The 57,352-nt window shown below is 71.7% G+C and carries 48 protein-coding genes and 1 pseudogene (1 of these 49 running past the window's edge); 29 read left to right on the top strand and 20 right to left on the bottom strand.

The genetic code is table 11. From position 1 onward, the window contains the following. A protein-coding gene (locus ACZ5VC_RS04980) for a ScbA/BarX family gamma-butyrolactone biosynthesis protein (protein ID WP_469118672.1) crosses the window boundary here: on the bottom strand, nt 1–715 show its 5' portion. It extends 269 nt beyond the left edge of the window; 715 of the gene's 984 nt are visible here — the first part of the coding sequence; the start codon lies at nt 713–715; the stop codon falls past the left edge of the window. A 375-nt stretch (nt 716–1,090) separates the two neighbouring features. Between ACZ5VC_RS04980 and ACZ5VC_RS04975 the strand changes: the two genes are divergently transcribed. From ACZ5VC_RS04975 to ACZ5VC_RS04960, 4 genes are all read left to right on the top strand, one after another. After that, complete coding sequence (locus ACZ5VC_RS04975; protein WP_469118671.1) at nt 1,091–1,786, top strand: HAD family phosphatase; 696 nt, start codon at nt 1,091–1,093, stop codon at nt 1,784–1,786. A gap of 44 nt (nt 1,787–1,830) precedes the next feature. Then, nucleotides 1,831–2,601, top strand: a complete 771-nt coding sequence (locus ACZ5VC_RS04970; RefSeq protein WP_469118670.1) for an SDR family NAD(P)-dependent oxidoreductase — start codon at nt 1,831–1,833, stop codon at nt 2,599–2,601. Between the two features lie 170 nt (nt 2,602–2,771). Continuing rightward, nucleotides 2,772–3,419, top strand: coding sequence for a ScbR family autoregulator-binding transcription factor (locus tag ACZ5VC_RS04965; protein WP_468714849.1), 648 nt, complete (start codon nt 2,772–2,774; stop codon nt 3,417–3,419). 314 nt (nt 3,420–3,733) lie between these two features. Beyond that, complete coding sequence (locus tag ACZ5VC_RS04960) at nt 3,734–4,603, top strand: AfsR/SARP family transcriptional regulator (protein WP_469118669.1); 870 nt, start codon at nt 3,734–3,736, stop codon at nt 4,601–4,603. Between the two features lie 91 nt (nt 4,604–4,694). Here ACZ5VC_RS04960 and wrbA (ACZ5VC_RS04955) read toward each other — a convergent pair whose 3' ends face one another. The 5 genes from wrbA (ACZ5VC_RS04955) to ACZ5VC_RS04935 all read right to left on the bottom strand — a co-directional run bounded on the left by wrbA (ACZ5VC_RS04955) (nt 4,695) and on the right by ACZ5VC_RS04935 (nt 10,985). Next, the gene (wrbA, locus tag ACZ5VC_RS04955) at nt 4,695–5,312 is read right to left on the bottom strand and encodes an NAD(P)H:quinone oxidoreductase (RefSeq protein WP_468714856.1); all 618 of its coding nucleotides are present in this window, start codon (nt 5,310–5,312) and stop codon (nt 4,695–4,697) included. 99 nt (nt 5,313–5,411) lie between these two features. Next, nucleotides 5,412–6,269: an arylamine N-acetyltransferase family protein gene (locus tag ACZ5VC_RS04950; protein ID WP_469118668.1), complete on the bottom strand. Its 858-nt coding sequence runs from the start codon at nt 6,267–6,269 to the stop codon at nt 5,412–5,414. Nucleotides 6,270–6,288: 19 nt separating this feature from the next. Next, nucleotides 6,289–7,221, bottom strand: coding sequence for an MIP/aquaporin family protein (locus ACZ5VC_RS04945; RefSeq protein ID WP_469118667.1), 933 nt, complete (start codon nt 7,219–7,221; stop codon nt 6,289–6,291). 132 nt (nt 7,222–7,353) lie between these two features. Then, complete coding sequence (gene asnB, locus ACZ5VC_RS04940; protein WP_469118666.1) at nt 7,354–9,210, bottom strand: asparagine synthase (glutamine-hydrolyzing); 1,857 nt, start codon at nt 9,208–9,210, stop codon at nt 7,354–7,356. Between the two features lie 74 nt (nt 9,211–9,284). Continuing rightward, nucleotides 9,285–10,985, bottom strand: coding sequence for a carboxylesterase family protein (locus ACZ5VC_RS04935; protein ID WP_469118665.1), 1,701 nt, complete (start codon nt 10,983–10,985; stop codon nt 9,285–9,287). Between the two features lie 179 nt (nt 10,986–11,164). Between ACZ5VC_RS04935 and ACZ5VC_RS04930 the strand changes: the two genes are divergently transcribed. The 12 genes from ACZ5VC_RS04930 (at nt 11,165) to aroC (ending at nt 23,427) form a co-directional block, all read left to right on the top strand. Next, nucleotides 11,165–11,707 (top strand): SRPBCC family protein, encoded by a 543-nt coding sequence (locus ACZ5VC_RS04930; RefSeq protein WP_469118664.1) that lies wholly within the window; start codon nt 11,165–11,167, stop codon nt 11,705–11,707. 206 nt (nt 11,708–11,913) lie between these two features. Then, nucleotides 11,914–13,353: a multicopper oxidase family protein gene (locus ACZ5VC_RS04925; protein WP_469118663.1), complete on the top strand. Its 1,440-nt coding sequence runs from the start codon at nt 11,914–11,916 to the stop codon at nt 13,351–13,353. Nucleotides 13,354–13,568: 215 nt separating this feature from the next. Next, complete coding sequence (wrbA, locus tag ACZ5VC_RS04920; protein WP_468714870.1) at nt 13,569–14,186, top strand: NAD(P)H:quinone oxidoreductase; 618 nt, start codon at nt 13,569–13,571, stop codon at nt 14,184–14,186. An 82-nt stretch (nt 14,187–14,268) separates the two neighbouring features. Next, the gene (locus ACZ5VC_RS04915) at nt 14,269–15,441 is read left to right on the top strand and encodes a 3-deoxy-7-phosphoheptulonate synthase (protein ID WP_469118662.1); all 1,173 of its coding nucleotides are present in this window, start codon (nt 14,269–14,271) and stop codon (nt 15,439–15,441) included. A gap of 30 nt (nt 15,442–15,471) precedes the next feature. Further along, nucleotides 15,472–16,242 carry a 2,3-dihydro-2,3-dihydroxybenzoate dehydrogenase gene (locus ACZ5VC_RS04910; RefSeq protein ID WP_469118661.1) on the top strand — a complete coding sequence of 257 codons (771 nt, stop codon included), beginning with the start codon at nt 15,472–15,474 and terminating at the stop codon, nt 16,240–16,242. Between the two features lie 54 nt (nt 16,243–16,296). Then, entirely contained in the window at nt 16,297–16,920 is a 624-nt protein-coding gene (locus ACZ5VC_RS04905; protein WP_469118660.1) for an isochorismatase family protein, read from the top strand. Beyond that, the gene (locus ACZ5VC_RS04900) at nt 16,917–18,839 is read left to right on the top strand and encodes an anthranilate synthase family protein (RefSeq protein WP_469118659.1); all 1,923 of its coding nucleotides are present in this window, start codon (nt 16,917–16,919) and stop codon (nt 18,837–18,839) included. Before ACZ5VC_RS04905 ends, ACZ5VC_RS04900 begins: the two co-directional genes overlap by 4 nt. Next, nucleotides 18,839–19,360, top strand: a complete 522-nt coding sequence (locus tag ACZ5VC_RS04895; RefSeq protein WP_469118658.1) for a shikimate kinase — start codon at nt 18,839–18,841, stop codon at nt 19,358–19,360. Before ACZ5VC_RS04900 ends, ACZ5VC_RS04895 begins: the two co-directional genes overlap by 1 nt. After that, nucleotides 19,357–20,460, top strand: a complete 1,104-nt coding sequence (aroB, locus tag ACZ5VC_RS04890; RefSeq protein WP_469118657.1) for a 3-dehydroquinate synthase — start codon at nt 19,357–19,359, stop codon at nt 20,458–20,460. The genes ACZ5VC_RS04895 and aroB overlap by 4 nt, the downstream gene beginning before the upstream one ends. Next, entirely contained in the window at nt 20,457–20,948 is a 492-nt protein-coding gene (gene aroQ, locus ACZ5VC_RS04885) for a type II 3-dehydroquinate dehydratase (protein WP_468714885.1), read from the top strand. Before aroB ends, aroQ begins: the two co-directional genes overlap by 4 nt. Continuing rightward, nucleotides 20,945–22,246: a 3-phosphoshikimate 1-carboxyvinyltransferase gene (gene aroA, locus ACZ5VC_RS04880; RefSeq protein ID WP_469118656.1), complete on the top strand. Its 1,302-nt coding sequence runs from the start codon at nt 20,945–20,947 to the stop codon at nt 22,244–22,246. Before aroQ ends, aroA begins: the two co-directional genes overlap by 4 nt. Further along, nucleotides 22,243–23,427, top strand: a complete 1,185-nt coding sequence (gene aroC / locus ACZ5VC_RS04875) for a chorismate synthase (RefSeq protein ID WP_469118655.1) — start codon at nt 22,243–22,245, stop codon at nt 23,425–23,427. The genes aroA and aroC overlap by 4 nt, the downstream gene beginning before the upstream one ends. A gap of 94 nt (nt 23,428–23,521) precedes the next feature. Here the strand turns inward: aroC and ACZ5VC_RS04870 are convergent, their stop codons facing one another. The 9 genes from ACZ5VC_RS04870 to ACZ5VC_RS04830 all read right to left on the bottom strand — a co-directional run bounded on the left by ACZ5VC_RS04870 (nt 23,522) and on the right by ACZ5VC_RS04830 (nt 36,982). Continuing rightward, nucleotides 23,522–24,571: a transglutaminase-like domain-containing protein gene (locus ACZ5VC_RS04870; protein WP_469118654.1), complete on the bottom strand. Its 1,050-nt coding sequence runs from the start codon at nt 24,569–24,571 to the stop codon at nt 23,522–23,524. Nucleotides 24,572–24,617: 46 nt separating this feature from the next. Next, nucleotides 24,618–25,787 carry an NAD(P)/FAD-dependent oxidoreductase gene (locus ACZ5VC_RS04865; protein WP_469118653.1) on the bottom strand — a complete coding sequence of 390 codons (1,170 nt, stop codon included), beginning with the start codon at nt 25,785–25,787 and terminating at the stop codon, nt 24,618–24,620. Further along, nucleotides 25,784–27,307: an FAD-dependent oxidoreductase gene (locus ACZ5VC_RS04860; protein ID WP_469118652.1), complete on the bottom strand. Its 1,524-nt coding sequence runs from the start codon at nt 27,305–27,307 to the stop codon at nt 25,784–25,786. The genes ACZ5VC_RS04865 and ACZ5VC_RS04860 overlap by 4 nt, the downstream gene beginning before the upstream one ends. Continuing rightward, nucleotides 27,304–29,406 carry a molybdopterin oxidoreductase family protein gene (locus ACZ5VC_RS04855; protein WP_469118651.1) on the bottom strand — a complete coding sequence of 701 codons (2,103 nt, stop codon included), beginning with the start codon at nt 29,404–29,406 and terminating at the stop codon, nt 27,304–27,306. Before ACZ5VC_RS04855 ends, ACZ5VC_RS04860 begins: the two co-directional genes overlap by 4 nt. Then, nucleotides 29,399–30,766, bottom strand: coding sequence for a nitrate/nitrite transporter (locus tag ACZ5VC_RS04850; RefSeq protein ID WP_469118650.1), 1,368 nt, complete (start codon nt 30,764–30,766; stop codon nt 29,399–29,401). The genes ACZ5VC_RS04855 and ACZ5VC_RS04850 overlap by 8 nt, the downstream gene beginning before the upstream one ends. 13 nt (nt 30,767–30,779) lie before the next feature. Continuing rightward, nucleotides 30,780–32,156 carry a nitrosuccinate lyase gene (locus ACZ5VC_RS04845; RefSeq protein WP_469118940.1) on the bottom strand — a complete coding sequence of 459 codons (1,377 nt, stop codon included), beginning with the start codon at nt 32,154–32,156 and terminating at the stop codon, nt 30,780–30,782. A 497-nt stretch (nt 32,157–32,653) separates the two neighbouring features. After that, complete coding sequence (locus ACZ5VC_RS04840) at nt 32,654–34,648, bottom strand: FAD/NAD(P)-binding protein (RefSeq protein ID WP_469118649.1); 1,995 nt, start codon at nt 34,646–34,648, stop codon at nt 32,654–32,656. A gap of 113 nt (nt 34,649–34,761) precedes the next feature. Beyond that, nucleotides 34,762–36,336: an AMP-binding protein gene (locus tag ACZ5VC_RS04835; RefSeq protein ID WP_469118648.1), complete on the bottom strand. Its 1,575-nt coding sequence runs from the start codon at nt 36,334–36,336 to the stop codon at nt 34,762–34,764. Nucleotides 36,337–36,526: 190 nt separating this feature from the next. Next, complete coding sequence (locus tag ACZ5VC_RS04830; RefSeq protein WP_469118647.1) at nt 36,527–36,982, bottom strand: GNAT family N-acetyltransferase; 456 nt, start codon at nt 36,980–36,982, stop codon at nt 36,527–36,529. Nucleotides 36,983–37,083: 101 nt separating this feature from the next. Here ACZ5VC_RS04830 and ACZ5VC_RS04825 point away from each other — a divergent pair, with 101 nt between their 5' ends. From ACZ5VC_RS04825 to ACZ5VC_RS04805, 5 genes and pseudogenes are all read left to right on the top strand, one after another. Continuing rightward, nucleotides 37,084–38,067 (top strand): NADPH:quinone reductase, encoded by a 984-nt coding sequence (locus ACZ5VC_RS04825; protein ID WP_469118646.1) that lies wholly within the window; start codon nt 37,084–37,086, stop codon nt 38,065–38,067. Next, nucleotides 38,064–38,328: pseudogene (locus tag ACZ5VC_RS04820) on the top strand (shikimate dehydrogenase); the annotation flags it as partial. The gene ACZ5VC_RS04825 and the pseudogene ACZ5VC_RS04820, both read left to right, overlap by 4 nt. Nucleotides 38,329–38,335: 7 nt before the next feature. Next, entirely contained in the window at nt 38,336–38,452 is a 117-nt protein-coding gene (locus tag ACZ5VC_RS04815) for a hypothetical protein (protein WP_469118939.1), read from the top strand. 70 nt (nt 38,453–38,522) lie between these two features. After that, nucleotides 38,523–38,726 carry a hypothetical protein gene (locus tag ACZ5VC_RS04810; RefSeq protein WP_469118645.1) on the top strand — a complete coding sequence of 68 codons (204 nt, stop codon included), beginning with the start codon at nt 38,523–38,525 and terminating at the stop codon, nt 38,724–38,726. Between the two features lie 494 nt (nt 38,727–39,220). Then, entirely contained in the window at nt 39,221–41,191 is a 1,971-nt protein-coding gene (locus ACZ5VC_RS04805) for a helix-turn-helix domain-containing protein (RefSeq protein WP_469118644.1), read from the top strand. On the opposite strand, the gene ACZ5VC_RS04800 is transcribed toward ACZ5VC_RS04805, so the two are convergent. Next, the gene (locus ACZ5VC_RS04800) at nt 41,164–42,351 is read right to left on the bottom strand and encodes an IS701 family transposase (protein WP_469118938.1); all 1,188 of its coding nucleotides are present in this window, start codon (nt 42,349–42,351) and stop codon (nt 41,164–41,166) included. The genes ACZ5VC_RS04805 and ACZ5VC_RS04800 overlap by 28 nt on opposite strands. A gap of 502 nt (nt 42,352–42,853) precedes the next feature. Then, the gene (locus ACZ5VC_RS04795; protein WP_469118643.1) at nt 42,854–43,975 is read right to left on the bottom strand and encodes an LLM class flavin-dependent oxidoreductase; all 1,122 of its coding nucleotides are present in this window, start codon (nt 43,973–43,975) and stop codon (nt 42,854–42,856) included. A gap of 233 nt (nt 43,976–44,208) precedes the next feature. Here ACZ5VC_RS04795 and ACZ5VC_RS04790 point away from each other — a divergent pair, with 233 nt between their 5' ends. After that, on the top strand, nt 44,209–44,901 hold the full coding sequence (locus tag ACZ5VC_RS04790) for a DsbA family oxidoreductase (protein ID WP_469118642.1): 693 nt from the start codon (nt 44,209–44,211) through the stop codon (nt 44,899–44,901). 197 nt (nt 44,902–45,098) lie between these two features. Then, a complete protein-coding gene (locus ACZ5VC_RS04785; protein ID WP_469118641.1) occupies nt 45,099–45,764 on the top strand; it encodes a ScbR family autoregulator-binding transcription factor in 666 nt (221 codons plus the stop codon). Nucleotides 45,765–45,864: 100 nt separating this feature from the next. Here ACZ5VC_RS04785 and ACZ5VC_RS04780 read toward each other — a convergent pair whose 3' ends face one another. Further along, complete coding sequence (locus ACZ5VC_RS04780; protein ID WP_469118640.1) at nt 45,865–46,803, bottom strand: ScbA/BarX family gamma-butyrolactone biosynthesis protein; 939 nt, start codon at nt 46,801–46,803, stop codon at nt 45,865–45,867. 238 nt (nt 46,804–47,041) lie between these two features. On the opposite strand from ACZ5VC_RS04780, the gene ACZ5VC_RS04775 reads away from it, so the two are divergent. The 5 genes from ACZ5VC_RS04775 (at nt 47,042) to ACZ5VC_RS04755 (ending at nt 52,751) form a co-directional block, all read left to right on the top strand. After that, nucleotides 47,042–47,719 carry a ScbR family autoregulator-binding transcription factor gene (locus tag ACZ5VC_RS04775; protein ID WP_469118639.1) on the top strand — a complete coding sequence of 226 codons (678 nt, stop codon included), beginning with the start codon at nt 47,042–47,044 and terminating at the stop codon, nt 47,717–47,719. Nucleotides 47,720–47,874: 155 nt separating this feature from the next. Beyond that, nucleotides 47,875–48,783: a quinone oxidoreductase family protein gene (locus tag ACZ5VC_RS04770; RefSeq protein WP_469118638.1), complete on the top strand. Its 909-nt coding sequence runs from the start codon at nt 47,875–47,877 to the stop codon at nt 48,781–48,783. A 124-nt stretch (nt 48,784–48,907) separates the two neighbouring features. Then, a complete protein-coding gene (locus tag ACZ5VC_RS04765) occupies nt 48,908–49,756 on the top strand; it encodes a shikimate dehydrogenase family protein (protein WP_469118637.1) in 849 nt (282 codons plus the stop codon). 81 nt (nt 49,757–49,837) lie between these two features. Next, nucleotides 49,838–51,241: a class II 3-deoxy-7-phosphoheptulonate synthase gene (locus ACZ5VC_RS04760; RefSeq protein WP_469118636.1), complete on the top strand. Its 1,404-nt coding sequence runs from the start codon at nt 49,838–49,840 to the stop codon at nt 51,239–51,241. 55 nt (nt 51,242–51,296) lie between these two features. After that, entirely contained in the window at nt 51,297–52,751 is a 1,455-nt protein-coding gene (locus tag ACZ5VC_RS04755; RefSeq protein ID WP_469118635.1) for a DHA2 family efflux MFS transporter permease subunit, read from the top strand. A gap of 215 nt (nt 52,752–52,966) precedes the next feature. Here the strand turns inward: ACZ5VC_RS04755 and ACZ5VC_RS04750 are convergent, their stop codons facing one another. Further along, nucleotides 52,967–54,478, bottom strand: a complete 1,512-nt coding sequence (locus ACZ5VC_RS04750; RefSeq protein WP_469118634.1) for an FAD-binding oxidoreductase — start codon at nt 54,476–54,478, stop codon at nt 52,967–52,969. 254 nt (nt 54,479–54,732) lie between these two features. On the opposite strand from ACZ5VC_RS04750, the gene ACZ5VC_RS04745 reads away from it, so the two are divergent. Beyond that, the gene (locus ACZ5VC_RS04745) at nt 54,733–55,527 is read left to right on the top strand and encodes an arylamine N-acetyltransferase family protein (protein ID WP_469118633.1); all 795 of its coding nucleotides are present in this window, start codon (nt 54,733–54,735) and stop codon (nt 55,525–55,527) included. Nucleotides 55,528–55,598: 71 nt separating this feature from the next. Here ACZ5VC_RS04745 and mhpA read toward each other — a convergent pair whose 3' ends face one another. Continuing rightward, nucleotides 55,599–57,218: a bifunctional 3-(3-hydroxy-phenyl)propionate/3-hydroxycinnamic acid hydroxylase MhpA gene (mhpA, locus tag ACZ5VC_RS04740; RefSeq protein WP_469118632.1), complete on the bottom strand. Its 1,620-nt coding sequence runs from the start codon at nt 57,216–57,218 to the stop codon at nt 55,599–55,601. Between the last annotated feature and the right edge of the window lie 134 nt (nt 57,219–57,352).

Raw genomic sequence — 57,352 nt, 5'->3', positions numbered from 1 at the left:
GGTCGCCGGGGTGGTCGAAGAGCACCGGGTGGCGGGTGTCCACGCGCAGCTGCCAGCGGTGCGGTCCCTCGGCGGGGGCGAGGACCACGTCGAAGCCGTGGTGGCGGCCGACGGTGCGGGGCGCCACGGGCGTGCCGGGGCGCTGCGGGGCGGCGGCGGCCATGGCGGCGAGCTGCGGGGCGCGCAGCCGGCGGTACACCTCGGGGCCGGTGCAGGTGTAGCGGGCGTTGCCGGTCGCCCAGGTGAGGCCGCCGGAGCTGAGGACCACTTCGTAGCGCAGTCCGGTCAGTTGACGGCCGCGCCGCTTGATGTCGGTGCAGGTGACGTCGAGGCGGAGGTCCGCGGGCGCGCGGCCGACGCGGAGGAGGTCCGGTTCGACGCTGTAGTTGAGCTCCCACATCAGGAACTGGTGGCCGAGCGGGACGTCGAAGCCCGCGTGCGCCAGCAGCGCGCCGACCTGACGGATCGTTTCGGCTGCCATGAGCGGGTCGTAGTGCGTGCCGCCCACGGGGCGGAAGAAGCTGTGTGCCCGCGGCCATTGGGCGGTCAGCGTGAAGTGCTCCTCGTCCAGGCGGGACCACTCGGCCGTCAGGAACACCTCCGCCACCGCTGCCCGGTGGACGTACTCCCGCGGGGCCGTCGTCGTCAGACGGCCGATACCCAGCGGTGCCGGGTGCGTCGTCTCGAGGTCGGCGTGAGCGGTCGTCTGCAGCATGAGGTCCTCAAGTAGCGGGCGGGCGAGGAGGAATGGGGCGGGACTCGCGGAAGATACGAACTTTCAGGTCGGTTTTGCAAGGGATTCAGGGCCAGAAGCTTCACGGTCTGTCAGGTTGTACTGCACGGAGCGCTGTCGGCAACAGACCGCGAGGGGTGATCAGCCGGCCAACGCCGGTACACGAAACGGTAGATGTCCTGTGCGTGAGACCCGGGGGTTCACCCCGCAGGCGGCTTCGGGTATCTTCCAGCTGCCGGAAAATCTGTACCGCCAGGTTTGTTTCGCGGGCGCCTGAGACGCCGGTTTGGGCGTGCACACCACACTGAGGTGGTTTCGGCCCGATACGCCCGGCCTCGGCTGCCTCTTGGAGATTCCGTGGAACCCCTGCGCCACATACGTCTCGCCGCCGTGAACATCGACGGCGTCCTGCTGAACGACACCTTCAGTCCGGTCATCCATCACTTCATCACCAGCCGCGGTGGCCACTACGACGCCGACGTCGAGCGGGAGATCTTCTCCCAGACCCAGCTCACCGCCGCCAAGGCCCTCGGCGCCGCCGCCGGCATCGTCCTCAGTCCGCAGGACGTCCTCACCGCCTACTTCGAGGAGCGAGCCGCCCATCTCGCCGAGCACCCGCTGCGCGTGCTCGACGGCGCGACCGAGCTGCTGATGCGGCTGCGCGGCCTCGGACTGCGCACCGTCTGCTACGGCGGCCTCGACAAGAGCCACTTCGACCGCTACCTGCAGGACCAGGCCGGGCTCTTCGACGGCCCCGGCTATGTGTGCACCAATGACTTCCGGCCCGGGCTGCACGAGATCACCGCCGAGATCTTCGGCCTCGACTACGACCAAGTCGTGTTCATCGACGACGTCGCCCGGGTCGGCGAGGCGGCGATGGAGCTCGGCATCGCCTTCATCGGGCACCCCAGCGACTTCGCCCATGGCTTCCAGGGCGAGCTGATGCGCGGCGCCGGCGTACGGCACGTGGTCGGATCGCTTGACGAGATCGACGAGCCGCTGCTGCGCACGGTCGACGCCGAGGCCGCCGCCGGCCGCAACTGGAACGGCTGAGCCGCCGTGACCCCCACCCATCCACCGAGGGAGACAACCGTTCCATGACTGCCGACCACCGCCTGCTGACCGACAAGGTCGCTCTCATCACCGGCGCCAGCAGCGGAATCGGAGCGGCGGCCGCCCGGGTCTTCGGCCGCGAGGGGGCCACCGTGGTGCTCGCCGCCCGCCGCGAGGAGAAGCTGAAGGCCGTCGTGGCCGAGCTGCGCGAGCAGGGCGTCACCGCCGAGTATGTGGTGACCGACATCACCCGCCCCGAGGACACCGCGGCCGCCGTGGCCCACGCGGTGGAACGGTTCGGGCGCCTCGACGTGGCCTTCAACAACGCGGGCTGGGGCGTGGGACGCGAGCCGCTGCACACCATGGACCACGAGCTCTACGACCGGATCATGGACGTCAACGTCCGTGGTGTCTGGAACTGCCTGCGGGACGAGGTCACCGCCATGCTGGCGACCGGCGGCGGCGCCATCGTCAACAACAGCAGCGTCGGCGGACTCCTCGCGACCCCCGTCGCCGCGCCCTATGTGGCCGCCAAGCACGCGGTCGTGGGGCTGACCAAGGCGGCCGCCGCCGAGTACGCGGCGCAGGGCATCCGGGTCAACTCGGTGGCGCCCGGCACCACTCGTACCGAGGTCGTGGCCGAGTGGTTCGCCGCCGTGCCCGGAGTCGAGGCGGCGCTGCACGCGGCGACCCCGCAGCCGCGCACCGCGGAGCCCGAGGAGATCGCCGAGGCGGCCGCCTGGCTGCTCAGTGAGCGCGCGTCCTTCGTCACCGGTGTCATCATGCCGGTGGACGGCGGTTTCACCATGGTGTGAGGCGGGCGGTGAGCGGTGGCAACGGCCGCGGGCAGCCCTGCGTACGACATCTTGTGTCCTCTGCACGTATCCGTCCATACTTGCTGTTTTCGACTGTGAAGTGCGAGTGAGCACGGAGCGAGCGCGAGGGCCCCGCCGGTCATCGGGCTATGAGAGGGACGTGACCCCCAATGGCGAAGCAGGATCGCGCGATTCGAACGCGCCAGGCGATCTTGGAAGCGGCCGCCACCGTCTTCGACGAGCGCGGTTACGAGGCCGCCAAGCTCACCGACATCCTGCAACTGGCCCAGGTCACCAAGGGTGCGCTCTACTTCCACTTCGACTCGAAGGAGGACCTGGCGCACGCCGTGATCGACGCCCAGGTCCAGGCCGTCCCCCTCCCCATGCCCCAGGTCTCCAAGATGCAGGAGTTCGTGGACATCGGCATGGTCTTCGCACACCGGCTGACCCATGACGGGCTGCTGCGCGGCAGCGTGCGGCTCACCCTCGACCAGGGTGGACACGAGCTCAACCGCAGCGGCCCGTACCGCGAGTGGACCGAGCTGAACCTCCAGGTCCTCAACGAGGCCAAGGAGCGCGGTGAGTTGCTGCCGCACGCCGACACCGCCGAGGTGGCGCCGCTCGTCGTGGGCGCGTACGCGGGCCTGAACCTCATGTCCCAGGCGCTGGGCAACCGCGCGGACATGGACCGCTGGGCCTCGGCGCTCTACCGCCATCTGACGCCCAGCATCACCGTGCCGGCCGTCCTGGCGATGCTCGACATGGAGCCCGGTCGCGGTGCGCGGGCGCTTCGGGCCGCCGAAGCGACGTCCAGCTAGGCACCTCAGGCCCAGACCTGGGCTCAAAAAACATACCCAGCTCCTTGTTTTTTGAGGTTGCCACACACTCTTCATCTGCCGTACGCCCCGATTTGACGTTCCAAAGCGTACCCGCGGGTCCAGATTCCGGATGCGCCGGGGCGGTTGCTCGGGGGCGTTGACGCTTTCCTGATGGAAGTAAATCCATGCAAACATGGTCATTCCCCTACGCAGTTCGGTGCTACGAATCCATACCCCGGGGTTTCTTATTGACATGCCTCAGGGTCTGCTTTTCTAATCGACGAGGGCCGAGCCGCACAGACTGAGGGGGCAGAGTGGACGTCCGGATCCTGGGGGGACTGTCGGTGCACGAGAACGGGGTCTCGATCACACCAACGGCAGCCGCCCCACGGCAGGTTCTGGCGCTCCTGGCGGCCAAGGCCGACCAGGTCGTGCCGGCGGCCGTACTGATCGAGGAACTGTGGCCGTCCGGACCGCCGCGCACCGCGCGGCTCGAACTCCAGTCGCACATCATGGACGTACGGGCGCTGATCACCACCGCGCTGCGCAACACCGAGCCGCCGGACCCCGCTTCCACCTGGCTGGAGCGCCGCACCGCCGACGCGGTGCTCGTCTCCCTGCCCGGCGGCTACCGCCTCGACACCGGTGGAGGCTCCATCGACGCCTGGCAGTTCGAGCGGGCAACCGGCGCCGGATACCGGGCCATGGAAGCGGGTGACTTACAGCGCGCGGCACGAAGGCTCGGTGAGGGCCTCGCTCTCTGGCACGGCGAGGCATTCGCCGGCGTGGCCGTCGGTCCGCATCTGCGGGGAGAGATCGAGCGCCTCGAGAAGTCCCGGCTGAGCGCCCTCGACCAGTGGGTGGAGGCGCAACTGCGGCTCGGCCGGCATTCCGAGATGATCCCGGAGCTGTCCGAACTCGTCGCGCAGTACCGCACCAACGAGCCCCTGCACGGCCAGTTCATGGTGGCGCTGCTGCGCTGCGGCCGTCAGACCGAGGCCCTGGAGGTCTATCAGCGGCTGCGCAACGGCCTCAAGCGGGAGTCCGGTGGCGAGCCCTCGGCGCGGCTGCGCAGGCTCCAGCGGTCCATCCTCACGGTCGGCGACGTGGCGCGCGCGTCCCGGCCCGTGGCGCCGCGGCGCACCGCCGCCGGCCCCCTGATGCCGGCCGGCTCGTTCGTCTGAGCCCGAGGGGGGCGCGGAAGACAGCCAAAAAAGGGGGCGGGGCAGGACCTGTTGGTCCTGCCCCGCCCCCCTTGTTCTCCCCGGGGACGGATCAGGCGTTCTTGAGACCGGCCTTCAGCGCCGTGGCGATTTCTACGGCGCGGCGGGTCTGGAATTCGATGGCGGCGAGGTTTTCGTCGGCGACGGTGGTGGCCTGGTTGGAGGACACGCTGGAGGTGCCGTACGGGTTGCCGTTGGGGGCGGCGAACTGGATGGGGTCCGCGTAGCCGGGGGCGACGATGATCGAGCCCCAGTGGTAGAAGGTGTTGTTCAGTGCCAGCAGGGTGGACTCCTGGCCGCCGTGGGTGGTGGCGGTCGAGGTGAACGCGGAGGCGACCTTGTTGACGAGCTTGCCCTGCGCCCACAGACCACCGGTGGTGTCGATGAACTGCTTGAGCTGGGCGGCGCACTGACCGAACCGGGTCGGCGTGCCGAGCAGGATCACATCGGCCCACTCCAGGTCCTCGAGCGCGGCGATCTCGATGTCACGCGTGGCCTGGGCGTGCTCGGCCCACTCCGGCTTCGTGTCGATCACCGCCTGCGGAGCCAGCTCCGCCACCTTCCGCAGCCGGACCTCCGCACCGGCCTTCTCCGCCGCACCGGCAGCCGCCTGCGCCAGCGCGTGCACATTCCCCGTCGACGAGTAGTAGATGACAGCAACATTGGTCATGACAGCCGTGCTCCTTGGCTTTCGGATGGTGGAAGGCCCGGGCCGACTTTCGCCGAATTCCGGCGCGGCGAGCCATGAGCGAAGCGGAAGTACGTCAAGTCACTTCGCGGCGAAGTACTGGAGCAGCCGCCGCTCGTCCTCGTCGGTCAACGCCACTTCGAAGAGGTCCCGCAGCGCGCACACCGTGTCGCCCGCGGACAGCTCCCGCCGCTCGCTGCTTCCGTCGGGGTACTCGGTCACCAGCACCTTGTCCTGAAGGAGCCGCCGCTCCTTCTCCGTCTCCCGCTGGGCGACGAGCTGCCCCACGAACGGCGAACCGGGCCGGGTCGAGCTGATGTAGTGCGCCGCCTCGAAGTCGATCCGGAACTGCGGCTCCTGGCGGAAGCCGTACATGTCGAACCAGCCGTCGGGCCGCAGGCACTGCACGATCCAGTCGGCGCCGTCCGCGACCAGCCGCCAGGTCCAGTCGGCGACGGTCACCGACGCGCCGTCCTCCAGCGGCAGCGGATCGATCAGACCGGTGTAGCCGTAGCCCGCGTCCGCGACCCACACCCGGTCGTCGGCGCGCACCAGCAGGACGGTGTGCGTACGGAAACGCCGGCGCGTCTCGCCCTGCCGGATTCGGGCCAGGAGCCGGGTCACCGGGAAGCCGAGCCGGTCCAGGGCCGCGGCCAGCAGCAGGTTGTTCTCGTAGCAGTAGCCGCCGCGGCGCGCCCGGACCAGCTTGTCCTGGATCCGCTCGATGGCGAGGGACACCGGGCGGCCGAGCGCGATGTCGACGTTCTCGAACGTGATGGTGCTCATGTGCCCGCGGTGCACCCGGTGCAGGGTGTCGGCGGTGGCCGTGCGCGGTCCGGTGAAGCCGATGCGGTCGAGGTACGCGTCGAGGTCGAGCTGTCCGCTCTCCCACTCGGGCGCGTCCTCCACCGCGATGGGCAGGCCGTACGTTCCCAGCATGAGGGGTCCTCCTGAGTCGTCAGATGCGATAGGGCTCATCGGGCGGGTTCGGGCCGGCCTTGAGCAGCAGAAGCGGAATCGTGTCCGGGCACACGGCGTCCGGGTCGATGGCCGGGGCCTGCGGGTACGGGTCGGAGAAGACGGGTCGCGCCGGGTCGGCCTCGACTTCGTCCAGGACCTCGGGGTCCGGCGCCGGCGGCTTCAGGGCCGCCGCGAGGCCCGCCGCCAGCGCGGCGCCCAGGACCGGGCCGATCAGATAGGCGGCGAGGAACCCGGTGTGCCCGGACAGCAGGGCCGGGCCGAACTGCCGGGCCGGGTTGACCGAACCGCCCGACACGGGGCCCAGGATCATGATGAAGCAGGTGATGCACGCGCCCACGGCCGCCGGGATCAGCCAGTCCCAGCGCGGCCGTATCAGCAGCGCGGCCACGATCGTCATACAGACGAGCTGGGACAGCGTCTCGGCGAGGAGCACGCCCCAGAACCCCCAGCCGGGCGCGGGTCCCACCGCCGAGAAGCCCACCGAGGGCATGCCGACCGCCGGCCCCCACACCAGCCGCGCGAGGCCGACGCCGGCCACCGAGCCGGCCATCTGCGCGGTGCAGAACGGCAGCACGTCCTTGCCGGGGAAGACCCGCAGCATCCACAGCCCGATGCTCACGGAGGGGTTCATGTGCCCGGCGGTCTTGCGGGACATGGAGAAGTGGATGATCGCCGTGTTGACGACGCCGAAGAAGACCCCCAGGGCCACGAAGGCCGCCCTGCCCTGCAGGACGGAGGCGAGCGGCGCGTCCGGCGCGAAGACCCAGCGGGCCGTGGTGACGATGAGGAACAGAATCCCCGCGGTGATGAAGAACTCCAGCACGACCGTGCGCGCCCGGGCCGGAAGGTACGGCTCGAACGGTGTCCGGGGCGGTTTCCTGTGGGTGCCTGGCTGCCTGTTGTTGGCCATCGTTCCTGCTCCGTGTTTCCGGTGCGGCGGCTGGTGTGGGTGGGACGACTGGGCCTCACGCACCCGTGCGCCGGGCACCGCCCCGAAGGCGGTCCCCGGCGTCACGGGACGGTGAGGTCCAGGAGGTGCGGCTCAGATCTCCACGCGGACGTCGTACTCGGCGACCCAGGCGTTGAACTCGACCAGACGCTCCATCACGGCCCGGGTGCCCCACAGTCCGCCGAGGGCCGAGTACTCCTCCAGCGGCTTGTCGAGCAGCTTCCGGATGCCCTCGGCCGGAACCAGGCGCAGCACCGGCGAGCCGTCGTGCAGCAGGTCCTCGACCTTGGCGCGCAGCGCGCGGACGTAGTCCAGGTCCTGGGTCGAGGGGTAGGGGCTCTTCTTGCGCTCCAGGACCGACTGCGGCAGCACATGGGCGGCCGCCGCGCGCAGCAGGCTCTTCTCGCGTCCGTCGAAGTTCTTCATCTCCCACGGCACGTTGTAGACGTACTCGACGAGGCGGTGGTCGGTGAACGGCACCCGCACCTCCAGGCTCGCGGACATGCTGATCCGGTCCTTGCGGTCGAGCAGGAACTTCTCCCAGTGCGTGATGTTGAGCCAGGTCAGCTCCTTCATCCGCTCCTCGTGGGCGGAGTCGCCGGCCAGCCGGGGCACCGCCTCCAGGGACTCCGCGTAGCGCTTCTTGACGTACTCCTCCATGCCGAGCCGGTCCCAGAGCCCGATCTCCTTGATCGTGTCCAGGCCGCCGAGCCGCCGCCAGGCGTCGTACCAGGGGAAGGTGTCGCCGTTGACGGCCTCTTCGTCGAAGAACCAGTTGTAGCCGCCGAAGATCTCGTCGGCCGCCTCACCGGAGAGCGCCACGGTCACGCGTTCCTTGAGCGCCTTGCACAGGTGGTAGAGCGAGTGCTCCATGTCGCCGGTCGAGACGGGCAGGTCCTGGGCGCGCAGCACCCGGGCGCGGACCGACTCGTCGAGGATGTCGGTGTTATCCAGCTCGACGATGATGTGCTCGGCGCCGGAGTGCTCGGCCACGTCGACGGCGTACGGAGTGTCCGGGTCCATCCAGATGCCGTTGTCGCGGAACGTCTCGCCGTGGTCCTTGAAGTCCACCGAGAACGCGGTGATCCTCTCCTGGCTGCCCTGCTCGCGCAGCACCTTGGCCGCCAGCGCGGTCACCGCGCTGGAGTCCAGGCCGCCGGAGAGCAGCGTGCCCACCTTCACGTCGGCGATCAGCTGGCGCTCGACGATGTCCTCGAGCAGCTCGCGGACCGTGGCGATGGTGGTGTCGAGGTCGTCGGTGTGCGGGCGCGCCTGGAGGGTCCAGTACGTACGGGTCGTGTGCCCGTCGCGCCCGAACCGGACGACGGTGCCGGGGACGACCTCACGCATGCCCTTGAAGACGGCGTGGCCGGGGGTGTTGATGATGGCGAAGATCTCCGCCAGGCCCTCGGCGTCGACGACGGCCTCGGCCTCGGGGTGGGCCAGGATCGACTTGGCCTCGGAGCCGAACAGCACGCCGTCTGCGGTCGGGTAGTAGAAGAGCGGCTTGACGCCCATCCGGTCGCGGACCAGGAGGAGTTCCTCGGTCCGGGGATCCCAGATGGCGAGCGCGTACATGCCGTTGAGGCGCTCGGCGAACTCCTCGCCCCATTCGAGGTAGGCGTGCAGCACGACCTCGGTGTCGCTGGAGGTGCGGAACTCATGGCCGAGCGAGGCGAGTTCGGCCTTCAGCTCCAGGAAGTTGTAGACCTCGCCGGTGTAGACGAGGACGGGCAGCTCGTCGTCGCTGCCGTTGACGTGCATCGGCTGGCGGCCGTTCTCGAGGTCGATGATCGAGAGCCGACGGTGGCCGAGGGCGGCGTGCCGCGACAGCCAGATGCCGCCGTCGTCCGGGCCCCGGCATTCCAGGGTCCGGGTCATGGCCGCCGCCGTGTCGCCGCCGAGCGTCAGGTCACGGTCGTAACCGACCCAGCCGGTGAGTCCGCACATAGCGCCTCAGTTCCTTTCTCGGTTTTCCCCTGTCCAGGGGACGTCCCTTGCGGGGTGAGCGGGGGTGTACGGAGTCAGGGGCGCGGGACCGGGACCGGGACCCACCCGGCGTCGTCCCAGTGGCGCAGCTGCCGCAGCGCGGACCGCTCGCCGACCCGGGCGACGTGCTCGCCGCCGAGGATCAGCGTGCTCGGCCGGTCGGGCGAGAAGACCGGCCAGGCCGGCGCGTTCGGGCTGCTGGGCGCGTTGCCCCGGGCGAAGGACGCGACGAGGTCGATGAAGGTGTCGGACACCCGCTTCTCGAGCGGCCCGTTGCCGTAGGCCGGGGCGTTGACGGCGGAGGCGTAGGAGCCGAAGAGGAACTTCGACGTGGCCTCGTGCGGGGTGCCGGTCAGCGGAGGGGCGACCGGGTGCGCGAACTCCATCAGATAGCTCGGCACCCCCGGGCGCTCCCGTGCCTGCCGCTCGGCGAGCCGGGTGATCTGGTACCGGAAGAGACTGTCGCCCCAGATGGCTCCCCAGATGGACACCGGGTCCTGGGGGAGACCGTCGATGGTGGCGGCCCGGCGGTAGGCGGAGATCGCCGAGTCGACCTCGGTGTCGGCGACGTGCACCGCGCCCTTGTGGAGTACGGCACGGATCGCGTCCCGCAGCTCCGCGTCATTGGTGGGATGCGGGCCCGGGAAGGGGTAGCCGGGGCCGGTGGTGAAGAACGTCCCCTCGGTGCGGCCGTAGACGGCCATCGTCGGGAGGTTCGGGGTGGGAAGTTCGTAGTCGTGGCCCAGCATCCAGCGGCCGTCGACGACCGGGCCCTGGTACTCCCGCCAGGTGGATATCTCCCGGTCGGTGGGGCTGCCGGAGAACACCTTCTCCCAGGTGTCCTTGAGCCGGTCGGCGGGGACCTGGCGCAGCCCCTTGACGGTCGTGCCGAGTTTGCGCGCGATCAGCTCGAAGACCCGGTGCGAGTCCTCGCGGCTCATCGAACTGGCGGGCTCCCACACGTGCTTCACGCTGATCGGCACGATCCGCTTGACCGTGCCGCGCAGCTCGGGAAGGAGTCCGAGCTGCCAGGTGGAGGAGCCGCCGGCGGACGTCCCGGCCAGGGTGATGTTGTCCGGGTCGCCGCCGAACGCGGCCGCGTTCCTGCGGATCCAGTGCAGCAGCGCCACCTGGTCCTGCAGGCCCCAGTTGGAGTAGCCGCCGGTGCGCGGGTCGGCGAGGTCCTCGTGCAGGCCCCAGCCCAGCGCCCCCAGGCGGTAGTTGAAGGTGACGACGACCATGTCGCCGTGGGCCGCCGGGCGGGCGCCGTCGAAGTCCGGCTCGCTGCCCGCGCCGAGGAACCAGCCGCCGCCGTGGATGTAGACCACCACCGGGCGGGAGCCCCGGGTGTCGGGGGTCCACACATTGGCGTAGAGGCTGTCCTCGCTGGAGCCCGGCAGATACGACTGGTAGGACACCGGGGCGAAGACGGTGGCGTCACGGACCCCGCTCCACGGGGTGACCGGTCGGGGGGAGCAGTAGCGCAGCGCGCCGACCGGGGGAGCGGCGTACGGGACACCGCGGAAGACCGAGAGCCCGCCACTGCGCTCGCCGGAGATCAGCCCGCCGGTCGTCCGGGTCACCACGGGCCCGGTCTCCTCCGGGGCCGTGGCCGCGCCGCCGCCCGTACGCTGCTGGGCCGCCGCGTCCGGTACGGTCACGGCCGCCACCGCCGCGGCGGCCGCGGCGACGACGGTGCGTCTGCGAGGCTCATGAGAAACTCCCGACTGGGACATATACAAACTCCCCGTGCGTGCGAATGCCGCTGACGACGGTCGAGATGGTGCCCCCGCGGCCGTGCACCGGCCAATGGCCCCCGGCGTACTCAGTCAGGTCCCCCGGGAACCGCTTCAGAACCTGACGGATTCACCCCCGAACCTTTGAGCGCATCCGTTGTTCTCGGCAGGATCCAGGCATGACAACGTCGATTCTGGAGTCTCGCCCCCTTTTCGAGCTGGGCGCCGAGATTCACATCGCGGCCTCGGCCGACAAGATCTACTCCGTCGTCAGCGACATGAAGCGCCATTCCGAGTGGAGCTCGGAACTCCAGGACGGCACATGGCTGTCCGGTGAGCCGGGAGCGGTGGGTTCCATATTCCGCGGAGAGAACTTCCGCAGCGACGACATCGTGGCCTGGGCGCCGCTCATCCGCGGAATCTGGTACACCAAGTCGGAAGTCGTCGCCACCGAACCCGGCAAGGCTTTCCGCTGGCGCATCCACTCCAAGACCGGCGAGCCCCAGGATCTCGTATGGTCCTTCGAGATCACCCCTGGGGAGAACGGCTGCACTCTGGCCCAGACATTCCGCATGGGGTACGCGTCGCCCGGAATCCATGAGATCACCAAGGACATGGACGAGGACGACACGAAGAAGTTCATCGCCGACTGGACCGTCAAGATGACCCGGGACGTCACGGAGACCCTGGAGAAGATCAAGGTCGTCGTCGAGAAGGACTGACCACCCGAACGGCTCCCGCGACAGAACCGACCCCGCACCACCCGAGCTCGCGCAGACCCGAGCCGGCCGGTGGCCCTCCGGCACCACGCCGTCGCCCCGGCCGGCTCCGTCGTACGTCCCCCCACGCACCACACCCCCCATGCCGCACAGCCTGCACACTTCCGAGCGCGCAGACGGGCGCGCCCTCACGAGGGGAATCCCCACACATGCTCTCCAGACGACGGTTCATCGGTGCCGCCCTCGCCACGGGTGGCACGGTGGCCACCGGCGCCGCACTCTCGCCGCTGCTCAGCGCCGGGTCGGTCGCCGCGGCAGACACCGCCGCCACACAGTTCTTCGCCCAGCCGATGCCCCTGCCGCAGGTCATCGCCCCGTACTCCACCGCCAACGGCATCGACACCTACAACGTGTCGATCAAGCGGGTCAACAAGGAGATACTGCCGGGCAAGCTCACCGAGGTCTTCAGCTTCAACGGGGCCTTTCCGGGCCTCATCCGGGCCACCTCCGGACGCCCGGTCGTGATCAACCAGTACAACAAGCTGGACATGCCGGTCTCCATCCATCTGCACGGAGGCCATGTCGCACCGGAGCACGACGGCGACCCGATGGCCACCATCGCCCCGGGCGGCAGCAAGCAGTACCACTACCCCAACGCCCAGGCGCACGCCCCGCTGTGGCTCCACGACCACGCGCACCACATGGAGTCCGAGCACGTCTACCGGGGTCTGTCCGCGTTCTACCTGCTCACCGACGCCACCGAGAAGGCGCTGCCGTTGCCCTCGGGCTCGTACGACGTGCCGATCATGCTGCGGGAGGCCAACTTCGACGCGGCCGGCCAGTTCGTCTACAAGATGGACGACTTCATGGGCCGCTCCACGATCCTCGCCAACGGCAAGGCGTGGCCGTACTTCCAGGTCTCGGCCCGCAAGTACCGCTTCCGGCTGCTCAACTCCACCAACCTGCGGTTCTTCACGCTCAAGCTCGCCGACGGCAGCCCTTTCATCCAGATCGGCTCCGACGGCGGTCTGCTGGAGAAACCTTTCAGCACCGACACCGTGGCCCTGTCGCCGGGTGAGCGTGCCGACGTCGTCATCGACTTCTCCCGCTACCCCGTCGGCACCAAGCTCGTCCTGGAGAACACCGAGGGCCCCGGGCCGGCCGAACAGACCGGCAAGGTCCTGCGGTTCGACGTGGTGAAGACGAGCACCGACCCCAGCTCCGTCCCCGCGACCCTGCGGACCCTTCCCGCGCTTCCCGCCGTCACCGGCAGCCGAACCGTCGTCATGAGCATGGACGAGGACGGCCGCCCCAACCCGCAGGGCTATATGGACGGAAAGGTCTACGACCACAACCGGATCGACAACAAGGTGCCGTGGGGAGGTTCCGAAATCTGGACCGTCACCAATGCCAACCTGGGTATTCCGCACAACTTCCATATTCACCTTGTGCAGTTCCGGATCCTGGAACGCAACGGCACTCCGCCCGGTCCCGCCGAGGCCGGACTCAAGGACACCATCCGCGTGATGCCGGGTGAGACCGTGAAGTTCCAGGCCACCTTCGACAGCTACCGCGGAAAGTATCTCTACCACTGTCACATGCTCGACCACGCGGCCATGGGAATGATGGCGCAGATGGAAATCGTGTGAACAGGCGCTGTACGGAAGACTCCGATGTGACCGGTATCACGGTCGACCTGATGGATTCTCACGGCACTTGACGGAGTGCGGCCGCCGTCATTGGCCGCACCTCGGCAGGCGTCGGATGATTCCGGGGAATTCGGAGTCGGCCGGCCGGCTGTTGCCGCCGGTCGGCCGGTCGGCCTCCCCACTCCCGGGCATCCACTTCAGCGGAGATATCTGTCATGACCAATGTTGCTGTCATCTACTACTCGTCGACGGGGAATGTGCACGCGCTGGCGCAGGCGGCTGCCGGTGCGGCGGAGAAGGCCGGTGCGGAGGTCCGGCTGCGGAAGGTGGCGGAGCTGGCTCCGCAGGCGGTGATCGACACGAAGCCGGAGTGGGCCGAGCACGCCCAGGCCACGCGTGACATCGAGATCGCCGCGCTCGAGGACCTGGAGTGGGCCGATGTGATCCTGCTCGGCACGCCGACCCGGTTCGGTCAGTGCGCCGCCCAGCTCAAGCAGTTCATCGACACCACCGGTGGTCTGTGGGCGCAGGGCAAGCTCGTCAACAAGGTCGCTTCCGCGTTCACCTCGACCGCCACCACCCACGGCGGCCAGGAGTCCACCCTGCTGGCACTGAACAACACCTTCTACCACTGGGGCTCGATCATCGTCGCCCCCGGCTACGCGGACCCCATCCAGTTCGCCGCCCCCAACGGCAACCCGTACGGCACCTCCAGCGTGTCCTCCAACCAGGCCACCACCGTCGCCGACGAAAACCTCGCCGCCATCGAATTCCAGACCCGCCGCGCCGTAGAAATCGCCACGGCGCTCGCCAAGGGCCTCCGCGGCGCCTGAGGCTCCCCCGGCCCCCGTCTCCCGGCCGCCGTCCCCGGCCGGAGCCCGCGCCCTTCCCCCTGTCGTCATAGGAGACACAACAGTGGACAACACTCTGCTCGACATTCGGCTCAAGCCGGCCCTGCAACAGCCCACGTGGGACGACGAATCGCAGGTGGAGCGGGTGCGGGAGGAGCTGAGCGTCCGGCCCGCGCTGGTCAGCGCGACCGATGTGGACACCCTGCGGTCCCTGCTCGCGCGGGTCGCCGCCGGCGAGGCGGTCGTCGTGCAGTCCGGCGACTGCTCGGAGGACCCCGACGAGTCGACGGCCCACCACGTCGCCCGCAAGGCGGCGGTCCTCGACCTGCTCGCCGGCGCCATGAAGATGATCACGCACAAGCCGGTGATCCGCGTCGGCCGGATGGCCGGGCAGTTCGGCAAGCCGCGCTCCAACGACACCGAGCGCGTGGGCGACCTCGAACTGCCCGTCTACCGCGGCCACATGGTCAACGGACCCGAGCCCGACGAGGAGAGCCGCCGGCCCGACCCGCTGCGCCTGCTCACCGGCTACATGGCCGCCAACGACATCATGGGCCACCTCGGCTGGCGCAAGCCCGTCGGCCGCCCGGTCATCGACCCGCCGGTGTGGACCAGCCACGAGGCGCTGCTCCTCGACTACGAGGTGCCGATGCTCCGCCGCAACGACGCCGGCCGATTGCTGCTCGCCTCCACGCACTGGCCCTGGATCGGCGAGCGCACCCGCCAGGTCGACGGCGCCCATGTCGCCCTCCTCGCGGAGGTCGCCAACCCCGTCGCCTGCAAGGTCGGCCCGTCGATGACCGTCGAGGAGCTGCTGACCCTGTGCGAGCGGCTCGACCCCGCCCGCGAGCCCGGCCGGCTCACCCTGATCGCCCGCATGGGCGCCGACAAGGTCACCGAGAAGCTGCCGCCGCTCGTCGAGGCCGTACGCGCCGCCGGTCACCCCGTCATCTGGCTCACCGACCCGATGCACGGCAACACCGTCACCGCCCCCGGCGGCCTCAAGACCCGCTACACGACCACCGTCGAGCGGGAGATCTCCGGATTCCAGCTGGCCGTGCGCTCCAGCGGCGGCATCGCGGGCGGCGTCCACCTGGAGACCACCCCCGACGACGTCACCGAGTGCGTCCTCAACGAGCACCGCGTCGCGCACTGCGGTGACCACTACACCAGCTTCTGCGACCCGCGGCTCAACCCCGGCCAGGCCGTCTCGGTCATCTCCGCCTGGCGCGCCTGACCCCTTCCACTTCTCACGGAGGTTCGGACCATGCAGCAGAAGATCGCCCTCGTCACGGGCGCAGCGGGTGGGATCGGCGCCGCGGTCGTCCGCGCCCTGGCCACCCGCGGAGCCACCGTCGCCGCGGTGGACCGGGACGAGGCCGCGCTCAAGCAGCGCGTCGCCGAACTCGCCGAGGAGGGCCTGGCCGTGGAGGCATTCCCCGCCGACGTCACCGACAGCGCCCAGGTCGCCTCGCTGGTCGACGAGACCGAGCGGCGCCTCGGGCCGATCGACTTCCTCGTCAACGCGGCGGGAATACTGCGCCTCGGCGAGGTACGGACCTTCAGCGACGAGGACTGGGCCGCCACCTTCGCGGTGAACGCCACCGGCGTCTTCCGGGTCTCCCGCGCCGTCGTCGACCGCATGGTGGAGCGCCGCGCCGGCGCCATCGTCACCGTCGCCTCCAACGCCGCGAACACCCCGCGCAGCGAGATGGCCGCGTACGCCGCCTCCAAGGCCGCCGCGTCGCTGTTCACCAAGTCGCTCGGCCTGGAGGTCGCCAAGTACGGCATCCGCTGCAACCTGGTCGCGCCCGGCTCCACCGACACCCCGATGCTCAGCTCCATGTGGCACGACGAGTCCGGACCCAGGGGCACCATCGAGGGCCGCCCCGAGGCGTTCCGGGTCGGCATCCCGCTGGCCAAGCTCGCCCAGCCCACGGACATCGCCGACGCGGTCGTCTTCCTGCTCTCCGACCAGGCGGCCCACATCACCCTGCACGACCTCACGGTCGACGGCGGAGCGTCGCTCGGCGCCTGAACGCCGGCCCCGCGCGCTCCCCTTCACCCCAGTACGAGTCACGAGAGGACGGTCATGGCCGGGATACCGCCCATCGAGGCCTATCCGTTGCCGACGGCGGGCGCCCTGCCCTCCAACACCCCCGCGTGGTCCATCAGCGCGGACCGCGCGGTGCTGCTCGTCCACGACATGCAGCGCTACTTCCTCAATCCCTTCCCGCAGCCCCTGCGCGACCAGATCGTGGCCAACGCCGCCCAGCTGCGCGACCGCTGCGCCGCCCACGGCGTCCCCGTCGCGTACACCGCGCAGCCCGGCGGCATGACCCCCGAACAGCGCGGGCTGCTCGCCGACTTCTGGGGCCCCGGGATGAAGGTCGACCCCGCCGACCGTGCCGTGGTCGACCCGCTCGCCCCCGCCTCCGGCGACTGGCTGCTCACCAAGTGGCGCTACAGCGCCTTCTTCAAGACCGATCTGCTGGAGCGGATGCGGTTCCACGGCCGCGACCAGCTGATCATCTGCGGTGTCTACGCACATGTCGGCGTCCTCGCGAGCGCCGTCGAGGCGTTCACCAACGACATCCAGACCTTCCTGGTCGCGGACGCCATCGGCGACTTCACCGAGGCCGAGCACTGGCAGACCGTCGACTACGCCGCCAAGCGCTGCGCCGTCGTCACCACCACCAAGGAGGTACTGGGATGAGCGAGGACCACGCCCCCCGAGACCTGCCCGACGACGCCGGCGATCTCCTCGGCCGGGTGCTCGGTCCGCGCCCGCCCGCCTTCGCGGTGCTGCACCGCCCCGAGACCACCGGCCCCGACGCCCTCGACGTCCTCCTCGGGGACGTCTCGCTTCCGGCGACCCTCGCGGACATCCCGCTGCCCGACGGCCCCGGCACCCCGGGCGCCGCGCGCCAGGAGGTCCTCGCCGTCGTCCCGTACCGTCAGATCGCCGAGCGCGGCTTCGCGTGCAACGACGACGGCTCGCCGCTGATCGCCATGACCGTCGCCGAGCAGACGACGGTGCCCCTCGACGCGGCCCTGACGCGGATTGCGAACGTCCCGACCCGGCTGGCCGGCGGCCACTTCGACGTCGACGACTCCGCCTACGCCGACATCGTGCGCAGGGTCATCGCGGACGAGATCGGCACCGGCGAGGGCGCGAACTTCGTCATCCGCCGCTCATTCACCGCCGACATCACCGACTACGGGCTGCCCAGCGCGCTCGCCTTCTTCCGGCGTCTGCTGGAACGCGAGTCCGGGGCCTACTGGACCTTCATCATCCACACCGGGGAGCGGACCTTCGTCGGCGCGTCCCCGGAGCGGCACGTCAGCCTCAGCGACGGCACCGCCGTGATGAACCCCATCAGCGGCACCTACCGCTATCCGGCCACCGGCCCCACCCTCCCCGGCGTCCTGGACTTCCTCGCCGACCGCAAGGAGGCCGACGAGCTCTACATGGTCGTCGACGAAGAGCTCAAGATGATGGCCCGGATCTGCGAGGCGGGCGGCCGGGTGGTGGGCCCCTACCTCAAGGAGATGGCCCGCCTCGCCCACACCGAGTACTTCATCGAGGGCCGGACCACCCGGGACCCCCGCGACATTCTGCGCGAGACGCTGTTCGCGCCGACCGTCACCGGCAGCCCGCTGGAGAGCGCCTGCCGCGTCATCGGCAAGTACGAGCCCCGGGGCCGCGGTTACTACAGCGGCATGGTCGCGCTCATCGGCCGGGACGCCCACGGCGGACGCACCATGGACTCCGCCATTCTCATCAGGACCGCCGACATCGACAGCACGGGACGGGTGCGGATCGGTGTCGGCGCCACACTCGTACGCCACTCCGACCCGGAGTCCGAGGTCGCCGAGACCCGGGCCAAGGCCGCGGGGCTGCTCGCCGCGCTGGAGGACGACGGAACGTCGCGCTTCCACGCCCACCCGAGCGTGCGTGCCGCCCTGGAGCAGCGCAACGAGACCATCGCCGGCTTCTGGCTGGCCGAGGACGAGGCGCGCGGCCGCCCCGACCCCGTTCTGGACGGACAGCGCATCCTGATCGTCGACGCCGAGGACACCTTCACCTCGATGATCGGGCAGCAGGTCCGCTCCATGGGGCCCCGCGTCACCGTCCGCCGCTTCGACGAGGAGTACTCCTTCGACGGCTACGACCTCGTCATCATGGGCCCCGGCCCGGGCGACCCGCGCGAGGGCGACCACCCGAAGATCGCGCATCTGCGCGACGCCATCGGGACGCTCCTGGAGCAGCGCCGGCCGTTCCTCGCGGTCTGCCTCAGCCACCAGGTCCTGAGCCTGCGGCTGGGTCTCGACCTGGCTCGCCGCGACGTGCCCAACCAGGGCGTCCAGAAGGAGATCGACCTCTTCGGCAGCCGTGAACGCGTCGGCTTCTACAACACGTTCGCCGCCCGCAGCGCGTCCGACGCGATCCACTGCCCGGACATCGGCGCGATCGAGGTGAGCCGGGACCCGGAGACGGGAGAGGTCCACGCGCTGCGCGGCCCCCACTTCGCGTCCATGCAGTTCCACGCCGAGTCCGTCCTCACGCAGAGCGGGCCGCGCATCGTGGGTGACCTGCTGGGCGCGCTCGTCACCCGCGTACCCGTGGCGTGATGACCGGCCCGCTGGTCGTCCTCGTCGGCCCCATGGGCTCCGGCAAGTCCACGGTCGGCGCGCTCCTGGGGCAGCGGCTCGGCGCGCCCTACCGGGACACCGACGCGGACGTCGTCGCCGCCGACGGCCGGGAGATCCCCGCGATCTTCGCGGCCGACGGCGAGGCGCGCTTCCGCGAGCTGGAGCGCCTCGCCGTACGGGCCGCCGTCGCCACCCACCCGGGCGTCCTCGCCCTCGGTGGTGGCGCGGTCCTCGACCCCCGCACCCGCGCGCTGCTCGGCGGGCAGCCGGTCGCCTATCTGTCGCTGGACGCCGACGAGGCGGTGCGCCGGGTCGGATCGGACACCGGGCGCCCGCTGCTCACCGGCTGCTCCGATCCACGGGAGCGCTGGCGGCGCCTGACCGCGGCCCGCCACCCGCTGTACGCCGAGGTCGCCCGCGCCGTCGTCGCCACCGACGGCCGCACCCCCCAAGAGGTCGCCCAGGCGGTCCTCGACGCACTGGAGCTGAAGGACGTATGACCGAACGGACCGATCGGACAGTGACACGCATCCCCGTCGGAGGCAGCGCCGGCACCGATCCGTACGAGGTGCTGGTCGGCCGGGGACTCCTCGGCGAACTGCCCGCCCTGATCGGCGCGAAGGCCCGGCGGGTTGCCGTCATCCACCCGAAGGCCCTCGCCGCCCTCGCCGGGACACTGGGCGAGGATCTGGAAGACCGGGGGTACGAGACCCTCGTCCTGCGGGTCCCCGACGCGGAGGGCGCCAAGACCGCGGAGACGGCGGCCGGGTGCTGGGACGAGCTGGGCCGCGCCGGATTCACCCGTACCGATGTGATCGTGGGGGTGGGCGGCGGTGCCACCACCGACCTGGCCGGTTTCGTGGCCGCGAGCTGGCTGCGCGGTGTGCGCTGGATCGCCGTGCCGACGACCGTCCTCGGCATGGTGGACGCGGCCGTCGGCGGCAAGACCGGCATCAACACCGCCGCCGGCAAGAACCTCGTGGGCGCCTTCCATCCGCCCGCCGGGGTCATCTGCGACCTGGCCGCCCTGGACTCGCTCCCGGTCCACGACTACGTCGGCGGCCTCGCCGAGATCATCAAGGCCGGATTCATCGCCGACCCGGTCATCCTCGACCTCATCGAGGCGGACCCGCGGGGTGCCCGCCGCCCCTCCGGCCCGCACACCGCCGAACTGATCGAACGCTCCATCCGGGTCAAGGCCGAGGTCGTCTCCAGCGACCTCAAGGAGGCGGGCCTGCGCGAGATCCTCAACTACGGCCACACCCTCGCCCATGCCATCGAGAAGAACGAGCGCTACACCTGGCGCCACGGCGCCGCCGTCTCCGTCGGCATGGTCTTCGCCGCGGAACTCGGGCGCCTCGCCGGCGCAATGGACGACGCGACCGTCGCGCGGCACCGCTCGGTGCTCTCCTCCGTCGGGCTGCCGCTCACCTACCGCGGCGACCAGTGGCCCAAGCTCCTCGAAACCATGAAGGTCGACAAGAAGTCCCGGGGCGACCTGCTGCGCTTCATCGTCCTCGACGGGCCCGCGCGGCCGTCCGTCCTGGAAGGACCCGATCCCGAGATCCTCGTCGCCGCCTACGGCCAGGTGTCCGCGTGAACCGCCGGGTCCTGGTCCTCAACGGTCCGAACCTCGGCCGGCTCGGCTCGCGCGAGCCCGACGTCTACGGCGCCACCTCCTACGCCGGTCTTGTCGACGCCTGCCGGAAGCTCGGCGCGGAGCTGGGCTTCGACGTCGACGTACGGGAGACCAACTACGAAGGGCAGCTCGTCGACTGGCTCCACGAGGCGGCGGACGGCTCCCTTCCCGTCGTCCTCAACCCGGGCGCCCTCACGCACTACTCGTACGCGGTACGTGACGCGGCGGCCCAGCGGACCGCCCCGCTCATCGAGGTGCACATCTCGAACCCGCACGCACGCGAGGAGTTCCGGCACCTCTCGGTCGTCGCCCCGGTCGCCAGCGGCACCATCACCGGCCTCGGCATCGGGTCGTACCGGGTCGCCCTGCGCGCCCTGGCCGACGAGTTCGCCGACGCGTCCACCCCCGGGCCGGCCGCCGGACCCGCCGACGAACCGGAGATCCCATGACCACCGCCGCCACGACACCGGCCCCCGGCCGGACCGCCCGGATCCCCGGCTCGAAGAGCCTCACCAACCGGGCGCTGCTGCTCGCCGCGGCCGCCGAGGGCACCACCGGGCTGTGGGCGCCGCTCGTCAGCGAGGACACCCTCGCCTTCCGCACCGCCCTCACCGGCCTCGGCGTGCCCGTCCGCGCCACCGCCGACGACACCTGCTGGGAGGTCACGGGCAGCGGACGCGGCCCGACCGGGCCGGCCAACGTCTGGTGCGCCGACGCCGGCACCGCTGCCCGCTTCCTGCCGCCGTTCGCGGCCACCGGCACCGGCGCGTTCACCTTCGACGGCTCCGCCCAGCTGCGCGCCCGCCCGCTGTGGCCGCTCGCCGACGCCCTCGCGCGGCTCGGCGCCCCGCTCCGTACGGAGACCGGCGGCACCCTGCCCCTGGCCCTCGACGCCAATGGCCTCGACGGCGGTGAGATCGTCCTCGACTCCTCGCTGAGCAGCCAGTATCTGACCGGACTGCTGATGGCCGCGCCGTTGATGCGCACCCCGCTGGTCATCGGCGCGCGGGACATCGTCAGCCGTCCGTACATCGACATGACCCTGGCGCTGATGCGTCACTTCGGCGCCGAGGTCACCGAAGCGGAGGGCGTCCTGCGCGTCACCCCCGGCGCCTACCGTGCCGCGGACCTGGTGATCGAACCGGACGCCTCCACCGCCTCGTACGTCTTCGCCGCCGCGGCCGTCACCGGCACCACGGTCACCGTCCCCGGACTCGGCAGCGGAAGCCTCCAGGGCGACCTGCGGTTCGCCGAGGCGCTGCGGCTGGCCGGCGCGGACGTCGACATCGCCGCCGACTCCACGACGGTCACCGGCACCGGCCGGCTGACCGGCGGCTTCGACATCGACATGGGCGAGATCTCCGACACCTTCATGACCCTCGCCGCGATCGCGCCGCTCGCCGACAAGCCCATCACCATCCGGGGCATCGGCCACGCCCGGCTCAAGGAGTCGGACCGTATCGCCGCCGTCACACAGAACCTCCGAGCCGCCGGGGTGCACGTCGAGGAGGGTCGGGACTGGGTCGTCGTGCACCCCGGCACCCCCGCCCCCACCCGGATCGCCTGCCATCGCGACCACCGGATCGCGATGGCGTTCACGGTGCTGGGTCTCGGCGCGACCGCCCTTGGGCAGCCCGCCGGGACGATCACACTGGACGACCCCGCGTGCGTCGGCAAGACCTTCCCCGGCTTCCACACCGAGCTGCGCCGGCTCTTTCCGGCGTACGACCTTGAGGAGCATCGTTGAGCAGGTTGCGTTGGCTGACCGCTGGGGAGTCCCACGGACCCGCGCTGGTGGCGACGCTGGAGGGTCTTCCCGCCGGCGTTCCGGTCACCACTGAGCTGGTGGCGGACCATCTTGCGCGGCGGCGTCTGGGTTATGGGCGTGGTGCCCGGATGAAGTTCGAGCAGGACGAGGTCACCTTCCTGGGTGGTGTGCGGCATGGGCTGTCGCTGGGTTCTCCGCTGGCCGTGATGGTGGGTAATACGGAGTGGCCGAAGTGGGAGAAGGTGATGTCGGCCGATCCGGTGGATCCTGCGGAGTTGAAGGAGTCGGGGCGTAATGCGCCGTTGACGCGGCCGCGTCCTGGGCATGCCGACCTTGCGGGTATGCAGAAGTACGGTTTCGACGAGGCCCGGCCGGTTCTGGAGCGTGCCAGCGCTCGGGAGACGGCGGCGCGGGTGGCGTTGGGTGCGGTTGCCCGGTCGTTCCTGAAGGAGGCGGCGGGGATCGAGATCGTGTCGCATGTGGTGGAGCTGGCGGCGGCGAGGGCTCCGTACGGGGTGTATCCGGCGCCTTCGGATGTGGAGCGGCTGGACGCGGATCCGGTGCATTGTCTGGACGCGGATGCGTCGAAGGCGATGGTCGCGGAGATCGATCAGGCCCACAAGGACGGCGACACCCTCGGTGGTGTGGTCGAGGTGCTGGCGTACGGGGTTCCGGTCGGTCTCGGCTCGCACGTGCACTGGGACCGTCGGCTGGACGCCCGGCTCGCCGCCGCGCTCATGGGCATTCAGGCCATCAAGGGTGTCGAGGTCGGCGACGGATTCGACCTCGCCCGCGTGCCTGGTTCGAAGGCTCACGACGAGATCGTCAAGACCGCCGAGGGCATCAAGCGGACCTCCGGCCGCGCCGGCGGCACCGAGGGCGGCCTGAGCACCGGCGAACTCCTGCGCGTCCGCGCGGCGATGAAGCCCATCGCCACCGTCCCGCGCGCGCTGGCCACCGTCGACGTCGCCACCGGTGAGGCCACCCAGGCCCATCACCAGCGTTCCGACGTGTGTGCGGTGCCGGCGGCGGGGATCGTCGCGGAGGCGATGGTGGCTCTGGTCCTGGCGGACGCGGTGGTGGAGAAGTTCGGCGGCGACAGCGTCCCCGAGACCCGCCGCAACGTCCAGTCCTACCTCGGGGCACTCCGACACCGGTAGGGCGCGCCCGAACGGGTCGTGCTCCCGCCCCGAGATCACCGCGCCCACGGCGTTCCCGGATCCTGCCCGGCGACGTGCAGCTCCGCGGTGTTCCCTACGGCGCCACGCGGCAGTTCGCCGGCAGCTGTCGGCAGAACGACTCCGGCCGCCCCCCGTCCGTACACCGGTGCGCCATCAGCGGCTCGCCCGCCTCCCGTTCCCAGGCCAGGACCCAGTTCGGGCGCGAGCCCCGGCAGAAGTCCACGAACCCGGACGGGGTTCCGGCGTACCGGCCCGCCCGGTAGGCCTGGACGGGATCCAGCGGCACCCACAGGCCCGCCTCCCTGACCTCCGCCCAGGCGTGCGGGATGCCCGCGCTCTGGTACGGGCCGGAGGGACCCAGCAGGAAACCGCCGCGGGTGCGGACGGCCAGGCCGGCGGCCCGGGCGTGGACCGCCATCACCAGGGCGGCAGTGACCGAGTCCAACACCCCGGCTGCCAGAGCCTGTTCGGGGTCGCCGGCGAGTGCGGCGGGCAGTCTCGCGTACTGGTAGCGCCCGGTCAGGAGGCCGTCGTACAGCTCTCCGAACACATCCCGCGCCGCCCGCGACCGCGCCCGGCACGCGTGGCCCCGCAGTGTCACCTCCGCCAGGACCCGGCCGCCCGGCTCCAGCGTCCGCCAGGTGTGCACCGTCGCTGTACCGGGCGTCAGCGCGGTCGCGCACAGGGGCGGCCCCGGTGACGTCACGCACCCGTCCGAGCAGTGCGTCGAGATGGCCAGCCGCAGGCGCCGTCCGGCCGTCCAGCCGGCCGACGGGCCGGCCGGCTGGACGGCCCAGCGGCGCTCGGCCGCCTCGGCCATGGACCGGCCGGTCCCCGCGAGCAGACCCAGGTTCATGAGGTCGTACCGGTCCAGGAGCACACCGTCCGCGGTCTCCTCGGACGGCAGACCGGCGTCGATGAGCTGCTTCACCGCCTGTTCGTCGGTGCCGAGCAGGCGTGCGGCGACCCGCAGTCCGACCTCGGGGCCGCGGTGGGCGTCCGGGATGCGCGGCAGCCGCTCCACAGCCGGCAGCCAGCGCAGCCGCAGTTCGGCGGCCGACACCGCGCCGCGCTCCGGACAGACCGGTCCGCCGCCGGCCCCCTCGCTCATTTCGTCGCTCATCCGCCCTCTCCGCGTACGTCGGCGCCGATCTGTTGCCATGAGCCTGTCAAGAGCGGGGGAGGGTGTCCGAGGACTCCCGCACCCTGCCGTACGACTCCGTGGCACCCACCTCGACCCGGCCCAGCACCGTGTGCCCGTCGCCGGAGAGGACCCGCTTGGCGTAGCGCCCGGCCGTCCAGTCCACTTCGGTGAACTCCATCGCCCCTTCCGTACGGGCATGGATGTCACCGGACCCCGCGACGCCGACCCCGAGCAGCTTGAGCCGGGTCGCTGCGGGGGTGTCCTCGAACGGCGCGTGACCGAGGCCCAGCAGCTGCCGGGCGACCGACGCGGCCATCCGGAACCCCGGCGCGGCCAGGCCGTGGCACCGGCCCGCCACCGCCGCGCATTCGCCGATCGCCCAGATCGCCCCGTCGGCGGTGCGCAGCCGGTCGTCGACGAGGAAACCGCCGCGCTCGCCGGTGGCCAGCCCGGCCGGGGCCGCGAGCTCGTCGCGGGGGCGGATCCCGGCGGAGAAGACGACGAGTTCCGTCTCGATCCTCGTGCCGTCCGCCAGGGTCACCCCGCACACCCGTCCGTCGGCGCCGGCGTCCACCGACGCGGTCACGGCCGCGCAGTGCACGCGGACGCCCAGACCGCCGACCAGGGAGGCGAGCAGCTCGCCACCCGTGGCGTCGACCTGGAGGGGCATCAACCGGTCCGCCATCTCCACGACATGGGGCCGTGTTCCGAGGAGCCGCAGCGCGTCGGCCGCCTCCAGACCGAGGAGCCCGCCGCCGATGACGACGGCCGGCCGGCCGGGCCGGGCGGCCGCCCGGATGGCGTCGATGTCCTCGACCGTCCGGTACGTGAAGCAGCCGGGCAGATCGCGCCCGGGCACCGGCGGCACGAACGGCCGCGATCCGGTGGCCAGGACCAGCGCGTCGTACGGCTGGCGGGTGCCGTCCGCGCGGATCACGGCCCGGCCGGTCCGGTCGACGGCGGTCACCGGCGCGGAGAGCCGAAGGTCGACCACGGGGTCGTGGGCGGCGAGCGCCAGTTCGGCGGGGGTGCGGCCGTCGACCAGGGAGGAGAGGGAGACCCGGTCGTAGGCGGGACGCGGCTCCTCGGCGAGGACGACGACCCGCCAGCTGTCCGTACGGTCCAGCGCGCGCAACTCCTCGACCAGCCGGTGGCCGGTCATGCCATGGCCGACGACGACCAGGATCCGGCTCATGACACCACCTCCAGAGGCTCGGCCGCGCCGCGCAGGGCGGCGCACAGGCTCCGCACGCCGTCGGCGCAGCCCCCGCACCCGGTGGTGGCCCGGGTCGCCACCGCGACCGCGCGCACATCGTGCGCGCCGTCGTGCCAGGCGTGGACCACGTCCCCCTTGGTCACGTGGTTGCACTGACAGAGCACCGCGTCGTCCGGCAGCGCCGCCGGTTCGCTCTCCGCGTCCCGCACGGCGCTTCCGAGCAGCAACGCCACCCGGTCGCCGGGCACGGGCCGGCCCTGGTCGAACAACTGCCCCACGTCGGCGATGGCCCGCGGCAACCCGACCAACACGGCGGCGGCGACGCGCTCCTGGCGCACCACGAGCCGCGCGTAACGCCCCCGGGCGGGATCGGAAAGCGTGACGACCTCGCCCTCGGGACGGGCGGCGCCCGGCGCCGGCGAGTCCGGCGGGGTGGCCGGCGTGTGGGCGGAGCCCGCCGCGCCGGGGCTTCGGTTCACCGCGGGCGGGCACACCTCCGCCGCCGAGCACGGGGCGCCGTCCCCCGTGGTCCGGTTCGGTTCGGCCGCAGCCGGCCGGGGCGCCCCGTCGTCGGACCCCCCACCCATGTACGCCACGTCCAGCCCCGGCGTCCTCGGCCGCACCAGCAGCGGCGGGCGGACGTAGCCCGTCGTGGACGCCCCCGACAGGACCGCCGCCAGGGTGTCCGCCTGGGACCAGGTCTCGGAGAGGTGGCCCGCCGAGCCGCCCGGGGGGCTCGCGCAGTCGCCGAGGGCGTGGATCGACGGGTCGCTGGTGCGCAGCCGGGCGTCGACCAGGATGCCGCGGTGGACCTCCAGGCCGGCCGCCCGGGCGAGGGACGTCTCGGGGGTCGTGCCCGTGCACAGCAGGACCGTGTCGGCGCGCAGGTCGTCCCAGGCCGTGACGCGGGTGCCGAGGCGCAGTTCGACCCCCAGATCCTCCAGCCACGAGGCCACCAGCGCGCCGGCCACCGGGTCGAGGCCCCGGCTCATCGGATGGGGGCCGGCGTGCGCGAGGACCGTCTCGTGGCCGCGCCGGCGCAGCGCCGAGGCCGTCTCGACGCCGAGGACTCCGCCGCCCACGACGGCCACCCGGCCCCGGACGGGCCGTACGCAGTCGGCCAGGGTCCGCACGGTCCGCACCGCCCCGGTGTCCGGGGATCCCGGGACCGCCGTGCGTGCGCCGGTCGCCAGGACCAGCGTGTCGTACCGCTTCACGGTCCGGCCGGCCGGTGTCGTGGCGTGCACGAGGCGCCGGGCGCGGTCGATGCCGTGGACGGTGACGCCCGTCCGGACCCGGACGCCCTCCGGCGGAGGGGGCAGCGTCAGCGCCTCGGGCGGCAGGGTGCCGTCGAGGACGGAGGTCAGCAGGGTGCTCTGGTACGCGGGAACGGGCTCCGCGCCCAGGACCGTTACCGGCCCCCGGTGCCCGAGAGCCGCCAGCCGCGCGGTCAGGCGGTGCGCGGCGAGTCCGTTGCCCACGACCACGATCCGGTTCATGCCGTCACCGCGGCCGGCTCGATCCGTACCGCGCTCACCTTGAACTCCGGCATCCCGCTGCGCGGGTCGAGCGCCCCACTGGTGATCAGGTTCGCCCGTCCCTCCCCGGTGTAGTGGAACGGCAGGAACACCGTGTCCGTCCGCAGGCTCTCCACCAGCCGCACCCGCGCCACCACCGACCCGCGCGCCGACGTCACCCGCGCGCTCGCGCCCTCGTTGAGCCCGGCGCGCCGGGCGGTGTCCGGGTGGACCTCCACGAACGGCTCCGGCGCCGCGGCGTTGAGCTGCCGCACCCGGCGGGTCTGTGCCCCGGACTGGTAGTGGGCGAGGACACGGCCGGTCGTGGCGTACAACGGGTACTCCGCGTCCGGGACTTCGGCCGAGTCGCGGTGGTCGACCGGGGTGAAGCGCGCCCGGCCGTCCGGATGCGCGAAGCGGTCCAGGAAGAGCCGGGGCGTGCCCGGATGGGGTGTGCCGATGCCGCCGCGGTCCGGGCACGGCCAGTGCAGCGCCTCGCCCGCGTCCAGCCGCTCGTAGCTGATCCCCGAGTAGTCGGCGCGCCCGCCCCGGCTCGCCCGGCGCAGCTCCTCGAACACCTCGCGCGGCGCGGCGGGGAACCGCTCGGCCGGCTGGCCGAGCCGTACCGCCAGCTCCCGCAGCACCTCCAGGTCGCCGCGGACTCCGGCGGGCGGGTCGAGGAGCGCGCGGCGGCGCAGGACCCGTCCCTCCAGGTTGGTCAAGGTGCCTTCCTCCTCTGCCCATTGGGTCACCGGAAGCACCACATCGGCCATCCGCGCCGTCTCCGACGGCACGAAGTCGGCCACCACCAGCAGGTCCAGCGCGGCGAGCCGCTCGGTGATCCGGCCGGCGTGCGGGGCGGAGACCACCGGGTTCGAGCCGAAGACCAGCAGGGCGCGCGGACCGCTCCCGGTGCCCAGCGAGTCGAGGAGCTCGTACGCGCTGGGGCCCGGACCCGGCAGTGACCGTGCCGGTACGTCCCAGACCTCGGCGACGTGCTCACGCGCCCGGCGGTCGGTGATCATTCGGTAGCCGGGCAACTGGTCGGACTTCTGGCCCAGCTCGCGCCCTCCCTGGCCGTTTCCCTGTCCGGTCAGACAGCCGTAGCCGCTGCCCACCCGGCCCGGCAGGCCCAGCGTCAGCGCGAGATTGATGAACGCCGAGACGGTGTCGGCGCCCTTGCTGTGCTGCTCGGCGCCCCGGCCGGTGAGCACATAGGCGCGACGGGCGCCGGCCAGCAGCCGTACCGCCTCCCGCAGTTCGTCCGCGGGGACCCCGGTGACCCGTTCCGTCCGCTCCGGCGTCCAGGAGACGGCATGCCGCCATGCCGTGTCGAAGCCGCTGGTGCGGTCCTTGAGGAACGCGTGGTCGAGCAGACCGTCCACGACGGCCACGTGCGCCAGGCCGAGCGCCAGGGCCAGATCCGTGCCGGGCACCGGCCGCAGATGCAGCAGCGCCCGCTCGGCGGTCGGTGTGCGGCGCGGGTCGACGACGATCAGGTCGGCCCGGTCGAGGTGGCGCATCAGCGGCGGCATCGTCTCGGCCGGGTTGGCGCCGGCCAGCAGGACGACATCGGCCCGGCCCAGATCGGTCACCGGGAACGGCAGTCCCCGGTCGATGCCGAACGCCGCGTTGCCCGCGGCCGCGGCCGAGGACATGCAGAACCGGCCGTTGTAGTCGATCCGGCTCGTCCCGAGCGCGACACGGGCGAACTTGCCCAGCAGATAAGCCTTCTCATTCGTCAGGCCGCCGCCGCCGAACACGGCCACAGCGTCCGGACCGTGCGCGCGCCGGATCGCCCTCAGCCGCCCGGCGATCAGGTCGAGGGCGGTGTCCCAGCCGGCGGGGGCGAGCGCCCCGTCCGCGCCCCGCACCAGCGGCTGCCGCAGCCGGTCCGGCACGCCGAGGACCTCGGGGGCCGTCCAGCCCTTCTGGCAGAGGCCGCCCTGGTTCACGGGGAACGCGGACGGCTCGACCCGTACCTCGTCCTCCGGGACCCGGGTCAGTCGGGTCCCGCACTGCAGGGCGCAGTACGGGCAGTGCGTGTGCACGGTACGCACCGGAACGCGCGGGTCAGACACGGGTGACTCCCGGCCGTACGGGAGCGGGGCCGGACTCGGCCGCGCGCGCCGGGCGCAGGTAGACCGCCCAGGTCACCGCCACGCAGACCGCGTAGAAACCGAGGAAGGAGAGGAACGCGGGGGTGCCGCTTCCGCCTCCGCCCCCGTAGGAGGCGCGGAAGACCAGGTTGACGGCGACCCCGCCGAGCGCGCCGACCGCACCGGCGATGCCGATCACCGCGCCGGACAGGCGGCGCGCGCGGGCGAAGGAGGCCGTGGCGTCACGGCCCCCGGTCACCTCGAGACCGGCCTGCCCGGCGAAGACGGCGGGGATCATCTTGTACGTGGAGCCGTTGCCGACGCCCGTGAGGACGAACAGCACGGTGAACCCGCCGACGAACAGCGCGAACGAGTCCCGCTCCGAGGCCGTCAGGAGCACCCCCGTCCCGGCGGCCATCGCCACGAACGTCCAGCAGGTGACCCGCGCGCCGCCCCACCGGTCGGCGAACCTGCCGCCCATCGGACGGGCCAGCGAGCCGAGCAGCGGGCCGAGGAAGGTGTACGAGGCCGCCTCCAACGGCGTCGACCCGAACTGGGTCTGCAGGACGAGCCCGAAGGCGAAGCCGTACCCGATGAACGAGCCGAACGTGCCGATGTAGAGCAGGGAGATCCACCAGGTGTGGCGGTTGCCGAGCGCCTCGCGCTGGGCGCCGCCGCCCCCGCCCCGCAGAGGCGCGATGTTGTCCATCCGCAGGGCGGCGAGGAGCGAGGCGGTGACGATGAGCGGCAGATAGACGCCGGCGACGTACGACGGGTGCGTGTCACCGGCCGTGCTGATGACCAGGAGTCCGAGGAGCTGGACGACGGCGACCCCGAGGTTGCCGCCGCCCGCGTTGAGCCCGAGGGCCCAGCCCTGGTGGCGCTGCGGGAAGAAGGCGGTGATGTTCGTCATCGAGGAGGCGAAGTTGCCGCCGCCGACGCCGGCGAGCGCGCCGATGACCAGGAACACCCACAGGTCGGTGCCCGGGCGCTGGACGAAGTACGCGGCGGCGCTCGCCGGGACGAGGAGGACGGCGGTGGCGAACACGGTCCAGTTGCGGCCGCCGAAGCGGGTGACGGCGTAGCTGTACGGGAGCCGCAGCACCGCGCCGACCAGCGTCGGCGTGACCACCAGCAGGAACTTCTCACCGGGCGTGAACGGGAGCCCGATCCGCGGGGACATGAACAGCACGAGGACCGACCACATGCTCCACACCGAGAACCCGATGTGCTCGGAGAGCACGGACAGCGCCAGGTTGCGGCGGGCGACGGTCTTGCCGCGCGTCTCCCAGAACCGGACGTCCTCCGGGTCCCAGTCCTCGATCCAGCGACCGGACGCCATCACGCACCGCCCCTCATCGTTCGGTCCCGCGCAGCGCGCGGTCCACGAGGGGACCGGCCGCGCCGGTGTACTGGGACGGGTCGCACAGCGCCGCCAGTTCGTCGGCGTCCATCAGACCGTGCAGCTCGGGAGCCTCGGAGAGGACGGCTCGCAGCGGCCGGCCGCTCTTGTCCGCGGTGACCGACGCCCACGTCAGCAGCTCCTTGGCGGCGGCCTTTCCGAGCCGGGGCGCGAGGACGGCGGCGATCCGCTCGGAGACGACCTGGCTGCCGGTGAGGGCGAGGTTCTCCCGCATCCGGTCCTCACGGACCTCCAGGCCCTCCGTGAGCTCCACGGCGGTGTGCGCGGCGCCGCCGGTCAGCCACAGGCACTCGCGCAGGAGCTGCCACTCGGCGTGCCACACGCCGCCCGACCGCTCGTCCTCGGAGACCAGGCACTGCACCAACCCGCCGGACAGCGCCGGTACTTGCAGGGCGGCGCTGCGGATCAGGGTGGCGAGGACCGGATTGCGCTTCTGCGGCATCGCGGAGGAGCCGCCGCGGCCGGCGCGGGTCGGCTCGGTGACCTCGCCGACCTCGGTCCGGGTCATCGACTGCACATCGACCGCGATCTTCCCGAGCGCGCCGGCGGTGAACGCGAGCGCGGACGCGAGGTCGGCGACCGGGGTCCGCAGGGCGTGCCACGGCAGCATGACACGGGTCAGCCCGGTCTCGGCGGCGAACGCCTCCGAGAGCCGGTCCTGGTACGCGCCAGGCTCCACCGGGTGGTCGGCGGGGCCGTCGATCCGCGCGTACTCGACGTACCCGGCGAGGGTCCCGGCGGCGCCGCCCAGGGAGATCGGCAGCTCTGAGAGCACCCGGCCCAGGCGGGCGTCGGCGTCCAGCACGATCTGGCGCCAGCCGGCCGCCTTCAGCCCGAAGGTCGTCGGCACGGCGTGCAGGGCGAGCGTCCGCCCGGCGATCAGCGTGTCCCGGTGCCGGGCGGCGAGCCCGGCGAGCGCGGCGGCGGTACGTCCGAGGTCGGCCCGGATGACCCGGATCGCCCGGTCCGCGACCAGCATCGCGCCCGTGTCGAAGATGTCCTGACTGGTCGAACCCCGGTGCACGTACTCGGCGGCGGCCGGGTCGTCCGCGGCGACGACCCGGGTCAGCGCCCGCACCAGACCCACGACGGGGTTGGCGGTCTCCCGCGCACTGAGCGCGAGCTCCCGCACATCGAACCGCTCGGCCCGGGCGGCCCGCGTGATGGCCCGCGCCGCGAACCCGGGCACCGTCCCAAGCCGCGCCTGCGCCCGCACGAGCGCCGCCTCGGCATCGAGCATGGCCTGCAGCCACGCCCGGTCCCCGACGGCACTCTCGACGGGCGTCCCGGCCCGCACGGGCGAGAGCAACCCGGAATCGTAGGCGTCGGCGGGGACGGGTGCGGCTTCCGCGGCACGCCGCGCGCCTGCGGGGTGGGGGCCTGCGGCGTCCTGCCCGAGCGGCTCACGGGCGTCGTGGGCGCCTGCGGCGCCCGAGGTGTGCGGGCTGCCGGGGTTCTCGGCGGCTGCCGCCGCCGGGCAGCTTGCGGCGCCCGGGTCGCGTTCGCCGCGCGATGCCTTCCCCGCGGCTGCGGTGTCGGCGCCCGTACTTGCGGCGCCCGGTTCGGCACCGGAGGTGTGCGGGCTGCCGGGGTTCTCGGCGGCTGCCGCCGCCGGGCTGCTTGCGGCGCCCGGGTCGCGTTCGCCGCGCGATGCCTTCCCCGCGGCTGCGGTGTCGGCGCCCGTACCTGCGGCGCCCGGTTCGGCACCGGAGGCGTGCGGGCTGCCGGGGTTCTCGGCGGCTGCCGCCGGGCTGTCTGCGGCGCCCGCGCCGGCCGCGCCCGGCGCGGCCCCGACCGTTCGCGGCGTCACACGATCACCCCCGTCAGTTCGGCGTCGTCCGTCACCGGGCGGACGGACTGGGGGACGTGCGCCGATGGGGGGAGGGTGCGCAGGGCGCGGGCTATCGCGTCGGAGTCGCTGAGGGTGACCGAGTCGACGCCCGGCCGGATGCCCGCCGCCGTCACCCAGTGGACGGACTCCGTCGGGACGCCGTAGGCGAAGCGGCGCGGGTGCGGGCGGCCGCGGCCGTCGATGACGCGGTACGGGCGCTCGGTGACCGCCAGGCCGCCGGTCTCGTAACTCGTCCCGCAGGCACCGGCGATGCGGTACGGCGCCGCCTGGTCGGTGTTGAGGAGGTGCAGCATCAGCGGGTCCCGCGTGCGTCGCAGGTCCGGTTCCGGCAGGCGCGCCTCGATCAGGACCGCCGCCCTCACCGGCGGCCCCGGCACCGTGCCGGACGCGGCCACGAACGACGGGGCCGCCGCGTCCAGGCGGATCTGGGTGCCCGGGCCCATCACCTCGAGGACACCCGCCTCGATCAGCGCGATCATCTCCTCGATGCGCGACGCCGGCGGGCCGATCGACAGGAAGCCGTTGAGCGGGGTGTACCAGCCCTCCAGGTCGTCCCGGTGGGAGTTGCCCTCCAGGCCGCCGTGGTCCACCGCGAGCCGGACCTCGTTGCGCAGGTCGCGCAGCACGTCGAGCGCGGCCTTCAGGGGCCCCTCGACGTTCCCCGCCCTCGCGTCGGCGACGTCCCGCGCCAGATGCGCCAGCAGCCACGCCCGGAACTCCGACCGGTCGGCGAACTCCCGCTCCCCGTACGGCCTCGACAGCTGCTCCCAGTCCCAGCGCTCGGCCTCCTTGACGCCGTGTTCGGCCACGAGCGCCTCTCGCTCGGCCTCGCCGTCGAGGGCGAGATAGCGGGTGGTGAACTCCTCCCGCTCGGCGCCGCGCCCCAGGGACTCCAGCAGCGTGCCGTAGTAGACGCTCTCCACCTCGCGGGAGATCAGCGGCCACAGGTCCTGGCTGAAGTTGACCCGGTCGCCGTCGACCGACCTGCGGCGCAGGTCCGCGATGAACTCCGGGGTGAGCAGCTGCGGCAGGTGGCGTCCGTACGCGCCCTTCTGGTTCTCGCCGCGCGCGTGGTACGGCACGCCGCGCCGCGACGAGGCGAAGAGCCTCGGCTCACGGCCGGACGGCCGGTACACGAGCCGGTCGTCCTCGCGGCGCTCGAACGCCCCGCCGCGTCCGACCGTGAACAGCGCCATGTGGTCGAAGAAGTTCAGCCCGAGACCGCGCAGCAGGACGTGCTGTCCCGGCTCGATGGAGCCGAGGTCCAGGTCCGCCGGGTTCCCGGGCGTGACATAGGTGAGGTTGTGGATCCGGGCGAGGCTCGCCGTACGGGCCTCGCGCGCCGTGAGCTTCGCCGGCACATGGCCCTGCGCGAGCACCACCCCGTCGAGGTGGTTGAGCCGGGTGCCGTCCTCCAGACGCACCCCCTGCGGCCCGCCCGGCACCCCGTGGGTGTCGGCCATGGCGACCGCCCGCGTCCGGTGCACCCGTACGGTGATGTGCTCCGGCGCCCGCGCCACCACCCGCAGGAAGCTGTCGTGCAGGTAGCGCCCGTAGAAGGCGCGCGTGGGGTACGCGTCGGGGCCCAGCCGCCGCGCCTCCGCCAGGGTCGCCGCGTCGTAGCCGTCGGTGGACGCGCCCGCGTCGGCCAGCGCCGACAGCTCCCGCGCCCACTCGTACAGGCTCGGTCCCGGCTCGATCGGCCCCTCGATCCGCGCACTGTCGTCGGTGTACACGGTGACCTGTGAGGCGACGGTGTTCATCAGCAGATGCCGCGACTGCTCGGTGCGCCACACGGCCCCCGCGCCGGGCGCCGCCGGGTCGACGACGTGGACCGTCAGCGTGCCGTACGCAGGGGAGAGCCGTTCGTTGGCGCAGAGCCGCTCCAGGACGGACAGCCCACGGGGGCCGGCGCCGACGATGCAGACTTCCGCATGACCGCTCTTCATAGGGTCTCCGTTCTCGGGTGATGGGGGCGGTGGCTGCGCGGTGACGGCGCGGAGCGCGGCGGCAGGGGTGGGGCGGCAGGCGCGGAAGGGCGCCCGCCGCCGCTCGGGAAGGGCTACTTGCCCTGGTCGCCGGCCGCGAGCAGCCGCGCGAGCTCCAGTCGCTTGATCTTCGTCGTGGCGGTCTGCGGCAGCTCACCGAGGCGCCACTGCACCGGCTCCGCCATCGGCGGCAGCGACGCCGCCGCTGCCTTCCAGGCGGCGTGGTCCAGCGGCCGGTCGTCCTTGGTGCAGACGACGGGGACGGCGGTCCCGTCCTCGCCCGGGATGATGATGACCTCGGCCAGCTCGTCGAGCTTCCCGAACAGGGTGTCCTCGGCGGCCAGGGTGGAGCCGAAGCCCTCGATCAGGTCGACCTCGCGGTCGAGCAGATGCACGCAGCCCCACTTGGTGCGGTAGCCGACATCGCCCATCCGCCACCAGCCGCCTTCGGAGACCTGCTGGTCGTAGCGGGCCTGCTCACCGAGGTAGGTGACGATCCGGCCGTCGCTGCGGACCTCGATGTAGCCGGGGTTGTCGGGCGACGGCTCCTTGCCGTCGCGGCTGACGACCCGTACGTCGGTGAAGCCGGGGAAGGGGTGGCCGACGCAGCGGCCGTCGTCGTCGAGGGAGCGGCGGCGGGTGAAGGCACGCACCACGGCCGGGCCGACCTCGCTCTGCCCGTACAGCTGGCCGAACAGCGGGGCCCTGCGCCGCGACGCACGCAGCAGCCGGTGCACGGTCCTCGGGTGGATCGCGTCGAAGGTGGAGCTGAAGAGCTTCACATTGGCCAGCGGCCGGCGCGGGTCGTGCGCCAACTCCTCCCATTCCATGAAGGAGTTGGGGTGCGCCTCCAGGATGCCGGGGCGCAGCTGCGCGAAGAGGTCCGCGGCCCGCTTGGGGTCGGAGTCGGCGAGCACGATGATCGGGAAGCCCCGGTGCAGGGAGATCGCGAGCGCCGTGAACAGCCGCGAGTGCACGAACGAGACGTGCATCGCGATGGGCTCGGGGCGCCGGAACAGCGGCTTGATCACGGACGCCTGCGGCCGGTAGCGCGCCTCGAGCGTCCGGCCGGTGTGCACGGCGAGCTTGGGCGTCCCCGTGGTGCCCGAGGTGTGCGTGATGAGCGTGGGGTGCTCCGGGGGCATGGTCACCGGGGCCACCCGGTCGACGCCCTCCAGGGAGGCCAGTTCGACGGCGCCCTCGTGGCTGCCCGAGGCCAGCAGGACCTTCTCGGCCCGGTCGAAGACCGATGCGGGCAGGTCGTTCTCCAGCTTGGCCGCGTCGGTCAGCAGGAACGGCCGGTCCGTGCGGCGCACCAGCTCGGCCGCGGTCTCGCCGTCCAGCTTGGGCGAGAGGAGCACCGGTACGGCTCCGATGCGGGCGATGGCGCAGGAAAGGAGCGTGATGTCGAAGCCGTCGGACTTGTAGACGACGACCCGCTCACCGGGACGCACCTTCGCGGCCCACAGCCGGGAGGCGAAGTCGTCGATGAGATCCGCGACCTCCGCGACGGTCGCCCGCCGGCCGAGCCGGGGGGCGATGTCGAGGTCGTGATCGAGGATCACCACGTTCGCGGGATGCCGGGCCGCCGCGCGCTCGAACAGCGTGCCCAGCCGGATGCCACGGTTTCCAATGCGCTGAAGCAGCATGACCCCAAGCTCTCGTCAGTAGAGATATGCCAAAGTCGGGCCGCCCCTGCGGGAATGGGAATTGCGGCAGGGGCCGTTCCTGAGCCGAAATATGAGGGCTGTTTTCACCGGTCGACGGGAATACTGCTGAGGGGGGTGGGTGGGGGTCAACGAATGGCTTCAGGGTCCGTCAAGTCCAGGGCGCGGTACGTCAGGTCGCGGGCGCGTCCGCTTCCGCCACGTCCAGCGCGAAGTGCAGCGCCCCGATGCGCATCCGCTGTGCGTGGTAGAAGCGCTGAGCGCCGTGGTTCGCCGTGCCGGTGTCCAGCTCGATCCGTACGCACCCCGCCCGCCTGGCGCGTTCCCGCAGCTCGGCGAGGAGGTGGGCGCCGACACCGGTGGAGCGGGCGGAGGGCGCGGTGACGAGGTCGTCGACGAAGAGCAGCCGGCCGCGGCTGGTCGCCAGGACCCGGTGTGTGGCGACGCCCACACACCGCCCGGCGGGATCGTATACGGCGGTGAACACCAGCCCCTGTCCGTGCGACGCGACGGCGAATTCGGTGAACTCGACTTCTCCGAGACCCGGTCGCAGGGTCCTGATCAGTGGCGCGACATCGTCGGCCATGGCCGGTTCGCCCGGCTTCACATCCCTCATTGTCAATTTCACGGTCTCAGCCTAGGCCGCTAATCCCGCAGATCCATACGGAGTTGACACACAAGGGGTTACGGGTGGGAAACACATGGGCCCCCCTGCCAGAATCCCGTCCCATGCGCGCTGCCTACATCGAACAGCTCGGATCACCGGACGTCATTCAATACGGGGTCGTGGCCGATCCCCGCCCCGGGCCCACGGACGTCCTTGTCGACGTCCTGGCCGCCACGGCCAATCCGGTGGACACATTCGTCCGGTCCGGGCTTTTCCGTACGCCCACGCCCTTTCCCTTCGTGATCAGCCGTGACCTGGTCGGCACGGTCGCCGAGGTGGGTCCGGGAGCGGCCGGCTTCGCCGTCGGCGACCTGGTCTGGAGCAACAGCCTCGGGCACGGGGGGCGTCAGGGCGCCGCCGCGCAGAAGGCAGTGGTCGCCACCGACCGGCTGTACCGGCTGCCGGCCGGCGTCGACCCGACCGCCGCGGTCGCTGTGGTGCACCCGGCGGCGACGGCGTATCTGGGGCTGTTCACCCATGGACGGATCAGGCCCGGCGAGACGGTCGTGGTCGCGGGCGCCGGCGGCAACGTCGGCAGCGCGATGGTGGTGCTGGCCGCGGAGGCCGGCGCGCGGGTCCTCGCCACGGCGAGCGAGCGGGACGCGCAGTACGTGCGGTCGCTGGGCGCGGCGGAGGTCTTCGACTACCGGGCGCCCGAGGTGTACCAGCGGATCGCGGAGGCGAGCCCCGGGGGCGTCGACGCCTATCTCGACTGCTCGGGCACCAACGACCTGGGCCACACCGTGGACTTGCTGGCGCGGCGCGGCCGGGTCGTCATCCTGGCCGGGGCCCGTTCGACGCCGGTGCTGCCGGCCGGGCAGCTCTACATGAAGGACTGCTCGATCGTCGGCTTCGCCATCTCGCACGCCTCGGCGTCGGAGCTGGCGGAGGCGTCGGTGACGATCAACCGGCTCCTCGCGGCGGGGCGGTTGCGGCCGCGGGCGGTGGAGGCGCTGCCGCTGAGCGAGGCGGCGGACGTCCACCGGCGCCTGGAGAAGGGCGCCCTGCACGGCCGGCGGGTCGTCCTGCGGACGGCCTCCCCGTGACACGGGCGGCCGTCCTGGGTTCACCGGTCGGCCACTCGCTGTCCCCGGTGCTGCACCGGGCCGCCTACGAAGCGCTCGCTCTCGACGACTGGAGCTACACGGCCATCGACTGCGACGCGCGCGAACTCCCGGGCGCTCCACGGTCGTTGGACGACGGCTGGGCCAGGCGTCTCGCTCACCATGCCGCTGACGCGGGCGGTCCTTCCGCTGCTGGACACGGTCTCGGAGCGGGCGCGCGCCGTCGGCGCCGTCAACACCGTCGCTCTCGATGCTGCTCCACCAGGCGGTGGCCCAAGTGAGCCTGATGACGGGCCGCGACGACGTCCCGCCGGCCCCCATGCGGCCGGCCCTCACCCGGGCGGCGAACGCGCGAACAGCCGTGTGAGCGGCGGTTCCCCGCTGTACGGTGGCCGTAGGAGCAGTTGAGCACGGGGGGAATCACAGTGGCATCGATCTTGATTCTGTTCGGAGTCCTGGCCGGAGCCGTCGTGCTCCTGATCGTCACCCTGCTGCGGCGCGGAGGCGGCCGCACGCAGAACGTGGAGGGCCTGCTCATCGAGCAGGCGGCCCGAGAGCGGGCGCACCACAACCGGACGTCCTTCAACTCCCTCGGGGCGCACAACGCGCCGCCGACGGTGGGGGACAGCCACCACCGCTAGCGGGCCGCGCGTCCCTCAACCCTGCCGCGCCGGTTCCGGGCGTAGGAGCAGGCGGGCGAAGTCCCACGTCGGATCGGCGTCGCGGACCGCCCTCGGCCCCCGCGCCCCGGTGGACGCGGCGTAGGACAAGGCGAACACACCGGCCGGCCGGTCCCACCCCGGGCCGCGCAGGGAGAACACACGGGACCGGCCCGGCGCGGCCAGTGCCTTCCTACTGCGTGGCAGCGACCGTTCGTGGTCGCGGATCTCCGACACCCGTCTCCCTCCGGCGTCGACGCGGCCCCAACTGCCCCGTCGGCTTGCCGGTCAAGCTTCTCCGGACCGGTCGGCGTCGGAGAAGGTGGTCCCACGACACCGATCACGGTGTGGCACGGTGACCATGACACACAGGGAATGCAGTGGCACAGGTCACCGTTGACCCTGCCTCGGGGCCGAACTAGTTTCGGCCAGCGATCCGGGGTTTTCTGTTTCGTTACACAACGGGGGTTGGGACCATGACCGTGGAAGGAGCGGATACCGGCGGCGCCGACGCACTGACCGTGCTCGAATTGCTCGCACAGCAAGCTCCGCCGAGCCGGTTCGACGAACTGCTGCACCACGCCCGCCGGGAAGGGGCGTCCGGTGAGCAACTCGCCCGTCTGGAGAGGGCCGTTCAGCTGGCCCGGGGGATCGGCTCGTCGTTCACGCGACGCGAGCAGCGGGAGGCCGGGCTCGAGGCCCTGGTCGACACAGCCCGGGATCTGACGTTCCCGTACGACCTGGACAGCCTGCTCCGGGTGATCACCCGGCGCGCCCGCCGCCTGCTCAGCTTCGACATGGCGTACGTCAGTCTGCGCGGCGGCAACGGCACGTCGTTCATCCACACCACCGAGGGCGCCGCCACCGCCCTCCACACCGGCCTGCGGGTCCTCGACGGCCGGGGACTCGGCGGCGAGGCGCAGGCCAACGGAGCGCCCGCGTGGACGGCCGACTACCTCCACGACGACCGCTTTCCGCACTCCGACGTCATCGACGAGGTCGTACGGGTCGAAGGGCTGCGCGCCATCATGGCCGTGCCGCTGCGCAGCGGAGACTCGTCGGTCGGCGCGCTCTACGGCGCCGACCGCAGGGTCCGCCACTACACCCCTGACGAGATCGGTCTGATGTGTTCGCTCGCCGACCTCGCGGCCGTGGCGATCGAGAAGGCGGGTCTGTTGGAGCAGACCCGGGCCGAGGTGACCGAGCTGGAGCTCGACAGCTCGCGGGCCCGTACGAGCCTCACCCGGATGCGGCACGTCAGCGAGGCACACAGCCGGATCATGAACCTCGTGCTGGCGGGCGGCGATCTGTGCAATGTCGCCAAGGCCGCGGGCGACGCCCTCGACGGCACCGTGATGATCCGTGACCCCGGGGGCCGCAGTCTCGCGTCGAGTCTCGCGACCGGCGGGGACATACCCGGCCTGGACGAGGAGGCCGTGGCGAAGGCGTCGCTGGACGCGCACGCGGGCCGCCGGCCCGTCGTCACCGGCGACAACACCTGGGTCGCCCCGGTCATCGCGGGCTCCGAGGACCTGGGCGTGGTGGTGATACGCCCCGCGACCGGGCTGACCGGAGAGGACGAGCGGCTGCTCGAACTGGCCGCCCAGTGCGTCGCGTTCATGCTGCTCATGCAGCGCTCGACCGCCGTCGCCGAGGGGCCCGTCCGTGACGAGCTGCTCGACGATCTGCTGGCCGAACCGCAGCACGCGCCGCACCAGATCGTGCAGCGCGCCCGCCGGCTCGGCATCGACCTGCGCAAGCCGCACGTCCTGGTGGTCGCCCGGCCCGAGGGCGGCGAGCAGGGCAGGGCGGTCGTCTGGGCCTCGTCGTACGCCTACCGGATGTCCGGTCTGAAGACCGTCCAGGGCGGCTGCATCGTCCTGCTGCTGCCCGGACTCGACGCGTCGGCCGCCGCGCGCGCGGTCTCCGGCGAGCTGTCACCGCTGCTCGGCCACCCCGTCTCGGTGGGCGCCGCCGGCCCCGGCTGGAGCCCGGACAGCGCGGGGCGGATGTATCTGGAGGCGCTGCGCTGCCTGGACGCGATGACGGCGCTGAACGGCGTCGGCTCCGCCGCGTCCGTCCAGGACCTGGGGTTTCTGGGGCTGCTGCTCTCCGACGACCACGACGTGGACGGTTTCATCGAGGCCGCGATCGGTCCCGTGCTGGACTACGACGCCGAGCGGTTCACCGATCTCACCCGCACCCTGGAGGCGTACTTCGCCTCCGGCGGCAGCCCGACGAACGCCGCCGAGGCGCTCCACGTCCATCCCAACACGGTCTCGCGCCGGCTGGAGCGGATCGGTGAACTCCTCGGCGGCGAATGGCAGAAGCCGGGCCAGGTCCTCGAAGTCCAGCTCGCCCTGCGGCTGCAGCGGACCCGCGACGTCCTGGCCCAGCAACGGGGCCTGGAACCCGGTCGTCAGCCGGTGGACCGGACGGTGTCGTAGGACGCGTCCCAGTCCGCGCTCAGGACCGTGGCCGCGTGGGCCGCGGAGGCGAGCGTGATGTGCCGGTGCCAGCCGCGGAAGGACCGGCCCACGAAGTCACGCAGCCCCGCGCCCTCGCCGACCTGGGCGAAGTCCCGCTCGACCCGGCGGGTCAGCTTGGTGAGCCGCAGCAGCTGGCCGACCGTCGCACCCGTCAGATCCGTGAGCCACAGCCGCGCCAGCGGCCGGCGCGGATCGTCCCACTCGCCCATCAGCAGGAAGTGACGCTCACGGTCACCCGAGGGGCCCGGCAGCGTCACCCGTACCGCCGTGGCCAGTGAGGTCCGGGACACCCTCCGCCCGGTCGCGGTGTCCAGCCATCCCACCGGCCTGCGCAGGCCCTTGAGCGACTCCAGGATCTGCTGGGCGGGCAGCGGACCCGCTCCGAAACCGGGCAGCGCGCGGTCCGCCACCGACAGCCGGCAGGTCGCGCCGATCCGGGCGACGACCGGCACTCCCGCCCCCGAGAGCCTGGTCAGTGCGGCGCGCGCGGCGCCTCCCCGGATGTCCAGGAGCAGCGGCTTGCGGGTCACGTCCTGCCACCGGGCGGTGTCCAGGGCGGCGGCGACCGCGCACTCCTCCAGTGTCTCCTCGCCCGCCTCCTCCGGGACCTCGGCGCGGTCCCGGCGGGTGCGGTCCTTCACCCACGGATCGGGCAGGAACAGCCGCCAGTTGACCGGAACGCTCACCTCCTCGGAGGCGAGCCACACCCCGAACGCCTGCTGGCCCCGGAAGACCTGGCCGCGCTCCGGGTCGAAGCGCCGGTCGACGCCCACCGAGTGCTCGCCCGCTTTGGGTATCGGCATGGACCGCACCACCCAGGCCTGCGGGCAGCTGTTGCGCTGGACATGGCCGGCGAGCGCGGCACGCATCGGCCGCCAGTCCCAGGTGGAGCTCGATATGAAGTGGTGCAGGCTCTGTTCGGCTGCCGGGCCGCCGATCTGTGCGGCGATGTTGCGGATGGACTTGCGTCCCTGGGCGGTGAGCAGCCCCCGGAGGTACTGCTCGGCCTTCACGCGCTGGTCACGGCGCGGAAACCTGGCGAAGAGCGTGGCACACAGCTCGTCGACGACATCGTCGGCCACGGCGCTGCGGATCGGCGCGCGCTCCAGCCGACGGATCCCCTGTGTATCGAGAACGGTCCTGCGTTTGGTTGTGACGGATGTACTCACGACACTCCTGCCCTACGGTTTGGCAGCCCCCTCCAGCTGCCCTTCAACCGTCGCGCGTCCGGGCGCGGGCCACGAGGTGTACTCGGCACCCCCCTGGTGCGGTGGATGGTGGGCGGACCACCGGTGGGGGGCGCGCCAGGGGCGGCGCCGGGTGCGCGGGCGGAGCGAAAAGCGCGCCGGGTGTGGTCGGACCACCAAGGGGTGTGGTCCGACCGCGGGGCGTCTGCCTGCGGCGTTGGGCCCGAGGACGTGATCTGACAGACTCGGCCGACCCTCTTTGACCGGCCGGTCGGCACGGCCGGAACATCGCCCTCACGAGGCGGCACGGGCCAGTACCCGGTTAATGCCCCAGGCCGGGAACTGGACCTGTGCGCCTCCCTCGGGCCTCCGGCCGACCGGTCCACGAGCTTGTTCAGGCCGGGTCCGTTCAGCCGGGCCCCGCCCGTCCCGTTCAGCCCGCCGTGACGTTTTCCGGCCGGCTTTCCGTCTCCGCGGCCTCCTCGTCGCGCCGCGCCACGAGGGATGCGTGCGTCGGCGCGTCGGGAACCCCGGGCGCCCGACGGCTTGCCATCTCCTTGCGCAGGACCGGCAGGACCTCTTCGCCGAGGATGTCGAGCTGCTCAAGGACCGTCTTCAGCGGCAGGCCACCGCTGTCCACCAGGAACAACTGCCGCTGGTAGTCACCCACGTAGTCGCGGAAGGACAGGGTGCGGTCGATGACCTGCTGCGGGGAGCCGACGGTCATGGGCGTCTGCTCGGCGAACTCCTCCAGGGACGGGCCGTGTCCGTAGACGGGCGCGTTGTCGAAGTAGGGCCGGAACTCCCGTACCGCGTCCTGGGAGTTCTTGCGCATGAAGACATGACCGCCCAGACCGACGACGGCCTGTTCGGGAGCGCCGTGGCCGTAGTGGGCGTACCGGCGTCGGTAGAGACCGACCATCTTGGCCGTGTGCTCCTTGGGCCAGAAGATGTGGTTGGCGAAGAAGCCGTCTCCGTAGTACGCGGCCTGCTCGGCGATCTCGGGGGAGCGGATGGAGCCGTGCCAGACGAACGGCGGGACGCCGTCCAGCGGGCGCGGGGTCGAGGTGAAGCCCTGAAGGGCCGTACGGAAGCGGCCCTCCCAGTTGACGACGTCCTCGCGCCACAGCCGGTGCAGCAGGGCGTAGTTCTCGATGGCGAGCGGGATGCCCTGGCGGATGTCCTGCCCGAACCACGGATAGACCGGGCCGGTGTTGCCCCGGCCCATCATCAGGTCGACGCGGCCGTCCGCCAGATGCTGGAGCGTCGCGAAGTCCTCGGCGATCTTCACCGGGTCATTGGTGGTGATCAGCGTCGTGGACGTGGAGAGGATCAGCCGGGACGTCCGCGCGGCGATGTGGCCCAGCAGTGTCGTCGGCGAGGACGGCACGAAGGGCGGGTTGTGGTGCTCACCCGTCGCGAAGACGTCGAGACCGACCTCCTCCGCCTTGAGGGCGATCGCGACCATCGACTTGATCCGCTCGTGCTCGGTCGGCGTCGTCCCCTTCGTGGGGTCGGTGGTCCTGTCTCCTACGGTGAAGATTCCGAACTGCACAACGCACTCCATCCCGCCCCAGGAATTGTCTTCTCACCGGCCGCGACCGCACCCGCCTCCCGGAGGAGCCGACGGAGAGCAGAAACGGAAACTAATCCGGTACGGCTCACGGTAGCGGGAAAAGGCGGGCGGCGCATGGTGACGAAGTCGCGCCCGGCCCTTTGACGGAACGCCCCGCGTGCACCACCCTCACTCGCCGGACGGCCGCCCGGCCGGGCCCGGAGGGAGCACTCATGACACCGGCACGCGACGCCGAAACGCCCACCATCACCTTCTGGTCGGACATCGGCTGCCCCTGGGCGACGCTTGCCCTGCACACCCTGCACGCCGCCGCCGACCGGCGCGGCCAGGAGATCCTCATCGACCACCGGGCCTTCCCGCTGGAGCTGTTCAACCGCCAGCCCACGCCCAAGCTGATCGTGGACGCCGAGATAGTGATGCTCGGTGCCCACCGTCCCGAGCTGGGGTGGCGGCTGTGGTCCGGCCACGAGTGGGAGTACCCCTCGAGCATCCTCCCGGCCATCGAGGCGGTGCAGGCCGCCAAGGACCCGGAGGTCGGCGGGCTGCGCGGCTCGGACCAGCTGGACACCGCACTGCGCCGCGCCTTCTACACCGAACACCGCTGCATCAGCATCCACTCGGTGATCCTCGACGTCGCGGAGGGCTGCGCCGACGTGGACGTCAAGGCGCTGGAGGCGGCGCTGGCCCGGGGCGCCGGCCGCCGGGAGGTGTACGAGCAGTGGCACCAGGCCCAGGGGCCGGAGATCCAGGGGAGCCCGCACCTCTTCGCGGCGGGCGGTCACGCTGTACACAATCCGGGGGCCCACTACACGTACAACGGCTCGCCGGAGACGGGCGGCTTCCCGCGTCTGGACCGCTATGACGACACCTGGGCGGAGGCACTCCTCACCTCGCTGACCAGCTGATACGCCACTGGGTCGCCGTGCGGGCCGGGGCCCGGGACCATTTTCCGGGCCGGCGCCGGGTGCTACGGGCGGGTCCTGCGGGGCCCGCCCGTCCGGCTTCGAGGATTACCGCGGAGTTACCACCTCGGCCTAGAGAAAAAACCAGGAGGTTGGTTTCATGGGAGGACCCTCGATGTTTCTACACCCCAGGAACCGCCATGACGAAGCAGGAACGGGCCGTGCGGACCCGCCGCGCCCTGATCACCGCCGCGGCGGAGGCATTCCAGGACGGCGGTTACGGCGAGGCCAAGGTCGCCGAGATCGCGGCCGGCGCCGGCGTCAGCGCCGGGGCGCTCCACTTCCACTTCGACAACAAGCACACCCTCGCGAGCGCCGTCGTGAAGGAGGCCGCGGCCGAGCTGCGCCGCGCCGTCATCCAGGTGTACAGCCGTCGGCTCACCCCTCTGCAGACCCTGACCGACCTCACCCACGGCTTCGCCGAACTCTTCCGTACGGACGTGGTGGTACGGGCGGGCTTCCGGCTCAACAGCGACGGTGACGTCGCCGTCTCCCTCCAGCTGCGCGACGAGTGGCACAACCGCGTCGGTCTGCTGCTCGGCCGGGCCGCCGCCGCGGGGGAGCTCGCCGCCGGCCTGCCCCACGCCTCGGCGGTCGCCTTCGTGGCCGCGTCGACCGCGGGCTTCGAAGTGCTGGGCCGCACCGACGAGAAGTGGCTCTCCCACGCCATGCTGACCGAGTTCTGGCGCGCCGGGCTGCGGATGCTGGCCACCCCCGAGGCCGTGGCGGCGCTCCGTCCCGAGGGGAGCACCGGCGGTCCCGGCGCCGAGCCGGGTGAGGACGCCGAGGTCGCCGAGGTCGCCTGACGACGAGATCCCCAGCCAGAAACCGGCACAGCGGTTTCTGGCTGGGGATCTCGACGCATCCGTCCCCCGAGGGGGAAACGCGGACCGCTCGGTTGCCGGGTCAGTCCCGGATGGCGAAGCCCTCGACGACGCAGCGGAAGGCCATGCTGTCGCGCTGGAGACCGATGACCTCCACCGCGGCCGGGGGGCCGGAGCGAGCCGCGAGCGCGTGAGCCTCGATCCAGCAGGGTGCGTCGAACTCGACGTACCTGCTGGCGTACATGGCCAGCCCCGTGGGGTTGAAGTGCGGGGCGCCCGCGAAGGAGTACGCGGCCTGCTGCGCCGCCTCCATCAGGACCAGGCCGGGCACATGGTCGACGGCGTGGTCGATCAGCGCCATGTGGCCGGTGCCCCAGCGCAGACGCCAGCGGTTCGGCCGCTCGCCGGCGGCGAGGACGACCTCGCTGTCCGCGATCCGGCCGACCAGGGGAGCGGCGACCGGCGCGGCCGACTCGCCCGGAAGGGCGGTCAGATACTCGCCGCGCATCCGGCCGTACACCCGCGGCGGCACCCAGGTGAAGGTGGAATCGCTGGTCGCGAACGTCGCGCCGCGCTGGCGCATCACCGTCTGCACCCGCAGGCAGCGTCTGCCCTGCCAGGAGTAGACGGCCTCGACCTGCACCGGGTCGGTGAGGGTGGTCGTGTGGTGCGGGTCGGTCGTGTACGTCAGCTCGTTCATCAGGAACTTGTCCGAGGTCGGCACCTCGAAGGCGGCGTGGGCGAGCGAGAGGGCGACCTGCCGGATCGTCTGCGCGACCAGCATGTGGTGGTGGGCGCTGCCCGGCGCGGGGGCGAAGAAGCAGTGGTCGCCCGCCCAGTTGACGTCCACGGAGAAGGTCATCTCGTCGTGCCGGGTCCAGCCGGTTATCAGTACATCGCGGCTCAGATCACGGTGGGCGAACCGGGCCGCGAGAGCGTTCGGCGCTGACGGCTTCCCCTGCCGCGCCGCCGTGGTGCCGGTGCCGGTGCTGATCTGGTCCAGGACGGTCGTGGAGTGCATATCTGTTCCCCCCATGGGAAATGCGCGACGACTCTGCGATGGAGCGAGGATGACCCCCGCGGCACATAAGATACGGACCGCACGGTTTCTTTTTCAAGCCCCTGCGGGGAAATCGCCGCCCGCGACGGGCCGGACCCGGGGTGGCGACGGGTTGACCAGGCGGATAAGATACGGACCGTTTGGTTTTTTGGGGGCGGGACAGAGAACGAGAGCACGGACAGACCGGGAGGTTGGGCAATTGGCACGGCAAGAGCGGGCCATCCGCACACGTAGGGCGGTCCTGGAGGCCGCGGCGGAGGTCTTCGCCGAGTTCGGTTACGAAGCGGCGACCATCACGATGATCCTCGACCGCGCGGGGGTGAAGAAGGGAGCCCTCTACTTCCACTTCGCCTCCAAGGAAGAGCTGGCCCTGGGCGTACTCGAGCACGCGGTGACCGCCCCACCGCCCGAGCAGCCGCTCAAGCTGCAGACCGCCGTCGACACGGGTCTGCTGCTCGCCTACCGGCTCCCCCGGGAGCCGCTGCTGCGCGCCTCGGCCCGCCTCGCCGCGGACCAGAACGCACGGCACTTCTTCGGTGAGCCCTGGAACGAATGGGTGCGCGTGATGACCACGCAGCTCACCGAGGCCAAGGAGCGCGGAGAGGTACTGCCGTACGTCGACGCCACGGCCACGGCCGAGATGCTGGTCGGCTCCTTCAACGGCATCCAGATGCTGTCGCACGCGGTCTGTCAGATGGCGGACCTGGAGGTGCGGATCTCCCGCATGTACGACCTGACCCTGCCGGCCATCGCGGCCCCGGCGATCCTGGGCCAGATCGACACCTCCCCGTCGCGCGGCGCCGCGCTCTTCGCCCAGCAGGAGCGGGAGCTGACGCAGGAGGAGGACGACGACGAGGACGTCCCGCTCACGGCCTGAGGTGGGGCAGGCTCGGGGCGTGACCGGCCCGGGGCGCGACAGAGCCCGAGACACGACAAGCCTGAGACACGACGAAGAGGGGGGCCTCGGTCCATGGGTGTACGTGTGCGTGTGTATGTGCGAGAGAGATACGGCCTTCGGGGGAGGGGCGGGGCATGAGAGCCGTACGGTTCGACCGCTTCGGCGGACCCGACGTACTGGCGTGCGTCGAGGTGCCCGAACCTTCCCCCGGGCCGGGCCAGTTGAGCATCACGGTCGAGGCGGTCGGCGTGAACTACGCCGACACCCACCAGACCGACGGCTCGTATCTGGCCGCCGACCAGCTGCCGCACGTCCCAGGCAGCGAGGTCGTCGGCCGCACCGAGGACGGCACCCGGGTGCTCGCCCGGGTCCGCGGCGGCTACGCCGAGCGGGTCGTCGCGGACGCCTCCGCCGTCGTCCCGATCCCGGAGGACCTGCCCGCCGCCCAGGCACTGGCCCTGCTCATGCAAGGCCTCACCGCCTGGCACCTGCTGGCGACCGCGGCGCGCCTGGCGCCCGGCGAGACGGTCGTGGTGCACGCCGCCGCCGGAGGCGTCGGCAGCCTCGCCGTTCAGCTGGCCCGCCACATGGGCGCCGGCCGGATACTGGCCCAGGCCTCCACCCCGGCCAAGCGCGAACTCGCCCTCGACCTCGGCGCGGACGCCCCCGCCGACTACCCCCTGGACACCCCCGCCGACGTGATACTCGACGGCACCGGGGGCGCCCTGTTCGACGCCGCCCTCGGCTCCCTCGGCTGCCTCGGCCGGCTCGTCACCTACGGCAGCGCCGCGCGCACCCCGGCCACGCCCGTCGACCCCCAGCGCCTCTCCCGGCTCGGCGCCTCCGTCGTCGGGTTCTGGCTGCGGCCCGTACTGAACCGGCCGGACGCAATGACGGGTCCGCTGCGCGAGCTGCTCGCGCTCACCGCCGCCGGCCGGCTCCGGCCCCTGGCCGGCCCCTGTTACCCGCTCGCCGACGCCCGGCGTGCCCACGAGGACCTGCTGGCCCGCCGTACCACCGGCAAGGTCACCCTCGTCCCCTGACGTGCCCCTCCGGCTCGCCGCCCGGCCGCCCTCCCGGCCGGCGTCCGTGCCACCCGCGCGCCGGCGCCCGACCGCACCGCCCGCACAGCCCCCGCCCTTTCACGCCGTCGAACCGAGGAAGCCCATGGACAGCCCCGTGCCCTCCGAAGCGCCCGCCCTCCAACTGCCCACAATCACCGGGACCACCCGGCTCTACGCCGTCCTCGGCGACCCGGTCGCCCAGGTCCAGGCGCCCACCATGGTCAACCCGCTGTTCGCCAGGCTCGCCCGGGACGCCGTCCTCGTGCCCGTGCACGCCCGGCCCGAGCGGCTCGCCGAGATCGTCACCGGCCTCCAGGCCGTCGAGAACCTCGACGGTCTCCTCGTCACCGTCCCGCACAAGGCGGCCGTACGCCGCTTCGCGGACCTGGAGAGCCCCGCGGTCCAGCTGTCCGGCAGCGCCAACGCCCTGCGCCGTGAGCCCGACGGCCGCTGGCACGCCGACAACTTCGACGGGGCAGGCTTCGTCGCCGGGCTCGAAGGAGCCGGACACAAGGCCGCCGGGGCCCGGGTCACGCTGGTCGGAACCGGCGGCGCCGGCTGCGCCATCGCCCCCGCGCTGCTCGCGGCCGGAGTCGACCACCTGGTGCTCTGCGACCTCGACCCGGCGCGTACCGCCGCGCTCGCCGACCGCCTGGACGCCCGCTGGCCGGGCAGGACCACCCATGCGACCCGGCCGGACACGGAGGGCGCGGACCTGGTGGTCAACGCCACCCCGCTGGGGCTGCGCGCGAGCGATCCGCTTCCCTTCGACCCGGCGGCACTGGCGCCGGGGACCCTCGTCGCGGACATCATCATGAAGCCCCGGGAGACCCGGCTGCTGAAGACCGCCGCGGCCCTGGGGCTGCCGGTCCACCCCGGAGCTCCGATGCTGGAGTCCCAGCTCGCCCTCTACCGCGCGTACTTCGGCCTGGATAGGAGCCAAGACGTATGAATCCAAGGCGCAAGAGCCTCAGCACCTGCCGATTACCGGCAAATGGGCGGCCAGTTGGCGCACGAAACCTAGCCTGACGGCATGCAGCCGACCATCGCAGCGCGGACGTCCGTCACCTCTGCGCCTCCTCAGCCGTCCCCGACCGCCGGCACCTCGCTCGACGCCCGGATAGCCGAGGCGCTGGCCCGGCCCGCGGCCCAGCAGCCCCAGTGGCCCGACCCCGTCTCGGCCCTCGCGGCCGTCGGCACGCTGGAGACCATGCCTCCGCTCGTCGTGCCGCAGGAGGTCGACCGTCTCCAGTCCCGGCTGGCGGAGGTCGCCCGGGGCCGCGCCTTCCTGCTGCAGGGCGGCGACTGCGCCGAGACCTTCGCCGGGAACACCGAGTCCCATGTCCGGGCGAACCTGCGGACCCTGGTCCAGATGGCCGTGGTGCTGACGTACGCCGCCAGCATGCCGGTGGTCAAGGTCGGCCGGATCGCCGGCCAGTACGCCAAGCCCCGCTCCAACAGCACCGACCAGCTGGGCCTGCCGGTCTACCGGGGCGACATCGTCAACGGCTACGAGCCGGTGCCCGAGGCGCGGATCGCCGACCCGAACCGGATGCTCCAGGCGTACGCCCACTCCGGTGCGGCCCTCAACCTGACGCGCGCCTACGCCGGTTCGGGCTTCGCGGACCTGCACCGGGTGCACGAATGGAACCGCGACTTCCTGCGCACGTCACCCGTCGGTGAGCGCTACGAGGCGCTGGCCGCCGAGATCGACCGCGGACTCGACTTCATGTCGGCGTGCCGGGTCGACCACGGCGCGCTGCACTCCACCGAACTGTGGGCGAGCCACGAGGCGCTGCTCCTGGAGTACGAACGCGGCCTGCTGCGCCGCGAGCCGGACGCCGACGGCACCGAGAAACTGTACGGGCTCTCCTCCCACTTCCTGTGGATCGGCGAGCGGACCCGGCAGCTCGACGGCGCCCACATCGCCCTCGCCTCCGTGCTCGCCAACCCCATCGGTCTCAAGATCGGCCCCGGCACCACTCCGGAGCAGGCCGCGGAGTACGTCGAGCGCCTCGACCCCCACAACGTGCCCGGCCGGCTGACCCTCATCAGCCGGATGGGCAGCGGCAAGATCCGCGACGTGCTCCCCGCGATCGTGGAGCGGGTCACCGCCGGCGGCCACCAGGTCGTCTGGCAGTGCGACCCGATGCACGGCAACACCCACGAGGCCACCAGCGGTTACAAGACCAGGGACTTCGACCGGATCATCGACGAGGTCGAGGGCTTCTTCGAGGTCCACCGCGGCCTTGGCACCCACCCCGGTGGCCTGCACATCGAACTGACCGGAGACGACGTCACGGAATGCGTGGGCGGCGCCCAGGCGATCGACGACTCCGGCCTCGCGGAACGGTACGACACGTACTGCGACCCCCGTCTCAACCCCCAGCAGTCGATGGAACTCGCGTTCCTCGTGGCCGAGATGCTGCGCGGCTGACCACCGAGACAGACCGTCCACCCCACCCACCCGCTCTTCTGGAGGAAGATTTTCCATGGGCACCACGCCTGCGGCGACAGCGTCGCGCTGGCTGGCCCTCGCAGTACTCTGCGCCGGCCAGCTCATGATCATTCTTGATCAGAACATCGTCAACGTCGCCCTCCCGGCAGTCCAGACGGACCTCGGCATCAGCGCCACCAACCTGGTCTGGATCGTCAACGCGTATGTGATCCCCTTCGGTGGTCTGCTGCTCCTCGCCGGCCGCCTCGGCGACCTGCTCGGCCGTAAGCAGGTCTTCATCACCGGCCTCACGCTCTTCACCGTGGCCTCGCTCTTCTGCGGTCTGGCCAACGGCCAGGAGATGCTGATCGTCGCCCGCTTCGTGCAGGGCGTCGGCGGTGCCATCACCTCCGCCGGCATCCTCGGCATGATCGTCACCCTCTTCACCGGTGCCGAGACCGCCAAGGCAATCGGCGCCTTCAGCTTCGCCTCCGCCGGTGGCGGCGCCATCGGCCCCCTGGTCGGCGGCATCCTCACCGACTCGGTCGACTGGAGCTGGATCTTCTTCATCAACATCCCGATCGGTGTCGTCGTCGTCACCCTCGCGATGCGCACCCTGCAGAAGGAGCGCGGCCCCGGCCTCGGCTCCCAGGCCGACTTCCTCGGCGCCGTTCTCGTGACCGCCGGCCTGATGCTGCTCGTCTACACCATCGTCGGCATCGAGGAGCAGGGCTGGGCCTCCGGTCACACCCTCGGCTTCGCCGCGCTCGCGGTCGTCCTGCTCATCGGCTTCCTGGTCCGTGAGTCCAAGGCCGCGTCGCCGCTGCTCCCGCTGCGGCTGTTCCGCTCCCGCAACGTCTCGGGCGCCAACGTCATCCAGCTGCTCATGATCGGCGCGATGTTCGGCTTCCTGTACTTCGGGACGCTGTACCTCCAGCGCGTTCTCGGCTACGACCCGCTGCAGACCGGTCTGGGCTTCATCCCGGTCGCCGTGGCCATCGCCGGTGTCTCGCTGGGCCTGTCCGCCAAGCTCATCACCAAGTTCGGCGCGCGCACGATGCTCATCAGCGGTCTCGCCCTGATCGGTCTCGGCTTCGTGCTCTTCGCGCAGCTCCCGGTCGACGGCACGTACCTGGCCAACTTCCTGCCGGCCAACCTGCTGCTCGGTGTCGGCTTCGGTGCGGCCATGCCCGCGCTGATGATGCTCGGCCTGTCCGGCGCCACGCCGGAGGACTCCGGCGTCATCTCCGGTCTGTTCAACACCTCGCAGCAGATCGGTGGCGCCGTCGGCCTCGCGCTGCTCAACACCTTCGCGACCGCGGAGGCGGGGGCCAACCCGACGCCCGCCGCACTCACCTCCGGCTACAACCTGGCCTTCACCATCGCCGCCGGCTTCATCGCCGCCGGTCTGGTCCTGGCCATCGTCATGCTCAAGGCCGCCCCGGCGGCCCAGGGCGCGGACCAGTCGGCCGACGCTCCGTCGGACGCCGCCGTGCCCACGGTCCTGTAGGGCGGGCCCTCACGGGAGGGGGTGGTGCGCACATCGCGCACCACCCCCTTCGTGCTGCCCTGTCCCGGCGCCCGCTCAGGGAATCATTGATGGAGCTCGGTCCCGTCGGGCCCCGGCGCTCCCGGAGTCAACACCCCGGGGCCGTCGGTGTGAGCGGGGACGCGAAGAGGGGGTTGGTGCGCGATGCGCACCAACCCCCTCCGGGTCCCTCCGCGTCAGCTGCCGATGCTGCGCGGGTGGCGGAAGAAGTTGCTCGGGTCGTAGGCGTTCTTCACGGTGACGAGCTTGCCGTAGTTGCCGCCGTAGTACTTGGTCTGCCAATTGCTCAGCTCGGTGCTGGTGAAGTTCACGTACGCGCCGCTGGACATCGGGTCGAGGACCTTGCCGCCGTTGCCGGCCCAGGCCGTGGCGAGCGACACGTTCTCGGCGGTGGGGTTGGCGGCCTGCTGGTCGACGAAGCCGCAGACGAACTGCGCGTCGCGGTGCCAGAAGGCCGAGGCGCTGCGGCTGATGCGGTTGGCGGCGCCGCCCAGGGCCATCACGTGCAGCACCCGGGTGTGACCGGCCGCGCGGTTGCCGTTGTAGGCGGTGATGACCGACTCGATCTCGGAGGAGGTCATCTGGCGGTTGAAGATGCGGTAGCTCTCGCGCTGGAAGCCCGTGCGGTGCAGCGTGGCGTCCGGGTTGGTGCCCTCGCGCTGGCACTGCTGGATGGAGATCTGGTCGCAGTGGTAGACCCGCTTCATGGCGTCCGCGTAGGTGAGGTCGGCGACGACCTTGCTCTGCGGCGCCGTCTTGGCGAGCGAGTCCAGCTGGGCGAGCGCCGTCTCCAGCTCGGCCTGCGGGCCGAGGTACGCACCGGTGGTCAGGACCATCGGCTTGGTGCCGGGCGCCGCGTCCGGGGTGACCAGGACGAACTGCCCGGCCAGATTGTCCGAGCCGTTCGCCATCCAGGCCTGCCAGGCGGCGAAGATCTGCGGCGCCTGGTCGAAGTCCCACCACTGCTCGTAGTAGACCATCCGCGGCTGGTCGACCGGGCGGACCTCCCAGTCGACGACGACACCGAAGTTGCCGCCGCCACCGCCGCGCAGACCCCACAGCAGGCTGGAGTCGTAGGTGGAGGAGGCGCGGACGATGCTGCCGTCGGCGAGGACGACCGTGGCGGCGGAGACCCGGTCACTGCCGGTGCCGAACTTCCGCGTCTGGTAGCCGATGCCGCCGCCGGAGAAGAAGCCGCCGGGGCAGACCGTCGGGCAGGTGCCGGTGGCGATCTGCTTGTTGTACGGCTGCAGGGCGTTGATGCCCAGGATGGACTGGGCGCCGGGCCCCATCTTCACCGTGGAGCCGTTGACCGAGGCGTGCCGGATGCGCGACACGTCGACGACCAGTCCGTTGCCGGTCGACCAGCCCGAGTAGTTGTGACCGCCGCTGCGGGTGCGGACGGCGATGCCCTGGCTGCGCGCGAAGCGGATGGCCGCCGACACGTCCTGCGGGGTCTCGCAGTAGGCGATGGCCTGCGGACTGACCGCGTCGTACTGGGCTATCTGGAGCTGTTTCGCCAGGTCGTAACCGCTGTCGGTGGGCAGCAGCAGGTCCCCCTGGAGGCTGCCCCGGAGCTTCTCGTACTCGCTGGTGGCACCGAACGAGACGGACGGGGCGACACCGGCCAGCGCGCCGGCGGCGGCGAGGCCACCACCCGCGCGCAGAAAGTTCCGGCGATTCAACATGTACTTCTCCTCCGGATTTCCCCATCCGGCGGATGGGGCTCATGAATTGAGGTCGAAGGAAATCTATGTGTGGGAACATGGGCGCCAACACCCCTATCCGACCCCCATTCCCCAGGTGTTCGGTAAACGGCATTCCTTGAATTGAGGGGGGTAATAGGGGGGTTCTCTGGGCGCAGACAGGCCACTGCCGCGAGCGTTATGGTGCGGCTGTCCGTGTGCCGATTCCCGGAAGCTGCCGAAAGAGGAGACCCGTCATGCTCGACACCGAGGCATACGCCGCCCACCTGGGGTTGTCCGGCCCCCTTGAGCCGACTCTGGAGACGCTGCGGGCCCTGCACAAGAGGCACCTCATGACGGTGCCCTTCGACAATTCCCGCCATGTCCACAAGGGCGCCGCAGTCTGGGACGAGGCGGCCGACGCCGACCCGCAGGAGCTGTTCCAGCATCTGGTAGCGGGCGCCAACGGCGGTGTCTGCCATGAACTCAACGGTCTTTTCCGTACGCTGCTGCGGCAGCTCGGTTTCGACGTCGTCATTCTCTCCGCAGGAATTCGCGGCGCGGACCAGCAGTTCGGCCCCGACCTCGACCACATGCTCAATGGCGTCCGGATCGACGGCGCGCTGTACCTGGCCGACGTCGGCTATGTCGGCCCGTCCTTCACCGAGCCGCTGCTCGTCTCCCCGGAGGTCCAGGAGCAGAACGGCTTCCGCTTCCGGGTCGTCGAGGAGGACGGCTACCAGGTGGTCCAGCGCCAGGGCGCCGGCGCCACCGACTGGATCGCGGTCTTCCGCTTCCGTACCGAGCCGCGCGAACTCACCGCCTGGGTCGGCTACGCCGAGTCGCTGACCAGCCGCGACGAATGGGAGTGGGAGGGCCAGCAGCTCAGCGCCACCACCATCATCCGCGGCCGCGCCTTCGAACACGGGCAGAAGATCCTGATCGGACGGCGGTACGTCGTCTCCGAGAACGGCACCGAGACGTTCCGGGCGATCATCGACAAGAACGAGTACGCGGACATCGTCAAGGACATCGTGGGCAGCGCCCCCTGAGTCCCCGGATCCGCGTGAACAGGAAGGGGCCGTCCGGCAGAACGCCGGACGGCCCCTTCGTCATCACCGGGTCACACAGCTGCCAGCACGCCCAGCCCCTCCCTCAACTGCTCCAGCAGCGAGGCGAGTTCGGCGGCGTCGCTGGCCGCTCCGTACACATAGAAGTCCGGCCGCACCAGCACCGAGCGGGTCCGGCACTCCGCCAGGTACGCGAGGTACACCCCGTCGGTGTCCACGACCTGCCCCGGCCCCGCCTCCGTCCCGGCCGGCACCACGCGCACCACCCGGGCGCCGAGCCCGTTGAGGAACGCCCGGTCCGCGCCGTCGAGCAGCGTGTCCGGGTCGTCCGCGGTCACCAGGGCGAAGCCCAGCCCCACCACGTCGTCGAAGAGCCCGGTCCGGCCCGCCCGCTCCACCCGGCCCTGCGGCATCAGATCACCCGCCGGGCGGCGGGGCGCCCGGCCGGCCGACCGCCGGTGGAGCAGCCCGTCCTTGAGCGGCTGCACCGCGCCCTTGGGCTGGGCCGCGCCGACACCGCGCTCCCGGGCGGCCAGCATCACCGCGTCCCGCTCGGCGGCGGCCGCGGGATCGTCCTGGCAGATGACCTTGCCGAGGTTCACGGACATGCCGATGGCGTGCTGCACATGCTGGCGGCGCTCCACCGTGTAGCTGTCCAGGACCGTGTCGGAGGCACGGCCCGACAGCACCAGGTCCAGCTTCCAGGCGAGGTTCGCCGCGTCACGGAACCCGGAGCACATGCCCTGCGCCGCGAACGGCGGCATCAGATGCGCCGAGTCGCCGGCGAGCAGCAGCCGGCCCGTACGCCACTGGTCGGTGCAGCGGGCGTTGAACGTGTACACGGCGTGCCGCTCCAGGGTGGCGTCGTCCGGGGTGATGCCCTGCTCGGCCAGCAACGACCAGGCGGTCTCCGCGGTGTTCAGCTCCTCGACCGTCTCGCCGGGCACGCGCATGAACTCCCAGCGGCGGTGGCCCGGACCGGCCGACACATGCGTGCGGGGCCGGGCCGGGTCGCAGACCTGCAGGTTGTTCGGCTCGTAGCTGCGGCGCTCGTGGGGCGCCACGTCGCAGATCAGCCAGTCGTGGGAGAAGCCCAGATCGGTGACGCCCACCCCCATCTCGGCGCGGACGAAACTGTTCGCGCCGTCGCAGCCGACGATCCAGCGGGCGGACAGGACGCGCTCGTCACCGCCCCCCGTGGGCCGTACGGTCAGCCGCACGCCGTCCTCGTCGACGGCGAGCCCCACACCTTCGTGGCCGCGCAGCACGGTCAGCGCCGACAACTGCGTGCCCCGCGCCTCCAGCGCCGCCTCGAGCCCCGGCTGGTACATGGCCGTCGAGTCGGGCCATCCGCACCGGCCCTCGTCCGTCGCCTCGATGCGCAGCAGCGTACGGCCGTCGGCCGTCAGCCATTCGTACGCCCCCGACGGCTCGGAGAACGACGGGATCGCGTCGGCGAGCCCGGCGGCGGCCAGGATGCGCGCCGACTCGCTGTCGAAGTTGACCGCGCGCGGCATCGTGTAGGCCTGGGGCCACCGCTCGACGACGGTGACGCGGTGCCCGCGCTGGGCCAGCAGGACGGAAAGGGTCTGTCCGACCGGGCCGTAGCCCACGACGAGGACGTCGCTGTCGGTACCGGGTTCCGGGTGCGTGGCCGTGTCCTTGTCGTACATAGTGCTTCCACTCCTCGATCTGGGAACTGCGTTCGGGACCACGGCGGGGGGGGGGGGGGGGGGGGGGGGGGGGGGGGGGAAAGGACAGCACCCCCCCTCCTACTCTCGAAAACACAAAGAAAAAGAAAAACGAG

This window comes from Streptomyces sp. NPDC033174 (genome assembly GCF_055577795.1).
The sequence above is the reverse complement of the archived record's forward strand: the minus strand, read 5'-3'. Positions and strand labels throughout refer to the sequence as shown.

Bases quoted from the DNA above. Each gene is read 5' to 3' on its own strand.
- ACZ5VC_RS04910 (WP_469118661.1), top strand. From the start codon at position 15,472: ATGCAGCAGAAGATCGCCCTCGTCACGGGCGCAGCGGGTGGGATCGGC.
- ACZ5VC_RS04840 (WP_469118649.1), bottom strand. From the start codon at position 34,648: ATGAAGAGCGGTCATGCGGAAGTCTGCATCGTCGGCGCCGGCCCCCGT.
- ACZ5VC_RS04850 (WP_469118650.1), bottom strand. From the start codon at position 30,766: ATGGCGTCCGGTCGCTGGATCGAGGACTGGGACCCGGAGGACGTCCGG.
- mhpA (WP_469118632.1), bottom strand. From the start codon at position 57,218: ATGTACGACAAGGACACGGCCACGCACCCGGAACCCGGTACCGACAGC.
- ACZ5VC_RS04930 (WP_469118664.1), top strand. From the start codon at position 11,165: ATGACAACGTCGATTCTGGAGTCTCGCCCCCTTTTCGAGCTGGGCGCC.
- asnB (WP_469118666.1), bottom strand. From the start codon at position 9,210: ATGTGCGGACTCACCGGCTGGGTCGGTTACGACCGTGACCTGACGCTC.
- ACZ5VC_RS04785 (WP_469118641.1), top strand. From the start codon at position 45,099: ATGACGAAGCAGGAACGGGCCGTGCGGACCCGCCGCGCCCTGATCACC.
- ACZ5VC_RS04745 (WP_469118633.1), top strand. From the start codon at position 54,733: ATGCTCGACACCGAGGCATACGCCGCCCACCTGGGGTTGTCCGGCCCC.
- ACZ5VC_RS04860 (WP_469118652.1), bottom strand. From the start codon at position 27,307: ATGAACCGGATCGTGGTCGTGGGCAACGGACTCGCCGCGCACCGCCTG.
- ACZ5VC_RS04805 (WP_469118644.1), top strand. From the start codon at position 39,221: ATGACCGTGGAAGGAGCGGATACCGGCGGCGCCGACGCACTGACCGTG.
- ACZ5VC_RS04900 (WP_469118659.1), top strand. From the start codon at position 16,917: ATGAGCGAGGACCACGCCCCCCGAGACCTGCCCGACGACGCCGGCGAT.
- wrbA (WP_468714870.1), top strand. From the start codon at position 13,569: ATGACCAATGTTGCTGTCATCTACTACTCGTCGACGGGGAATGTGCAC.
- ACZ5VC_RS04760 (WP_469118636.1), top strand. From the start codon at position 49,838: ATGCAGCCGACCATCGCAGCGCGGACGTCCGTCACCTCTGCGCCTCCT.
- ACZ5VC_RS04925 (WP_469118663.1), top strand. From the start codon at position 11,914: ATGCTCTCCAGACGACGGTTCATCGGTGCCGCCCTCGCCACGGGTGGC.
- ACZ5VC_RS04935 (WP_469118665.1), bottom strand. From the start codon at position 10,985: ATGTCCCAGTCGGGAGTTTCTCATGAGCCTCGCAGACGCACCGTCGTC.
- ACZ5VC_RS04770 (WP_469118638.1), top strand. From the start codon at position 47,875: ATGAGAGCCGTACGGTTCGACCGCTTCGGCGGACCCGACGTACTGGCG.
- ACZ5VC_RS04750 (WP_469118634.1), bottom strand. From the start codon at position 54,478: ATGTTGAATCGCCGGAACTTTCTGCGCGCGGGTGGTGGCCTCGCCGCC.
- ACZ5VC_RS04835 (WP_469118648.1), bottom strand. From the start codon at position 36,336: ATGCTGCTTCAGCGCATTGGAAACCGTGGCATCCGGCTGGGCACGCTG.
- ACZ5VC_RS04755 (WP_469118635.1), top strand. From the start codon at position 51,297: ATGGGCACCACGCCTGCGGCGACAGCGTCGCGCTGGCTGGCCCTCGCA.
- ACZ5VC_RS04815 (WP_469118939.1), top strand. From the start codon at position 38,336: ATGCTGCTCCACCAGGCGGTGGCCCAAGTGAGCCTGATGACGGGCCGC.
- ACZ5VC_RS04945 (WP_469118667.1), bottom strand. From the start codon at position 7,221: ATGGCCAACAACAGGCAGCCAGGCACCCACAGGAAACCGCCCCGGACA.
- ACZ5VC_RS04825 (WP_469118646.1), top strand. From the start codon at position 37,084: ATGCGCGCTGCCTACATCGAACAGCTCGGATCACCGGACGTCATTCAA.
- ACZ5VC_RS04950 (WP_469118668.1), bottom strand. From the start codon at position 6,269: ATGCTGGGAACGTACGGCCTGCCCATCGCGGTGGAGGACGCGCCCGAG.
- ACZ5VC_RS04780 (WP_469118640.1), bottom strand. From the start codon at position 46,803: ATGCACTCCACGACCGTCCTGGACCAGATCAGCACCGGCACCGGCACC.
- ACZ5VC_RS04970 (WP_469118670.1), top strand. From the start codon at position 1,831: ATGACTGCCGACCACCGCCTGCTGACCGACAAGGTCGCTCTCATCACC.
- ACZ5VC_RS04790 (WP_469118642.1), top strand. From the start codon at position 44,209: ATGACACCGGCACGCGACGCCGAAACGCCCACCATCACCTTCTGGTCG.
- aroB (WP_469118657.1), top strand. From the start codon at position 19,357: ATGACCGAACGGACCGATCGGACAGTGACACGCATCCCCGTCGGAGGC.
- aroA (WP_469118656.1), top strand. From the start codon at position 20,945: ATGACCACCGCCGCCACGACACCGGCCCCCGGCCGGACCGCCCGGATC.
- ACZ5VC_RS04905 (WP_469118660.1), top strand. From the start codon at position 16,297: ATGGCCGGGATACCGCCCATCGAGGCCTATCCGTTGCCGACGGCGGGC.
- ACZ5VC_RS04870 (WP_469118654.1), bottom strand. From the start codon at position 24,571: ATGAGCGACGAAATGAGCGAGGGGGCCGGCGGCGGACCGGTCTGTCCG.
- wrbA (WP_468714856.1), bottom strand. From the start codon at position 5,312: ATGACCAATGTTGCTGTCATCTACTACTCGTCGACGGGGAATGTGCAC.
- ACZ5VC_RS04965 (WP_468714849.1), top strand. From the start codon at position 2,772: ATGGCGAAGCAGGATCGCGCGATTCGAACGCGCCAGGCGATCTTGGAA.
- ACZ5VC_RS04765 (WP_469118637.1), top strand. From the start codon at position 48,908: ATGGACAGCCCCGTGCCCTCCGAAGCGCCCGCCCTCCAACTGCCCACA.
- ACZ5VC_RS04865 (WP_469118653.1), bottom strand. From the start codon at position 25,787: ATGAGCCGGATCCTGGTCGTCGTCGGCCATGGCATGACCGGCCACCGG.
- ACZ5VC_RS04895 (WP_469118658.1), top strand. From the start codon at position 18,839: ATGACCGGCCCGCTGGTCGTCCTCGTCGGCCCCATGGGCTCCGGCAAG.